Origin of the sequence: Advenella kashmirensis WT001 (assembly GCF_000219915.2) — a bacterium.
Taxonomy (GTDB): domain Bacteria; phylum Pseudomonadota; class Gammaproteobacteria; order Burkholderiales; family Burkholderiaceae_B; genus Advenella; species Advenella kashmirensis.
This window is the reverse complement of record NC_017964.1, coordinates 4318118-4365995: the sequence shown is the minus strand read 5'-3', so window position 1 is coordinate 4365995 and position 47878 is coordinate 4318118. Positions and strand designations below refer to the sequence as shown.

Genomic DNA, 47878 nt, shown 5'->3' with positions numbered 1-47878 from the left:
TTAAGCAGGTTCGACATTTCCCTTGTTATTCAATGGGTTGTGAACCTGGGCTTTGCTGTTGTCGGTTCGCTTTCTGCCATGTTGCTCATGTCCGCGCATGCGGGCTGCAACCGGCACCGGGCACACGACAAGCAAGTCGGTTGCCCAATGGGCGGCCAGGGTCGGGCAGCAAACCAGCCCGCTCATACGGATTGCAAGTGGCAACACGCGATCCTGGAGCGGCGCAGAACAATGTGATGGATCGTCAGTGAAACAGCCAATTAGGCTGGCATGGCGACACAACGCAACAGACAGCCTGCGGTCAGCCTTTGCTGTAACCCGTTATCGGCCGGAACCTCACCCTGTGAGATTTGGCTGCGGGCAGAGTCACCGTATCAATGCTTTTGTCTTGACTAGCGGCGGCGAACAAACCGTCCGGCAGTAGCCGTATTTAACTTTAGCTCTTTATTTTTGGTGGAATTTCCATGAAACGTACTTACCAACCTTCCGTAACTCGTCGCAAACGCACACACGGCTTTCGTGTCCGCATGAAAACCCGTGGTGGCCGCGCCGTGATCAACGCTCGCCGCGCCAAAGGCCGTAAACGTCTGGCCGTCTGAGTGCGATCCGGACCCCGATCCGATCGCGCCTGACCAGGCAGAAGACGGTTCCTGTCCGTTTCATGCAAAGCGCCACCTATCCCAAAGCGGCGCGACTGCACCGCCCCTCTGAATTCACGAATCTTCTGAAAGGAAGACGTGTGTCCCGGGGGGCGTTGTTCACTCTGAACCACGCGCAGCCCTCGCCCCCTTTGCCCGAGCCCACAGCAAGGCTGGGTATGATTATCGCCAAGCGCTTTGCTGTGCGAGCGACAACCCGCAACACCATCAAGCGGGTTATTCGCGAATCCTTTCGTCATCACCGCCTGAACCTGCCGGCCGCAGACTATCTGGTGCGCCTGCACGGCAAGATCGAACCGTGTTCGCTGACCGTGCTGCGGCAACGAGTGCGCCAGGAAGTCGATAGCCACTTTGCACGCGCGCTGGCCCCGCGACCCGAGCACAAGGAACGGCCATGATTCGTCAGATTCTGATTGCGCCGATCCGTTTTTACCGGTACTTTATCAGTCCCTGGGTCGGTCAGTCCTGTCGGTTTACCCCACCTGCTCTGCTTACATGGAACAGGCCATTCACACGCACGGGGCCGGCAAGGGCCTGTGGCTGGGAACCAAACGGCTTTGTCGCTGTCATCCCTTTAGCCAGGGCGGTCATGATCCGGTGCCGCCGGCCAAGGCCTCCACAGGCGCCACAACCGCGGCAAATCATGAATAATTTCAGTAGACTGCCTGCAAAACCGCATTCCCGCAATATGCACTGGGTTACACTAGTGCGTTTTTCCAACCGCTCTTACTGTAATCAGGTTACATGGATATCCGACGCACCATACTCTGGATGATATTTGTTTTCTCGGCATTTATGCTGTGGAACAACTGGCAAACCTATACCGGTCATCCCTCTCTTCTTGGCGAACAGCCCAAGGTCGCGCAGCAGGATAATACTGCACCGGCTTCGGCAACACCGCAAGCCGATACGCCGTCTGCACCAGCAGTGCCGGGTGCGTCAACCACGCCTGCCCAGGCACAGGCTGCCACTAGCGCACCATCCGAGATTGTTGACGTCGAAACCGATGAGTTCCGTCTCCAGTTCGATACGATGGGTGCGCAACTGGTCCATGCCGAACTGCGCAAGCACCGGGATACGGCTGATGAAACCAAGTCTGCCGTTCTGCTGGAAAACAACGAGACCTCGCGCTATACGGTACAAAGCGGTATTGTTGCCCCGGCAGGCCAGAAGAAAAACTATCCTGACCAATACAAACCGTTCAAGCTGGTGTCGACCGAGACAACCATGACCGGCGATACGCTGCCGGTTGTGTTTGAATCCGAATCGGGCGGCCTGAAAGTAACGCGTACGTATACCTTCAACAAGGGAACGTACCGGGTTGACGTAAAGGATGTGATTACCAATACCAGCCAGGAACCGCAACAGCCATCGCAGTATCTGCAGATCACCCGTGACAGCAAAGATCCTCCGGGGGCCTCCAGTTTTTACCATACCTTTACCGGTCCGGCGATCTACACTGAAGAGGGACGCTTTCAGAAATTCTCTTTTTCAGACATAGATAAAAACAGCGCCGAGTATATTAAGCAGGCCAAAGACGGCTGGATCGCCATGATCGAGCATTATTTTGTCACCGCCTGGGTACCACCGGAAGGCAAAGATCGGCTTTATAACCTGCGTAAAACTCCCGAAGGCTTGTACGCGGTCAGCACCGTCGAGCCGCTGGGCACATTGGCGCCTGGTGCCAGTATCACCACCAATGCTGAGCTTTGGGTCGGTCCGCAGGACCAGGATGCACTGGCTTCTGTCGCTCCCGGCCTGGACGTTGTGGTCGATTACGGCTGGCTCACGATCATTGCCAAGCCCATGTTTGCGGTTATGCAATGGATCCATTCGATTGTGGGCAACTGGGGCTGGACCATCGTTCTGCTTACCGTCCTGATCAAACTGATTTTCTTCCCGCTATCGGCCGCCAGCTACAAATCCATGGCGAAGATGAAGAACGTCGCGCCGCGCATGCAGGCCATGAAAGAGAAGTACGGTGATGACCGTCAGGCGCTCAACGCTGCCATGATGGAAATGTACCGTAATGAAAAAATCAATCCGTTGGGTGGGTGTCTGCCGATTCTGGTACAGATCCCGGTCTTCCTGACCTTGTATCGGGTCCTGCTGGCCAGCGTCGAAATGCGCGGTGCTCCTTGGATCGGCTGGATTCACGATCTGTCGGTACACGATCCCTACTTCATTCTGCCAATCTTCATGATGGCCAGTATGTTCCTGCAGATGCGTCTGAATCCGAAACCACCGGATCCGATGCAGGCCAAGATCATGATGTTCATGCCGCTTATTTTCGGCGCCATGATGTTTATGTTCCCGGCCGGCCTGGTGCTGTACTGGTGCGTCAATAACGTGCTGTCCATTGCTCAGCAATGGTTCATTACACACAATATGAACAAGGCAGCCAACGACGCCAAGATAGGCTAAGCCAGCGGCAGATCTTCTGGGTCTGCCGGCAAGGCCGCCCGCAAGGGCTTAAGGACCGCTATTGCAAATGCAATGGCGGTTTTTTTCTGCCCTGCTGTTCGTGTTATGATTTTGCAGCACCTCATGGGTCGGCTTGCGACCACCAGAATACACATAAGAGAGACGCATGAAAAAGCTGGATATCCCTTCCCTGGAAGCCTTTGTTGCTGCCGTAGAGGAAAAAAGCCTGTCCCGGGCGGCGCAGCGCGAAAATCTGGTGACATCCGCAATAAGCAAGCGCATTACCGACCTGGAACAGCATCTGGACAAAACCCTGCTCTCGCGGCACGGCCGCGGGGTTGAACCCACACCGGCGGGCATGTTGCTATACCAGCACGCCAAATCCATCCTGCGCAACTTGCGCCTGACCGAGAATCTGATTCACGAATTTGCCAATGACGGAAAAGCCCAATTGCGACTGCTGGCCAATCCGTCAACCATATTGCAGTTCCTGCCGCAGCAGATGGCGTCGTACCTTAAAAGCCATAGCCGACTGCGGATCGATCTGGTCGAGTGCCACAGCTACGATGTACACGGCTAATCGCAGAGGATTCGGGCGATATTGGGATTTATCATGCAGACCAGCCAGCCACGGGCGTCGTGTCCTATCCGTACAAACAGGATCGGGTAGGGCTGGTCGTGCCAAATGGGCACCCGCTGGCGCAACGGCAGTCACTGTATCTTGAGGAAGCGCTGGAGTACGACCTGCTTGGCTACTTTCCCCGCCATTCGCTGGACTCTTTTCTGGCCTATGTGGAACCCTCACTGTCGCGCCCGCCCAATGTGAACCTGCAGGTCTCCAATTTTGAAGCGCGCTGCCGGATGATCATGGAAGGCCTGGGTATTGGCGTGGTGCCCGAAAAAATCGCGGCCAACTATTTGCAGCCTATGGGGCTGCAACTGTTGCATCTGAATGATAGTTGGGCACAACGCCAGTTCTATGTCTGTGTCAAGGCCATAGACGCGCAGCAGCCGCTGATTCGCGAGTTGCTGGATGCGCTGATGCAATGATGCGGGTCTCCGGCACCCTTGCGTTCAGTCGTTAACGCGCCAGATTGCGCAATGGCCGCCCCTGAACCCAGTTGTTCAGGTTTCCAGGAAAATGTCGGCGACACGTGCTTCGTTACCGGTGGAATGGCCGGCCGTATGCGGCGATACAATGACGTTTGGCATATCCCACAGCGGTGAATCCGATGCAAGCGGCTCTTTTTCCACTACATCCAGATACGCGCCGCCGATATGACCGCTCCCCAAAGCCTCGATCAGTGCCGCTTCGTCAATGACCTCGCCACGCGACACGTTAACAATACAGGCGCCCGCTTTCATCGCATCCAGCGCCTTGCGATCAACCAGCCGACGCGTCGTTTCCGTCAACGGACAGGCCAGGATCAGCCAGTCGGCTTCCGGCAGTATCCGATGCAGGGCGTCGTATGACACCATGGAAATGTCTGTCGGGGTGGTAACGGCGCTGTTGCGCAATACGGTCACCCGCATGCCAAGCATGTCCAGATAGCGCTGTATGGTTTGCCCTATGGGCCCCCAGCCGGCCAGCACCACGTGCTGCCCCTGCAGATCCGCTGGCATCAATTCATCCAGCAGCGGCGCCCAGACATGCTCGCGCTGTGCCTGTTCCAGAAAACGGAAGCGCCGGTTCAACGCCAACACCGCAGCCAGCACGCTTTGCGCGACAATCCCCGACAGTGCGCCAGTGGCACTGGTTACCTTGAGCCCCTTGTCACGCAAGCGTACATAGACCGGGCGATCCACCCCCGCCGAATGAACATGCACCCACTGCAGGTTAGGCGCTTGCTCCATCATCCGGTAAAAGCTGTCCGTTGCAGGATCCAGTACATACTTGGTTGAACGCCCCGTGATATCCCGTGACACAAATGCAATATCAACCTGCGCCAGGGTCTGCTCATCCAGCTGCCGACCGTTATAGGGTATAAAGTGGATCTGATCCAGGCCGTAGCGCGCCCTTGCAGCCTCGCGCACATACGCCAGCGCCTTTGCCGAGATCAGTACATTCAATGCCTGTGTTGCCATGGTTTTCAAGTGCAATAGAGAGTAAGGAGAAAGGCAGGCAGATACGCCTGCCCATCATGGGAAGATAATGAACCAGTCCGGCCGCAATTGGAGGCGGCAACGGCTTATTTTGCAGAAATATTCATTTCCGCCGTAAATGCCTTCCACTTCTCGTTTTCCGCCTTCACAAATTGGGTAAAGGATTCGGCAGTACCTCCCACCGGCTCGGCACCCTCATTGGACAGCTTGGTTTTGACCGTGGGGTTCTGTAATACGGTATTGATATCCTTGTTTAGTTTCTGAATGATATTGTCTGGTGTTTTTGCCGGCGCAAAATAGCCGAACCAGGATCCCATGGCAAAGTCTTTGTAGCCAGCCTCCTGCATGGTTGGTACGTCTTTAAGTGCAGGCGAGCGTTTCGTGGTAGACACAGCCAGCGGGATTAGCTTGCCTCCCTTGATACTTCCCATGACCGAAGGCAATGTGGCAAACATGAACTGCACGCGTCCGGACATGACATCATTCAAGGCATCCGCGCCTTTATAGGGAATATGCGTGACGGTCAGATTGCGGGTTTTGGCCATCATGGCGCATGATAAATGCGCGGCCGTGCCGACACCGGTAGACGCGCAATTGAATGATCCCGGCTTGGCCTCAATCTGTTTAGTCAGTTCCTGTACCGATTTGACATTCAGTGAAGGCGCCACAACCAGCACGTTGGGTACATCAGCCACCAATACCACTGCGCGCAGATCAGTCATTGTATTAAAGTCGCGTTTGGCGTAAATGTAGGGATTGACAGCGATGGGGCCGATAGAATTCATCAGTATCGTATAGCCATCTGGTTTGGCGCTGACCACAGCACCGGTACCAATGTTACCGGCTGCACCCGGCTTGTTTTCTACGACAACGCTCTGGTCCCACATCTTGCCCAGCTCATTGCTTACTTCGCGCGCAATAATATCGGTGGTGCCACCGGCAGTAAAGGCAACCACCGTTTTCACCGGCTTGGTCGGCCAGTCTTGCGCCAGGGCAGTTGATGCTCCCGCGTGCATGGCCATAAGTGTGGCCAAAACGGCGGCCTGCCCGATCTTTGAATTACACCTGTACATGTTCTGTCTCCTCGTCTTTATTGAAGTAATTACATCTGTAAATTGCTCTTTTTCCCTGCTCTTTTCCCGCACGCAGCCGCAGATATGCGCGCGCGCTCATGGATCACCGCAGTGGCGTCCATATTGCTTGCATTGGTAATACCACAACTCGTTTTGCAGACCGGCTACTGTTCCGCACCGGCGCGCGCGGCTGATCGCGATAGCCGGACACTGCCATACATAAAAGCGCCGGCTCAGTCCATAAAGCTCGGATCCAGCCTTTCCATTTTTCTCAGTAATGCCGGCCACTCCATCAACCCGTAGGGGCGACGCGTGCCGGGCTGGTAATTTTTATAGGTTTCTTCCAGCACCGATGCGCTCACCTCGTTCAACGGTGTATTGCAGGACATGGCGGCAATCTGGGCACGGCAGGCCAGCTCCAGGCGATGCATCCAGTTGAACGCCTCGCCTATGGTGTTGCCCACGGTAAGCAAGCCGTGATTGCGCAGGATCATGGCTTCGGACGCACCCAGATCCCTGACCAGCGACTCCTGCTCGCTCAGATCCAGCACAACCCCCTGGTAGTCGTGATACGCAATGCGCAGAAAACGCATGGCCGTCTGATTCAGTGGCAATAACCCGCATTTGAGCGAGGAGACCGCCATCCCGGCCCAGGTATGGGTGTGAATCACACAGGCCACTTCCCGGCGGCTTCGTGGATCGCACTGTGGATCACAAAGCCCGCCTTGTTTACGCCGTAGTTGAGTTCACCGAAGTCCGGCGAGCTCAACAGATTGCCTTTGTGATCAATTTTGAGCAGGCTGGATGCCGTAATCTCTTCGTACAGCAGCCCATAGGCATTAATCAGGAAAGCATCTTCTTCATCAGGCACACGCAGCGAGATGTGATTGGCGATCATATCCGACATGCCGTAGTGCGCCATCAGGCGGTAGCAGGCAGCCAGATCTACGCGCGCCTGCCATTCTGCTTCGCTGCATGTCTGTTTTGCACTTGCCAGGTGAATCTGACTCATTGTTTGTTCCTTTAAAAATATGTATTCTTTTGCATTCAACAGTATTCATAATAAAACACAGCTGCGCCAATCGCTCATTGGAGTTAACCCTATATCGCAATTGCAATACATATTCTTTGATTGCAATAGGCAGCTTACGAGGCCCGCTGCGAGAATGTTCGTTCGAAAACCCCCTCGGCAATGCGGTTCTTAAGAATCTCGATGGAGCCGCCCGCAATCATCCAGCCGCGACAGCGACGCACACAATATTCCACCAGCGATTCACGGCTATAACCCATGCCGCCCATCACCTGCAATGCCTCGTTGGCCACATCAAAGCCGATCTGGTTGCAATACGCCTTGGCGATGGCCGTTTCGGTAGGTGAAGGAAAGCCGCTGTCTGCGCCAGAGGCCGCCTTGTACAACAGCAACTGTGCGGCATCAAGCTTGATGCGCATATCGGCAAACTTCCATTGAATACCCTGGAACTCGCACAACAATTTGCCAAACTGGCGTCGTTGCAGCGCCCACTGCCTGGCCTCTTCGTAGGCGTATCGCCCCAGCGCCAGGGAACGCGAGGTATTGCCAAGCCGCTCCACATTGAAACCGGCAATCTGTTTTTTAAATCCGCCTTCACCCAGTACGACTTGCTCATCGGGCACATAGACATTGTCCATAAAAATTTCGACCCATTCCTCGTCGGACATAAAGGCGGAGCGTTTGCCCAATCGCATCCCCTCTGCCCTGGTCTCTATCATGACTGAGCCGATACCCTTGGTACCCGGTCCGAAGCGCACGTAGGCAAGAATGAAGTCGGCATGCGGTCCGTGTGTCGTGAAAATTTTTGTTCCATTGATACGCCAGCCCTTGCCGTCACGCGTGGCGGTAGTTTTGAGCTCTGTCACGGCTGAGCCGGCATCTGGTTCGGTCATGCCAACTGCGATTAGCGCCTTGCCTGCCAGCAACGGCTTCAGATATTTCTCTTTCTGAAAATCGGATCCATACTCAGCCAGCACACGGATCGCACCGAAATTGCCCGCCTGAACCACGTCAGCACTGCGCGGACAAACCGATGCCACGGTTTGTATGGCAATCACGGCATCCATCAATGTGCCGCCCAGCCCGCCGTCTGCTTCAGCAATGGTGATGCCAAGCAAACCCTGATCAGCCATGCGACCGGATATGTCCCATGGATAGTCCTGGCTATGTGCACGCGCAACCGCGCCATCGCGCAATTCATTTTCGGCAAAGCGGCGCACCGCCGACTCAAATCCTTTTTGTTCTGTATTGAGTTCGAAATCCATGTCTTTTATACTCCTGCTATAAACTTGTTTGATAGTTATTACAAATGTGATATTTCGCGCAAACGGACAACGGCATCAACCGCGACAACGCCGTCTGCTCGCACAAACAGCGGGTTGATCTCAGCTTCGGTCACCGGTTGAGAGTCGATCAGCGCCAGCCTGGAGATGGCAACAATGGCGCGGGCCAGCGCGTTGCAATCCCCTGGCGGCAAGTGGCGGTAGCCGCGGATCAATTGCGTATGTTTCACTTCATGGATCATCTGCCAGGCCACTTGCTCGGTCACTGGCGCAAGGCGCAGTGAAAAATCGGGTTTGAGTTCAGCCGTGATGCCACCGGCGCCGAGCATCACGGTCGGGCCAACCAGCGGGTCGTGCCGATAGCCCAGCATCAATTCGATCAGGCGGCCTTCCATTTTCTGAACCATATAGCCGTCTATCACAGCTTGTGGGCAATGGGTCTTGACCTGATCAGCCATCGTGTTCAACGCAGCCGCCAGAGATTCGTCCGAATCAATGCCAACCTTGACGCCACCAGCTTCGGTTTTATGAAGAATGTCCCGCGAGACAACCTTCAGTACCACCGGATAGTTAATTGAATGGTCAGGCGCATGCGGTTGCACCATGGCGGAAGCAACCACATCAATGCCCAGCGCAGCAAAGACCGACATGGCCTCCGGCTCGCTCAAGTTGCCGCCAGCCGGGCAGCCGTCTGGCAACATCACAGGCGGCAATGGCCCTGTCTGGCGCTTTACCAGCGGCACGAAAAACGCGGCCAATGCGTCGGCGCATGATTCGGGAGTACGGAAGGCAGCGACGGTGTTTTTTTGCAGCAACTGCAAAGAAGCCTGTGCTTCTGGCGACAGGAACGCCACCAATGGTTTGCTGTTACCGTGCTCGGTTGCAACTGCATTCAGTATGGGCTGGACCGCATATTGCGGATGAAATTGCGCCGAAGAGCCGGCGATGCATAACACCGCGTCGCACCAGTCGGTCTGCATGATTTCGGTCAGCAAGTCCTGGTACTGTTCACTGCTTGCCGCCAGGGTCAGGTCTATGACCGGCGTCTGGCGTATGTTCAGGCCTCGCGAGGCCATATGCGAAATGAATTGCGCAGGCGGAGCAACCGCAACAAACCCGCGCAGGCCCAGGTTATCGACCACGGTTGCCGCGCCCCCGCCGGTGGTGGTAATGACCGCCACACGCGCCGGCGTATCGCACCAGGCCTGTGGCCGCAAATGCGCATAGCGCGCAGCCAGTGGCGCGATCTCAAAAAGCGCTTCCAGCATATTGACGCGTATGACGCCATGCGCCCGAAAATAAGCGTCCATGGCCGCGTCATTGCCGGCAATGGCACCGGTGTGCGATTGCGACAATGCATCTCCTTGCTCCGAGCGCCCCAGCTTGTATGCAATCACCGGCTTGCCGGCGCTGCGCGCCCGTTCCAGCGCGCCGCTTAAGGTGTCTACATCCCTTAGGGTTTCCAGAAACAGCAGTATCACGCGGGTCGCATCATCATCCACCATGGCGTCCAGTATTTCACCAACGGAAATATCGCTTTCATTGCCAACAGAGACCAGGTGGGAAAAACCAAAACCGCGCGCTGCGGCACGGGACATGAGCGAGCCCATCATCGAGCCACTCTGCGAAATAATGCCGATATCGCCCGCTGTCAGATTATCCATTTCGAACGCGGCATTAACAGAAATGACGCCACCGCTGTGCACGTTGGCCAGGCCTATACTGTTGGGCCCCAGCACTCGTACACCCAGACGTCTTGCGGTCACACACAGGTCCCGTTGCCTTTGGATGCCTTCATCACCCGCCTCGGCAAAGCCGTCGGAGTAGATGGTAATCACGCCGATACCTTTACGGGCGCATTGCTCCACCACGTCGGCCACTCCGGCACTGTCAATCATCACAAAGGCATGATCCACGTTGTCGGGGAGCTGGTCGATGTTGCCCCAGGCTTTGACACCATTGATATGCGTGGCTGACGGATTGACCGGATAAATCGTGCCGGCAAAGCCGTGTTTCTGCATGAAATGCAAGGGGCGGGCGGTATTTTTTTTCTGATTGCTCGAGGCGCCAATGAGGGCGACCGACGCGGGATTGAGCAAGGCCCTGTTAAAGGTTCGACGCGTCGAAGAACAAGCGCTGCGCTGATTTGGATCGTCATGTGTCATCATCATTACCACTACTTCATTATGAAATTTTTATTGTGTTTAGCATCAGCCAAGCGACAGCTGCCGTACCTGCAGGGCTTCAAGCATCCAGACCTGCGATTTGAGTGCGGCCGCAGCCTGGCGCCCAGCACCGGCGTGACCAGCTCATCATATTTGTCATTAAGTTCGTTATCGTCTAGCGGACATTCCGGATCCCCTTTACGATCCTGGGCATAGTATTCGTGAGCCTGGCCACTGTTCATCACAATCGTCACACGCGAGGAGCGGTGGCGCGGGAACGCGGCGGTCAGCGCCTCATCTGCAGTCAACGAGATTTTTTTCATCAGGGCGCGCGTATCCGTATCGGTGAGTCGCTCAGTATCGAAGGCGTTCAGCCTGACCGACCCATGACGCAGCGCATGGCAACCACATAGGGCAAGCTGAATTTGCCTTCAAATGCCGTGAGCGGATCCGCATTTCCAGTCACGTTGATCGCCGTTTGATAGGTTGCAATGTGGATCGATGCGATGTCATTCGGCTGGATCCCATGTTCCTGCTGCAGCGCGAGTGCGGCATCGATGGAAGCAAAGGTATGGCCGCAACAGCCATGATTTTTCTGGGTAATGCGGGTAATGTTGTAGTCCACGCCCAGCCCGGCGGTCACCAGCGGAAGATTCAGCGTTCCACCCAATGCCGCAGCAAAGCCAGCCTCACCTTCCAGAATGTCGGCCACGCCGGTTACGCCGGCCGCGGCGGCTGTGCCCGCCCGTATGCCCACCGCGGCAGCATGCCCGGCATGTAGGGCCTTGGTCATGGCGTCGGAGCGGAACGCTTGTTGCAAGCCGGCAGCAAACGTCGCTGCAGTAGCGATCGCATGTTGCATCACGGTCTGATCGCCGGGCGCATACAGCGCTGCCACGGCTGCGGCGGCGCCAATACTGCCAACCGTTCCCGTCGTATGAAAATAGCGATAGTGCGCAGGTTGAATGGCGGCAGCCAGTCGGGTAGATATTTCATACCCCACCACGATCGCCGTCATAAACGCCAGGCCGTCAGCGTCTCGCGTATCGGCCGCCGCCAGTGCTGCCGATATGACAGGGCAGCCCGGGTGATAGACACCATCCCGGAAAATATCATCGAACTCCACCGTATGCGACACACTGCCGTTGATCCAGGCGGCTGTGGCCGGAAAGGTAGTAGTGCCAAACCCAGGCAGGCGGGCAAAACCGACACCGGTTTCATCCGTATGCGCCTGAACCAGTTCTACACCGGGGGACATGCGCGTACCGGGATACAGCGCGGCCAGCCAGTCAAGCACGGCCCGCTTCGTATGATGAAGTACCGGTTCGGTCAGCGTGCGTTCACCGCTTTCCCGGGCGCCGTATTGAGCAAGTTCATGTATGAGCATAGATCGCTTTGTATGTGAGGGCCGCCTTGTGGCAGCAAGCAAATGTAAGTATTCATTCTAGGCAAACGCCGCTGCCGGGCTTTGAAAGTTTGTGAACGCTGCTATCTCGTACCGTGCAAGCAATCACCCGGTTTCAAGCCGCCGGGCAAAAACCCGCGCCGCAGGAGGTGTTTACCCTCGCGCTTTCATTTGTGATTGGAGTCGACCTGACACCACTGGCGGCTACGTTGTCCATGAGCACCTTGACTGCGCGAGCGCCCCCTCGAAGTTGGCGCTCAACTCGCGACCAGCGCTCTGCCATCACCAAAGGTGATGTTGTCCATGACTTTTGGTAGCTTACACAGACGCAAAATCCGGCTTAGACTTCAACCGAAGCTGTTACGGGTGGCCATGGCGTTACAATCGGCGCCTTTCCTGTACGGCAACAGGATTCAATTACAAAATAAACACAGTGGTGATTGCGCCGTGATCACCAACACGGAGACAAACTTTATGCGTCTGAACCCCTCTTTTTTCCTGCTGACCTGTGCCGTTGCACTCGGGCTTGCGCCTGCTGCCCAGGCCGAAGTCAGTTTTTCTGAACGTCCCATTCGGCTGATTGTGCCCAGTTCACCCGGCTCGGGGCTGGATAACCTGGCCCGCACCTTTGCACCCAGCATGGGGCAGGCCCTCAAGCAATCTGTCGTGGTGGAAAACCTGGCCGGCGCATCCAACATATCCGGCACTCGCGAACTGGTTCGCGCCAAACCCGATGGCTATACCCTGGAGCTGATCTCCTCGAACCATGCGGTCAACCCAAGCCTGCACAAGAACCTGCCCTACGATTCAGTGAAGGACATTACCCCGATATCCAATCTGGTGACCTCGCCGCTGGTAATTGCCGTACCCAATACATCACCCTACAAAACCCTGGACGAGCTGATTGCCGCGGCCAGGAAAGAGCCCAAACGCCTCAATTACGGATCGGCCGGTGTCGGCACGGCCCTGCATCTGGCCGGTGTACTTTTCGAGAAGCGTGCGGGTGTGCAAATGACCCATATTCCCTATAAGGGCGGCAATACAATTGTGAATGATCTGGTCTCCAACCAGATCCAGGTCGCCTTTCTGGCCGTGGCCAGCGTTTCGGAACAAATCAAGGGTGGCATGCTGCGCGGTCTGGCAGTAACGTCTTCCAAACGCAGCCAGATCCTGCCTGATCTGCCCACATTAATCGAAGCAGGGGTTACCGACTATGTTTACGAACCCTGGCTTGGCATGATCGCTCCGGCCAACCTGCCCGATGACATTCGCGATAAGCTGCAGGCCACCGTCAAGGATGTGTTTGCCACAGCAGAGGTCAAAGACAAGCTCGAACGCCTTGGCTTCAATATTGTTGTCTCCGATCCTCAAACGTTTGGCAAAACCATTCAAAAAGACATCGACGAGAGCGCAGCGCTGCTCAAATAAGGCAGTTAATACTTGGAGCAGGCCGGGTCGGTAAAATGGCCCTGCCGCGCTCCTGACGGCTTTATCAAGGTAGCCAGGTTGGCGGCTGCTGTGCTCTTGCATGGTTTTTCACTATTTACTTACATGGCTACCGATGCTCTAATCCCGATCAAACCTGATTTTCGCGAGTTTGATTTGTGGTCCATTGATCCTACGTCCCTGTATCTGTTCATCGCCGTGTGTGAAACCGGCAGCATTGCCCGTGCCGGCGAGCGGGAGTTACTGTCTGCTGCTGCCGTCAGCAAGCGCATGGTAGAAATAGAAAGAAAAATTGGTGCACCGCTGTTGTTGCGCAGCCAGCGTGGTGTAACCCCTACGTCAGCCGGTCAGGTACTGCTAAAACACGCCCGCAGTATCATGGTGGACTATCGCAAGCTGCAAAGCGAATTGAGTGAGCACGCCCTGGGCGTCAAGGGCCATGTGCGACTGCTGTCCAACGTCTCGGCCATCATGGAATTTTTGCCGGCGGACCTGACCTCATTCCTGGAAGCCCACCCGAACATCCAGGTTGATCTCGAAGAGCATTTCAGTAGTGATATACCCAGGAAAATTGAAGAAGGCAACGCCGATATCGGCATTTGCCGCGATTTCGTGCCCACCGGCAATACCTGTGTGACGCCCTACCGCTACGACCATTTCGCGATCGTGGTCAACAAGGCGCACCCGCTGGCCGGCAAAAAATCGCTTATGTTCGAGCAAACGCTGGACTATCCGCAAATCGGCTTTTCCATGCAAACCTCCATGAATACGCTGATGTCGCATATCGCGGGCCGTCAGGGCAAGACCTTGACCTATCGCACACATGTCAGTTCCTTTGACGCGGCCTATCGGCTGATTGAAGCCAATCTGGGCATTGCGGCGCTGCCCCGCGAAGCCGTGGAGCGCTATGTCAGGCTTTATGATCTGGAGCTGATCCCGCTGGACGATCCATGGGCGCGGCGCAACTTCGTGCTGTGTACCCGCGCCAACGAAGCGCTGTCGGGCTCGGCCCAGAAGCTCTTTGATCATCTGCAGGCCCAGGCCGGCAGTAACTTGCCCGGGTAGAGCAAAGGCCAGGAGCGCGCCAACCATAACGAAACCTGATGGTTACCATGACCATCCGGGCATTACCGCAGACGGCAATTCGTCGTAGACTGTTCCCATCAATGTAAAGGAACCGTCATGACAGATCATGTCCACATTCAGGAGGTTGGCTTGCGCGATGGCCTGCAAAGCATCGCCACCACCATGCCGACCGAAGCCAAGAAGCGCTGGATCAGCGCCGCATACGATGCCGGCTTGCGCCAGATCGAAGTTACCTCGTTCGTTCCACCCAGGCTGTTGCCCCAGTTGGCCGACGCCGCGCAAATCGTGGACTATGCCCTGCAGTTTGATGGGCTGACCGTCACCGCGCTGGTGCCCAACCTGAAAGGCGCCGAAAACGCCTGAAGGCCGGCGTACACCGCATCGTGGCGCCGATCTCTGTCAGTACGCAGCACAGCCTGGCCAATGTCCGGCGCACACCCATGGAGATGGTGCAGGAGTTCGGCCGTATCCGTGAACTGATTGAAGCCCACGGTGCTCGCACGACGCTGATCGCGGGCCTGTCTACCGTGTTCGGTTGTACGCTGCAGGGGGAAGTGCCGGTAGATGACGTATGCAATGTCGTACGCGGCAGTATCGCAGCAGGCGCCGATACCGTGGCGCTTGCCGATACAACGGGGCACGCCACGCCTGCGCAGGTGCAGCAGGTCATTACGGCGGTGCGTTCGGTAGCAGGCGAGCGTTTGCGCAGCATGCATTTTCATGACACCCGTGGTATGGGCCTGGCCAATACGGTTATCGCATTGCAAAACGGCATCCGGGAATTTGATGCCTCACTGGCCGGCATCGGCGGCTGCCCGCATGCGCCTGGCGCCACCGGCAATGTGGTTACCGAAGACCTGGTGTTCATGCTCGAATCAATGGGCTATCACACCGGTATTTCAGTTCAAAGCCTGCTGACCTGCCGGCAAATCCTCTCACAGGCCTTGCCGCAGGAACCCCTGTACGGCTTTATTAATCGGGCAGGTCTGCCCAACACATTCACGCAGCAAAGAGCAACACAATGAATTCTGTCACATCGCAAGCATTGCCCCTGGAAGGTATCCGCGTCGTTGAAATGTCCCATATGGTCATGGGCCCTACCTGCGGAATGATTCTGGCCGATCTGGGCGCCGAAGTCATCAAAGTAGAGCCGCTTACCGGCGACAAGACCCGCGAACTGCTGGGCGCCGGCGCCGGTTTTTTCCGCACCTTCAATCGCAACAAGAAAAGTATTTCGGTTGACATAAAAGACCAGCAGGCCATTGATGCTGTCCTGAAACTGGTTGATTCAGCAGACGTTTTTGTCGAAAACTTCAAGCCCGGCCGCATGGCTTCACTGGGCCTTGATTACGACAGCCTGAAGGCGCGCAATCCGGGGCTTATTTATGTGTCGCACAAGGGCTTTTTGCAGGGGCCTTACGAGAAACGCCTGGCCCTGGATGAAGTGGTGCAGATGATGGCCGGCCTGGCCTATATGACGGGTCCCGTGGGCCGACCCTGCGTGCCGGCACCTCGGTAAACGACATCATGGGCGGCATGTTCGGTGCGCTGGGTGTCCTGGCCGCGCTATTTCAGCGTAACAGCACCGGCCGGGGCAAAGAAATTCAAAGCGCGCTATTTGAAAACTGCGTGCTGCTCTCGGCCCAGCATATGCAACAGTATGCGGTCACAGGTGTGGCCGCCAACCCCATGCCCGAACGCATCAGCGCCTGGGGTATTTATGATACCTTCGAACTGGCCGGTGGCCGCCTCATGTTTATCGCCGCAACGGGCGATGCGCCATGGAAGGAACTGTGCGAGATTCTGCAGCGCCCTGATCTGTATCTCGACCCGCGCCTGAAAACCAATAACGATCGTGTGCTCGCGCGCGACTGGCTGATTCCAGAACTGGGCGCTACGCTCAAGAATATGGAGGCCGAAGCGCTCGCGCCCATATTTGAAGCCCGGCAAATCCCGTTTGCCTATATTACCAAGCCTGAAGAACTGTTCGATGACCCGCACCTACAGCAAAGCGGTGGCCTGGGCCGTCAGGTACTGGAAGACGGATCAGAAACGCCCATGCCCCTGTTGCCGATCAGCATGGACGGCCAGCGTCTGCAGCCACGGCAGCCCATCGCGCGTATTGGCGAACACACCGAGAGCGTATTGCGTGATCTGGGTTACGAAGCCGCCGAGATCGCCCGCCTGGCGGCAGCCGGGGTGCTGAAGGTAGCGTAATCAATTACGCTACGGGGCCTGGATAGCCAGCCTGTTGCGCGATCGCCTGCAATCCGGCTATCGTAAACGTATGCATGTGACGAGCCATATCTTCGACCGAGTGCGAATACAGCGGCTGTATCGGGGTGGCAATACGCCGGTCCAGTATCAACAGCATCATAACCGGCCCGATGACGCTTAACACGGAGCGTAGCAACTGCGGATCGGCTACCTGCATGCCGGTCAGCTCCATAATGACATCGCGTAATACCTCGAACTTGGGCAGCGTGTCTTCTTCCATAATTTGCGACAGCAAGGGTGAAGGCGCCAGCAATTCTCGCGCCCACAAGCGAATATGCCAGCTTTTGGCATCATAAGTTGCGCGCAACAGCCCTTCGATCAGTAGGTAAAGCTTGTCCGAAGGCGGCGCCGCACTATGGCCGATCTGCCTCACAAAATCCAGGCTCATGACTTCGCGATGCACTTCCTTGAGCAGAACCAGGTACAGGCCATCACGACTGCCAAAATGATAATTCACAGCTGCCATATTAACGCCTGCGGCTTCGCAGATTGCCTTGCTGGTTGTATCCGCATAGCCGCGTTCGGCAAACAGGGCGCCGGCCTGCGCAACAATATGACGCACTGTCGCATCGCCATCGCTACGACTGGCGCGACCGCTGCGAACACTGGAGACTGCCAAGAGGCTGCCTGGGGGCTTTGGCTGGGAGATCTGTTTTTTGCAATCATGAGATTTGGAATCAATATAACGACTGGGTGCTTTACATATAATTCAAATTTGAATTAGAATTATAGCTCATTTGCTCTTACCCGACACACAAGGTGAACGGATTATTTCAATCATGAATAAGAAAATTGCAGTTGTAGTCGTTCTTGGCATCATCGCCATCGCGGCAGGTACTTGGTGGTTTTTTGGGCGCCCTGCCCCAACTGCCAATCATCTGACGCTCTATGGCAATGTCGATATCCGGCAGATTTCACTGGCTTTTGAAAACAGCGACCGGGTACGCGAAATGCGTGTCGAAGAAGGCGACAGTGTGAAGGCTGGCCAGGTAGTGGCCACGCTGGATACCCGCAGTCTGGCACTGCAGGCCGATCAGGCCAAGGCACAAGTAGCTGCACAGGAGCAGGCGTTATTACGTTTGAAAAACGGCACCCGCCCCGAAGAAGTAGAGCAGTTGCAGGCCCAGGTCAGGGCGGCGCAGGCTGAGGCCCGGCAGGCGCAGATCCGCCACAAACGGTTAAAAGACATTGCGACGCGCTCCGGTGGCCAGGCGATCAGCAAACAGGAAGTGGACGATACACTGGCCTCGGCTCAGGTGGCCGAGGCGCAGCTGGAAAACCAGCGCAAGGCCTTAAAGCTGGCGCAGATCGGCCCACGCGACGAGGATATTGCTCAGGCACAGGCCGAATTGGCTGCAGCAAAAGCGAATCTGGCGTTGCTGGAACATCAATTGACCCTGTCCGTCCTTACATCACCCACCGATGCGGTGGTCCGCGCACGGCTGCTGGAACCCGGAGATATGGCCTCTCCGGTCAAACCTGCCTATACCCTGGCCCTGACCTCGCCCAAATGGGTTCGAGCCTATGTGAATGAAGTCCAGCTCGGGCACGTCAGGCCCGATATGCCGGCCACAATCATGACCGACAGCCATCCCGATGAAACCATCTCCGGACGTGTCGGCTATATTTCGCCTGTGGCAGAATTTACACCAAAGAATGTACAGACCGAAGAGCTGCGCACCAGCCTGGTCTATGAAGTGCGTATCCTGGTTGACGATCCGCAAAACCGGCTACGTCTTGGCATGCCGGCAACTGTCAATATTGCACTTGACAAGGCGGCCCCTGATACCGATAAGCGGCTCTCGTCCGGAGTAAACAAATGACCAGCCGTAGTCCTGCAGCTGACGGCAACGCTGCCGCAGCAACGGGTCGTCGTTTTGCCGAAAAAAAAGGTGATGGGGCAGAAAGTGCCGACGTGGCCGTCAGCGCCAGCGGTATCAGTAAGCGTTTCAAGGTGAAGGAGACTGGGTCGACTGTGCAGGCATTGGACAACGTGGATGTGCAGGTAGCCGCTGGCCAGCTCACGGCGATTGTCGGCCCCGACGGGGCCGGCAAAACAACGTTTCTCAGACTTGTATCCGGGCTGATGCGTCCTGATACAGGAACCTTGCAGGTGCTGGGTATTGACGTCACTCGCCATCCACAGGCAGTACAGGACCGCATCAGCTATATGCCGCAAAAATTCGGGCTGTATGAAGATCTGAGCGTGCAGGAAAATCTCGATCTGTATGCCGATTTGCATGGCGTTGTACAGGACGTGCGCAGGGAGCGCTTTGCCAACCTGCTGGAAATGACGGACCTGAAGCGGTTTACCGCCCGCCTGGCTGGCAAACTGTCTGGCGGCATGAAACAAAAACTGGGCCTGGCCTGTACGCTGGTTCGCTCGCCCCAGTTGTTGCTATTGGACGAGCCAACCGTTGGCGTAGACCCGCTGTCACGGCGCGAATTATGGGAAATCGTGCAGCAGTTGCGAGAGCAGGAGCAACTGTCTGTACTGCTGACTACCGCGTATCTGGACGAAGCGGAACGCTGCGCCAGTGTCTATGTGCTGCATGAAGGCAGGCTGCTTTCCAGCGGCCCGCCGGAGATGACCAGTGCACATGCAAGTGACTTGTGCTATCTGGTTACGCCGACCGGCGATGAACACCCTCGCGACTTGCAGGCACAGTTGCTGGATAACACTAGCGTCGTTATTGATGCCGTGCCGGAAGCGGGAGACGTTCGTGTCATACGGCGTCCCGAATCGGAGCCATCACAATTGCAATTGAATGGGCGGCAGCTGGAACCTGCACAGGCGCGTCTGGAGGATGGGTTCATGGTGTTGCTGCGCAGCGGTAGCAGTAGCGATAGCATCGATACGGGCACAACCACCGGTCAGGCTTCCCGGAATATGAATGCTGCTGCAGGGAACCTTGCGAACAACGGTGGTTCGGACCAGATGCCGCCCGCTAACCGTAAGAACGCCGCAGGCACCATAGACCAGCCACGCTTGCAGGACGCCCCGCACACTGCTTCAGGAAACGGTCATAACGGTATTGTGATTGATGTCCGGGATCTGGTCAGAAAGTTCGGCGAATTTACAGCCGTGGACAGCACGACCTTTAACGTCAAGCGCGGTGAGATTTTCGGTTTGCTTGGTCCCAACGGCGCCGGCAAGACCACAACCTTTCGCATGCTTTGCGGGCTGCTGCCTGCCACCAGTGGTCACGCTGAAGTGGCCGGCATGGATATGCGCAAGGCGCGCGCCGAAGCCCGTCAGCGTATTGGCTATGTTTCGCAGAAGTTCGCCCTGTATGGCAACCTGTCCGTGATGGAAAATCTGCGCTTTTTTGGCCGGGCCTATGGCCTCATGGGTAAGCGGCTGGTCCGGCGTATTGCTGCCGTTACCGCGCAGTTCGAACTGCAACGTTACGAGAAGCTGCCTGCGGGCCAGTTACCGGGCGGCGTTAAACAGCGCCTAGCCATGGCTGTAGGACTGCTGCACGAGCCCGATGTGCTGTTTCTGGATGAACCTACCAGCGGTACTGACCCCCTGGCGCGTCGCGGCTTCTGGCAGCGCATAACCAGGCTTGCCGGTGGGGGCACCACAATTGTGATTACAACGCATTTTATGGAAGAAGCCGAATATTGCGATCGTATTGTCATTCAGGACGCAGGCAAACTTGTGGCGTACGGCACACCGGATGAAGTACGTACGCAGGCGGGCGGAACTGACAGGATGACTATGGAAGCGGCCTTCATCCGTATTGTGGAGCAGGGACGCAGCCAACGCCAGAATGGCCAGAAGGTGGCGGCATGAACAGAGATCCGCAGTTTGCGCGGGCAGTGCCTTCGGATCGTAGCGGCGGCTTCTGGTTGCGTCTGATATCACTGACACGCAAGGAATTTCGCCAGCTGTGGCGCGACGCCAGTAACCTGATGATCGGTATCGGCCTGCCGATAGCGCTGATTCTCATTTTCGGCTATGCGCTGACCTTTGACGTACGTGATGCACGAGTGGCGGTCGTGCTGGAAGACTCCTCGCCTGTGGCGCAAAGCCTGGTTTCCAGCCTGGAGTTGTCCGACTATTTTGTACCGGTCAAAGTGACATCCATGCATGAGGCCACCGAGATGATGAAGGCGCATGAATCAGATGCCATTCTTAGAATCCCGTCTGATTTCGCGCGTCGTCTATCTGTCGGAGATGCCCAGGTACAAACGCTGCTGCTCGGGTCAGACCCGACACGCGCCAGTGCCATTAGAAGCTATCTGGAGGGTGCGGTAGCCATATGGGGACAGAAGCAGGCCTCGCGCAGCCACAGTCCGGCCGCGCAGGGCGCGGTGGTGATTGTAGATCGCATGTGGTTCAATGCCGCGAACAACAGCACCTGGTATCTGGTTCCCGGGCTTATTGCACTTATCATGACACTGGTTGGAACCTTTCTGACTGCGCTGGTCATGGCTCGCGAGTGGGAGCGCGGCACCATTGAGGCATTGTTTGTCACCCCGGTGCATCCTGTCGAAATCCTGATCGCAAAAATCATCCCCTATTTTTTTATCGGCCTGTTGGGTCTGGTGATGTGCGTGGTAACCGCCCGCGTGCTGTTCGACGTGCCTATTTACGGCTCAATGTGGGTTTTGGTGCTGGCATCCATGCTGTACATGTTTGTTTCCCTGGGCATCGGGCTGCTGATCTCTGCCATGACCAAGAACCAGTTTCTGGCCAGCCAGGTTGCACTACTGGCAAGCTTTCTGCCGGCCATGATGCTGACCGGATTTATTTTCGATTTGCGCAATGTGCCCACAGCGGTGTACGTCATTGGCCAGCTGGTCCCGGCAACCTATTTTCTCGAACTGGTCAAATCGCTTTTCCTTGCCGGTAACTACTGGCCGCTGATCATCAAAAACTGCAGCGTGCTGGCTATTTACGCTATCGTTTTGCTGGGGCTGGCACGCTTTGTCACCCGCAAGAAACTGGATTGAACCCTATGCTGGCCTTTTTCAACTACCTGCTGCGCCTGGCCAATCTTTGCCAGAAGGAATTCATTGCGGTACTTAAGGATCCTGCCAATCGGGTCATCCTGATCGTGCCGCCGATCCTGCAAAGCCTGCTGTTTGGCTACGCCGCCAATTTCGATCTGACTAACGTTCCCTACGCCGTCCTTGATGAAAGTCGCGGCGGCGCATCCACGGAACTCATCGCGCGCTTTGACGGCACCGGGGTTTTTCATCGGGTCGCAACGCTCGATTCTGCCAGCCAGATTTCAGATGTGATTGACACAGGATCGGCCCTGTTGGTGGTGCATTTCAGTGCTGATTTTGAGCGCCTGCTGTCGGCAGGCCATACCACACCTTTGCAAGTCATTCTGGATGGCCGCAACTCCACAACAGCGGGATCCGCAGCCGGGCAGTTGCAGGCGATCATATCGGCCTATAACCAGCGCGATGGCCAGGATGCCAAACCTGCAGTGACCGTCATGTCACGCGCCTGGTATAACCCTAATCTGGAATCACGCTGGAATATTGTACCGGCGCTGATCGCCTCGCTCAGCATGATACAAACCATCATGCTTGCGGCGCTCTCAGTGGCGCGTGAGCGCGAACAGGGCACCTTCGACCAATTACTGGTCACACCGTATACGCCGCTGCAGATCATGATTGGCAAGGCCCTTCCGTCCATTGCCATCGGTCTCTCGCAAGCGATGCTGGTGCTGGCGATCTCGCTTTACTGGTTTGATATTCCGATGACCGGCAGCTTCTGGGCATTGTTGCTGGCCATGCTGATGTTCATGATCACCATCGTCGGGATCGGTTTGTCGATCTCGGCCCTGTCCGCAAATATGCAGCAGGCCATGCTCTACACATTTGTGCTGATTATGCCACTCACACTGCTGTCGGGCCTGGCAACACCGGTGAGCAACATGCCCCAATTCATGCAAATAGTCACCTACGCCAACCCGCTGCGCTTTGCCATAGACCTGGTGCGAAGAATCTATCTGGAAGGCGCGCCGCTCACGCTGCTATGGCATGACTTTATTCCATTTGTGGGAATCACACTTGTGACCATGCCACTTGCAGCCTGGCTATTTCGCAACAAGCTGTAGAAATGAAAAGCCTGCGCAACAGCGTCCGACTGCAGTCGGGTTCTGCAATGGCGTATTCTTGAGCGCGCTGATAATCTCAAAACAGCAGCTTAAAAGCGGGCATCGCGCCCCTGACCTGCAATGCACCACGCCCGGGCGCAATCTGTCCGTCTGAAAACAATAATGGCGTGACCAGCCAACGCGGATCCACGCCAATCACGTCCTGCTATCGAATCCTGCTACCCGTTAATATCAACGCAGCCAGTTCGGGATCAGGCCGCTGCTACAGCAGCAGTAACAGGCGCGTCCACCGGATGCACGGTTCTGGCGGTCAGCACCAGGCGATTCCAGCCATTGATTGCGACGGTCGCCAGGGTATAGCCGGCAATCTGCGCCTCGGTAAAAAATTGCCGCATGGCGTTGTAATCCTCATCGGGGGCACCGGTTTGTGAAACAAGCGTAATGGCTTCGGCCCAGGCAATGACCGCAAGTTCCCTCGCGCTGAATACCTGTGCTTCACGCCAGACGCAAAGCAGATCCAGTTGTTGTGCATTCAAGCCATCGGCGCGAGCTTCCTGCAAATGCATATTCACGCAGAATGTACAGCCATTGATCTGGGAAGCACGAATCTTGATCAAATGAATGAGGGATTTTTCCAGATCTGGATTCTGCATGACAGCCTCTTCCAGGGCGCGCATGGCTTTGTAGACGGCAGGAGCGGTTTTGGGAAAATCGTAGCGGGCTTGCATAGTGAACTCCGAAAATATGTATGACGGTTGACAGTATGGCGGTTGAGATACACCGGTCCGGCAAACAGGGAGACCGGCCGTCCGGCCGTTTAATCTATATATGGCTTATTTAGCGAGCACGGCTTGCTGCCTGTGCCGTTGCCTGCTGTTCATGCCAAATGAAAACCATGGACGCATAATAAAGCAGCAGACGGCCAGGCAAAAGAGCCAAGAGTGATGATTAACGATAGGCCATAAATGAGCCTGGGCAACATCGCATGCTCAACTGCACGACAGCAGACGCTTATATTTAATTCTGTCCTGCATTGCCCTGCACCACCAATAGTTCGCACGCCAACCTATAACAACGGCAGGATGCGTTCACCCAACTGTCGAGCCATATCGCGCGAGACGACATTGGTAAAACTTATCAACAGGCCATGCGTGACAGGCGGCTTCAGATACCATGAGGAAAGACCATGCGCAAACATGCCCTGCTCGCACATTCTGCGTGCAATCGCCACGTCATCCATACCCGCGCCTCCCGGGGACGCAAAATCAGGTGCATGCCGCCTGGCTGCAGCTCCACATGCAACCGCTCTCCCAATACGTCCATCAAGCCTGCAGCCACCGCTACACGGCGCTCTGCATACAAGCGGCGCATCCGCTGAATATGGCGACTGAAATGGCCTTCTTTCATAAAGGCAGTCACAATCGCCTGCACTAATGCCGGTGCCCCACTGCCATGTATCTGGACAGCATCGTCGAACCGCGTCACCAGTCCTTGAGGAACAACACAGTAGGCCAGACGAAGGCCAGGAAACATGACCTTGCTGAATGTGCCGGAATAAATCACCCTGCCCTCGCCGTCCAGGCTTTTAAGCGCGGGCAATGGACGCCCCAGATAACGATATTCACCGTCGTAATCATCTTCGACAATCCACGCGTTGCTGTGTGCAGCCCAATCCAGCAATGCCAGGCGCCGCGCCAGCGACAGCGACACACTCAACGGACTCTGATGCGCGGGCGTAACGATCGCCAGCCGGGCATCCGCTGCACGCTCTTTACCCTGCTCAACGCAGATACCCTCGTCATCTACAGATACCGGAACCAGCGCCATTCCCATGCTTGCGAGCATATCTTTGGTCGGCCCGTAGCCAGGATCTTCCACCCACGCCTTGTCACCAGCCGCCAGCAACGTGCGCGACACCAGTTCAATGGTGTCTCGATAACCTGATGTAATAAATACCTGTTGCGGAACGCAATTAATGCCACGCGACACCCGTAAATATCCGGCAATGGCCTCGCGCAATATCGTCACGCCGGCAAGGGGCGGATAAACATATCCTGGATCTGAGTACTGCGCGCACAACGGGCAGCCAGACGTGCCAGATTTTGCGTGGGAACGCATCCAGTGCGGGCAGTCCCATCTGAAACGGCGCAACCGGCTGAGTTTGCGGCAAGGCAGGTATTGACGCAGAAGCAGGTTCGACCGGCAATGGCGTCCCACCGATATGCTCCAGTCCGGGCATGACCACCGTTCCGGCCTGCCCTCGCGCCTGTACGTAACCTTCTGAAGCCAGCAAACTATAGGCCGACTCAATCGTGCCGCGCGCCAGGCCCAGCTCCTTAGCCAGCGCACGCGCTGCGGGAATTCGCTGACCCGGCGATATCAAACCGTCAGTGATGGCATTACGCAGGCGCAGATAAATCTGCTGATACAAAGGCATGCCGGCCTGGGGATCCAGAGACGATAAACCATAGCGCTGTGTCTGATTCATGGACTAGTCCGTATCTTGGTTCTTGGCTCTTCAGATTATGGCATAACGGCATTACCATTTTTCCTTGAAGAGCGATCACATTTGAAAAGGAAACCGTAGATGACACAAGCAGCCCGACGCGCTGGCGCTACCGGTGAGCCCAATGGCAACGAAATACCGGAAAAATCAGATACCATCATATTGGCGCACCTGGAAAATGAAACCCAGATCCGCACCGCCTTTGCGGTCATGCAACAATTACGTCCGCACCTGACAAGCGCGGACGATATGCTTGAACGTGTGCGGCGCATGCAGCAAACTGCTGGCTATCGCATGCTTGCCATGTGGAATAACACAGACGTGATTGCAATCGCTGGCTATCGCCTGCAGGAAAATCTCATCTACGGACCGTTTCTGTATGTCGACGATCTGATTACACTGGATACAGCCAGAGGCCAGCGCTGCGGCGCAAAGCTACTGAAAGCGCTGCAAACCATAGGCATGGATGCCGGGTGTGCACGCCTTATACTGGATACCGGCCTGGCCAACTCGCTGGCACAGCGCTTTTATTTTCGCCAAGGCCTGCTGAGCACCGGTCTGCATTTTGGCATGACGCTACCGGCGATCAACTAATGCCTGCGGGAAATAGGCAATATGACATGAAATCTTAGATTCGATGAATCACAACTGTAATAACCAGTATTAGTATTAATCATTATCTCTGTTGCAACCGGACAGATAAGCATTGAACACGGAACACCAATGAAATTATTGCATTTGACATTCAGTCCACGTGGTGAAGAATCGGAAAGCACCCGACTGTCCCAGGCGATTGTGGATCGGCTCTGCAGCCAACACTCAATAAGTAGTATCGTCAGGCGCGACTGGCGCTTGCACGCCTCCTCTGCCATTGATGCAGACTATGCCAATGCATTGGCCAATGCCGCCCGCAACTACGCTGATACGCTGTCGTATGAAGGATCGCTGGAGCAATCAGAAAGGCTGATATGCGAACTTGAAGAAGCAGACATGGTTGTCATTGGCACGCCAATGCACAATTTCACCGTACCCGCCTCGCTCAAGACCTGGATAGATCTTGTCGTGCGTGTCAATCGCAGTTTCAATATCACGCCGGCAGGCAAAGTGGGTACGCTGGACAGCAAACCCGTTTATATCGCGATTGCATCCGGTGGTTTTTTCGGCAGCGAACACAGTCGCCAACCCGATTTTCTGACGCCTTATCTGAAAGCCATTCTGGCAACGATTGGATTACATGATCTGCGCTTTTTTTCGGCTCAAGGAATGGCGCTGGATGGTGATACGGTGAAGGCCGGCAGGCTGGCTGCGGTAAATCGTGTGACGGAGAATGTGTTTATGTCCGCGCTGTAGCAGACCTTCATATTGAATTTTATGATGATGGTGCGCTGTGGATGCCGGACACTAGCGGTATGCTGCAAAGTGATTCCGGCGCCGTCCTTACTCGCCCCCCTGCGCCACGGGAGCCTTTGCGGCAGAGTCAAATAGCTCATGGTTGATGGGAGAACGCAACCTGTCATTATTCAGTAGTTTAAGCAGCAATTCGACCGTTTCCTTCTCAACAATAATCTTATTCTTGACGATCTGCAGCTCCCATTTTTCGGTATTATTAACCTCAATCAGCTTCTGCATATAGTCGGGTTGCTTGTAGTACCCAGATTTGCGGATGGATGAGAGTTTTCTCAGATGGTGCAGATTTGAACCAACGAACTCCTTGATGATCTCCACATTGTCAAAGATATTTAGTTTCTCGAAGTCAGCCAGCACCTCAGCGCCGTTTGCTTTCATCCCTTCTCGAAAATTCATGGCGCTTTCAAATTGCCTTTTGTTGGCAATGAAAGTAATGCCTTCGTAAACAAAGAAATCGTATTGCGGATCGATCAGGAATACTTCCTTGTCTTCGAGATCTACCAGTTTGTGGTCCTGAAAAAACGTCGCATTCTTTGACTTCACTTTCTTTGGTTGCGTGTCAGCATTAATTTTCCGCCAAGTGAAAAATCGCTTTCCGTCTTTCTCGAACAATACGATGTAGGCCCAGGAATTGAGCAGTTCTTCGTAGTTCTTGGCATGTGGGTTGTTAAAGTCATCGTTAATCATCGCGGCGACCTTCACAAAGTCGGTAGTTTCTGTCGCTATAGTGAACAGCACGTCGTCGCCATCCGCATTGTTGAAGTCGTACGCCGAGACATGGAACTCCTTGTCTTGCAATTGCACCTTCAGATATCCTCGGAAACGCTGCTGCAGTTTCACGTCGATATTAACGCGAAGCACTGCATAACTTGCCTCCTTCTGAACGATCTTTCTTTTGACTAACCAAAAGGTTACTGACCACTTGCTAAAGTCGAAAGATTTTATCTCTGCTAGTTGTCTTTTGGCCTTATTACTGCTCATCCTGTTCCCCCGACTGTTTGGGCTCTGGTTGTGCGGCGATGTAAAGATAGTGCGAAAGACGCTCCAATCGACATGAGTCCCCCGCGCTGATCGGCGCCCGCGTGATCACCATGGCCTGGGTTTCTTTCTCGCCCCGTTTAAATGTGCAATCGATCAGCATGTATCCGGCTATCGCAAGAATTGGATTAATAAACACAGTCTGCGTACGATAAGCCATGATGAACAAAATACTCAGGAGAATGGCAAGGCTAAGCACGGTTTGCCAATCTCCCAGGTCGATACGCATGAACGTCAACATATAGGGAATCGTATACCCAAACATATCACCGGACCTGTTCGCCGCCTTGGTAATGACAACCGGAAGTCCTCCATCGATTTCCTTCACGGCCCTGAGTGTAATCACACTACTGCCCACTGCTATCAAGAGGAAGATGCCGCTAAGGACCGGAGATCGGAAAAATATTGGGCTGTGAAGATCAATATCCTTGATGACTAAGATAATCAACAAAGGTGAATATGCGCTCAGGAACAACAATAACGACACCAGCGGGCGTAGCCTCAGAGATGGATCACTCATCGCAGCACTCGTTTCACGTTGGGCCACATCTTTTCCAAAACCCGCAAATCACACCGAGCAGCAAGCATTTCGAACAGTGAATGACGCGATACGTCACGCTCAACCTGCCCCGTAAGCCACCGAGCAAAAAACGGGTTTTGATAACGTGTCAAATGGTGTTCCAAGTTCGTTTCTCCGTATGCTCAAGCCGACCAATACAGACGCTTGAGCAGCACAATCTGTTTAGTATGGCATGCGTCACATCGTAAAGCTCAATCAGTGCCCGGGCGACCTGATCCAACGTCTACATCCCAGAACAGGAGAAGTCTGATCAGCGTCCTATTGAGCATCTTTGGCAAATTCAGCTGTGCTGACGCAGAGCCCGCGATACCTTTCCCATGATCGGAGCTCGGCGGCAACACCTGGGCCTTGCCACCCATTACTGGCAGTACGCCTGCTACCTTGCAGAAGCGTCCCATCTTGGGAACACTTCATCACTTCCCAATACAGAAATTCGAAAATATTTCACCCAGCAAATCATCGCTGGAAAACTGGCCGGTAATACTCCACAGCGACTCATGTGCAAGTCGCAACTCTTCGGCGAAAAGGTCCAGCACGCGATCGTTTTGCGCAGCATGTTCCTTGGCATTAAGCAGGTGTTGTGCGGCTTTTTGCAATGCTTCCAGATGCCGTTCGCGGGCAAGCCACGGTGATTCGGCACCCGGGTTCCAGCCCGCAATCTGCAACAGTTTGCTGCGCAGTACATCCAGGCCGGTTTCGTGAACGGCAGAGATCAGAATGCGCGAAACCTCATGTGTGCTGGCTGTATTGCCGTTTGCCGCGGGTCGCGCAATCAACGCCTTGAGCGCGGTCTCATCAAGCAGATCAATTTTGTTGAATACTTCCAGCACCGGCGTACGTTGCGGCAGCTGCGTGTAATACCAGCATCCAGCTCGTCGTTTGGCGTACGTGCATCCTGCAAGTGAATAATCACATTTGCCTTGGCAATTTCCGCCCAGCTGCGCGCGATGCCGATACTTTCCACGGTGTCGTCCGTGTCTCGCAGGCCGGCCGTATCCACGATATGGATGGGCACGCCTTCGATGTGAATCTGCTGCGTGACTTTATCACGCGTGGTGCCGGCAATCGGAGTGACAATTGCAATATCATCGCCTGCCAATGCATTAAGCAGACTGGATTTACCTACGTTCGGCTGACCGGCCAGCACAACGTGCAAGCCTTCGCGAAGAATCATGCCCTGACGTGCCTGACGCACCAGTTCTGCCATATCGCCAATCAGGCCACCCAGTGTTTCGCGCGCCTGGTATTTTTCCAGAAATTCGATTTCTTCTTCAGGAAAGTCCAGCGTGGCCTCCACTAACATGCGCAAATGAATGATTTGATCCGCCAGATTGTTCACCTGCGCGGAAAAGGAACCACTCAACGAAGCCATGGCGCTACGTGCTGCTGCCTCCGAGGAAGCGTCGATCAAGTCAGCTACGGCTTCGGCCTGCGCCAGATCCAGGCGGTTATTCAGAAAGGCGCGCTGAGTGAATTCACCGGGCTCGGCGTGGCGCATGCGCGATGGCGCGCCCACTTGCAGACAACGATCGAGTATTCTTTTCAATACTGCCGGGCCGCCGTGGCCCTGCAATTCCAGCACATCTTCGCCGGTATATGAATGCGGCGCCCGAAAATAGAGTACGATGCCTTCATCAATAGGCTCGCCTTTGCTATCGCAAAATGGCAGATAATAGGCATGGCGCGCCGCCAGTTCCCGGCCAAACAACTGCGATATCAGCGCGGTCAGATCGGGTCCCGAAATACGGATGACGCCTATACCGCCGCGCCCCGGCGCGGTTGCAATAGCAGCAATAGGATCGTTGGCAGGAGCAGACATAGGCGAAACATCAGTGAAGTTAGCCTATTATATCGGTTATTTCCGGGGCTTATCCTGAAATTTGAGCGCAAGGAACAGCTGTCCCGGCGAAGAAACAATGCGCTGAAAAATACCATCCAGTCCTCCCGCTACAATCAGGTTGCTTTCGCGACTGAAACAGGTTTATGACGGTGAACCGTAGACTTTTTTGCAAATAGTGATAGAATTAAATCTCAGCCACTTGCCCGCACACTGTGCGGGCATTTTTTTCGCCTGTCGCTAGTTCATAGCTTGTGGCAGGCTACAGCATCACTCGTACGCTGTTTTGGCCATCACTGCAGTACGGATTCTGCGTGGCCCGAATGTCGGCACCGCAGAATGCCAACCGCGCCGTTTCTCATAAGTGCGAATCCTGCAGCGGCAAATCCACTCTTAAAAGACCCTCCATTCAATGGGCCCGCCCCTTTTCTTTCCTTTTTTTGATACGTTTTGACACTATAGGACCAATCCACGCCTGCATATATCCCGGCCCAGCGCCGGGGCTTCAATTTTTACTTGGCAAACAACTGGCTCATATCCCTGAATGCCTTGAATTCCAGTGCGTTACCACAGGGGTCAAACAGAAACATGGTGGCCTGCTCGCCAACCTGGCCTTTGAAGCGAATGCCTGGTTCGATCACAAACTTGGTATTACGCGCCTTCAGACGCTCTGCCAGGGTTTCCCACTGATCCCATTCAAGCACGACGCCAAAGTGCGGCACCGGCACGTTATGGCCGTCTACGGCATTGGTATGCGCCTGTTGCTGGCTCGCCGTTTGCGGATGTTCATGAATCACCAATTGGTGGCCGTAAAAATCAAAATCTACCCACTGCTCGCTGGAACGCCCTTCGGACAGGCCGAACACGTCGCCATAAAAATTGCGGGCAGCTGTCAGGTCATAGACGGGGATGGCTAAATGGAAAGGTGACAGGCTCATTGGTTTTCCTGGTTAATACAAGTGAATTGGGTTCAGTACTATCGCTGCTGGCAACATTTATTGCAAATGCCATACGCTTTGGGGAGTACCGGCACATTTGGCTCGGTAATCAATATTTTTATTGTAGTACTGGCATTAAAAAAATAAAATCAATATATATTTGTAATATACACAAATATTATTTATATATTGAGAGCGCAATGATCCGGGAACTCAAAACATTTATTGCGGTATCCCGCGAAGGCACGTTTGCGGCAGCCGCTCAGAAAATAGGCTTGACGCAGGCAGCAGTAAGCGCCCAGATGCAGCGCCTGGAAGGTGAGTTGGGATTTACGCTGTTTGACCGACAAGGGCGGTCGGCGAAAATCAATGCAAAAGGGGCGCAGTTGCTTTTGCAGGCACAGGAATTGATCAATCTATACAGCAACCTGGGTGCCACGCCTGTCGCTAGCGCCAAGACCATGCATATCAATGTGGGCGCCATCGCAACGCTGCAGCGAACAATGTTGCCGGATGCGCTTGCAGACTTTCACAAAACCTGCCCGGGTAGCCATACCCGCATCATTCCCGGTGTATCCATGGACATGGTGAACCTGGTGGATGCAGGTGACGTAGACCTGGCGGCCATTATCCGTCCCCCTTTTCAGTTGCAGGGCGAACTTCAATGGCAAACACTGGCGCGCGAGCCCTTCAGGCTTATCGTTCCTTCACGTGTCACTGATAGCGATTGGGCCCAATTGCTCTCGGAGCAGCCGTTTATCCGCTACGATCGTGCTTCTTTCGGCGGACGGCTGGTTGATCGTTTCCTGCGGCAAATGCATGTCGGAGTACATGAAATTTGCGAATGTGATGAACTTGAAACAATCGTCAGGCTCGTGGCTAACGGTGCTGGTGTCGCCCTGTTTCCGCAAACGGCCGCTTTCGTGCGCTGGCCTGCTCGGGTTCGCGCCATTGACTTAGGCGTCCATACTTTCTATCGCGAGACAGGATTGCTTCATCGACAGGAACAAGGTCTGGCCGAACCGGTACGTCAGCTTATTCAATTTATCATGAAGCGTTCACAAAGCCAGCAACTCACGGGTGCGTCCCGGCCCACGCCAAGCTCATCAATGTGACTGGCCATGGAACTATCCCTGGACTATGCCATTACGCCACACCAATAGCATCATCACTACCCGACAGATCACAATAATTAAAAGAACTATGAAGCATAGCTCTTCATTGGATGTACTCACTGATCATATTCACTGACCCAGACGGATCTGGTTTTGAACCGTCTTGTTCATGGCATGTAAACGACGTTATGTCATGAGTCTTATATAAGACTTTTAAATATAAACAGTTTTCCTTCGCATTTTTTCATTTGAAAACGTACAATGAACGCTTAAAATATGTCAATTATCTTCGGAATATAATGCAGCGCTATTTAGCCGGGTTTCTGTTCGCACTTGCTGGTGCTTTGCTGGCGAACTGGCTGCATCTGCCTCTGCCATGGATGATCGGGCCGTTGCTTGTCACTGCGATAAGCAAGTTGCGCGGTGCACGCACACAGTCGCATGTCGCCTTCCGCAGCATGGGCCAATGGGTAATCGGTACCTCCCTGGGCCTGTATTTCACCGAAGAAGTGCTGCACATTGTGCTGGATAACACAGTTGCCATTGTGCTGGGCATGTTGTTCGCCCTGTTTCTGGGTAGCGCCGGCGCGCTTGTCCTGCGCCGCTGGGCCGATGTGGATTTCAAAACCGCCTGGTTCGCTTCGGCTATCGGCGGCGCCAGCGAAATGGCCAACCTTGCCGAACGCAATAATGCGCGAATAGACCGGGTAGCTTCGGCCCACAGCCTGCGTGTATTGCTTGTCGTGGTGACCATTCCCTTTGTGTATAAGTTTCTTGGGCTGCATGGCCTGACTGTGAATACAACAGCAGCAATTGCATTTTCCTACAGCGGCTTTTTTCAAATGATCGCCATTACCTGCGCATTTGGTTTTGCGTTCGGCAAGCTGCGCATTCCCAATCCCTGGGTGCTTGGTCCATTGTTCATCATGACAGTGCTGACAAGCAATCATATTGAGCTGTCCGTCATTCCCCCGGAAGTCCAGCACGCTGGGCAGATGTTCATCGGCTGGTCGCTTGGTGACAAATTCGGACCGGATTTCTTCAGGCGGGCGCCACGATACCTGGGTGTGGTGGCGCTGGTCTGCGTCGGCTCCCTGTGTCTGGCACTGGTTTTTTGCGCCCTGCTGACACTGATTTCCAATATTCCGCTGGCAACACTGTATCTGGCAAACAGCCCGGGGGGCATTGCAGAAATGACCATTACGGCAAAGGTACTGCAACTGGGCCCGCCGGTTGTCACGGCCTTCCATGTATCACGAATGGTATTTGTTCTCCTCGTTACCGGCCCGCTATATCGGTTACTTTCAAAAAAATATCAACTCACATGAAAAACCGCGCTCCCGTACAGCAAGATATTGCCGTCAAATTAATACCATTCATCGTCGGCTGCGCATTATTCATGCAAATGCTCGACGCAACTGTGGTGGCGACTGCCCTTCCGATGATGGCCGTGTCGCTGCAGTCCACCCCGGTTCGTATGAACGTAGCCATTACCTCCTATTTGCTGGCGGTGGCGGTGTTTGTGCCGATCTGCGGCTGGGCTGCCGACCGGTTCGGGGCAAAACGCCTGTTTCTCTTTGCCATCAGCCTGTTTGCACTAACGTCGCTGACCTGCGCGTTGTCGTGGGATCTGACTTCCCTGACGGTGTCCAGATTCATTCAGGGTATTGCAGGTGCAATGATGGTACCGGTAGGCCGTATCATCATGCTGCGGACGATACCGCGTAACCAGATACTGAAAGCGACCTCTTTTCTCTCCATCCCCGCCCTGCTCGGTCCGATTCTGGGCCCGCCCCTGGGCGGCTTTCTTGTGACCTATGCCTCCTGGCACTGGATATTTCTTATCAATATTCCAATTGCTATTGTCGGCATTGCACTTGTACTCAGATACGTGCTTGAGTATCGCAGCGAGAAAAAACCCCGGCTGGACTGGCTCGGCTTCCTGCTCAGCGGCGTGGGTATGGCAACGTTTGTAATCGGCATTGAAGCCATCGGCAACCATACGCATGGCTATCTGTATCCGCTGTTGTTGCTGACCACCGGGTTGGTATGCACGTTTCTCTATATACGCCATGCCAGGCGCCACCCGGAACCCATTATCGATCTGTCGCTTCTGAAAATCCCCACCTTTTCGGCTGCAGTGATTGGCGGCAATATGACGCGCCTGTCGGTTGGCGCCATGCCCTTTCTGCTCACCCTTCTGCTGCAGGTCGGTTTTGGCTACTCGGCGCTGGCCAGTGGGATGATCACTTTTTCGATGGCCATAGGGGCGCTGATGATGAAATTCATTGCGACAGCGGTATTCGGACGGTGGGGGTTTCGCAAGGTGCTTCTGATCAATGGCACGCTTACCGGGTTAATGACAATCACAAATGCATTTTTCATTGAAAGTACGCCCGTTCTGCTTATGGGGACAGTGCTTTTGATAGGTGGTTTTTTCCGCTCATTGCAGTTCACCGGTGTAAACAGTCTGGCCTTTGCTGACATTGAGCCGGAACAGATGAGCCAGGCAAGCTCGTTTTCAGCCACTGCACAACAGATTGGCATCAGTCTGGGCATGGGTATTGCCACTGTTACGCTGGACCTGAGCATGCAATTGCGAGGGGCCAGCCAGGTTTCAATCGGCGATATCCATAACGGGTTCTGGGTAATCGGGCTGCTGTCCATTGTCGCCGCCTACTGGTTTTATAAACTGGATCCCAAGGCCGGTGAAGGAATTACCGTACACAAGGAACGAAAGAACCGGGTCAGGTTCAGACGCCGGCGCAAACCGGCCACGGTATCGGATCGCCAATCACAAACGAAACCAGCACAGAGCAACAATATAAAGTCGTAGACGCAGTAGACAAGCGCACGGGAACAATTGCCAAATGTTGACCCACTCAATTGGTCCCCGGCCCGCCAGTTCGCTTTTTCCTCATCTTTCCAACTGATCAACCCGTTTATTCATTCAGGGAACAGGCTTGGCAAACATGTGGCTATGTTCATAATATTTCAATTGAAATATTATGAACAACATGGAGCGGCGCTCCAGCACCCCAGTTGCTCTTTGGCCACATATCCTGCGTCGTCAAAGGCCAAATGCATCAAAGCACAGCAGAACCCGGTACAAGGCGGATACACTGTTGGCAAACTTGGCAATCCGAGATACCAAGCTCAGTGAGCCAAACCTTTTATGCTAAACCACACTGTCCATTCCAAAGTACGCTATCAACAGCCCGGTGTCGTCCCTTATGAACAGCATTCTTTCATTGTCCAGACCTTTCTTTCTTTGCGTGCTCGCCTGCCTGCTGGCAGGCTGCTCCCTGCCTTCCCTGGACGGTCGAACAAGCAGCAAGGCGCTGAGCCAAGCACAGGCCAGCAACACCACTTTGGGCCAGGCGATATTGCCCCTGGTTGTGGCGCATCCGGGCAAAAGCGGTATTTATGCACTGGCCGACGCCCAGGAGGCCTTTGCCGCACGCACTCTGCTGGCGCGCGCCGCACAAAAAACACTGGATATTCAATATTACATCTGGCATGACGACATCACAGGAACCCTGCTTCTTGAAGAATTGCGCACAGCGGCCAACAGAGGCGTTCGGGTCCGCCTGCTGCTAGATGATAATGGTACCGCTGGTCTGGATGACGAGCTTGCTGCGCTTAACAACCATCCTAATATTGAAATTCGGCTGTTCAATCCATTTATCGTACGCTGGCCCAAATCCATAGGCTTCGTTACCGATTTTATGCGCGCAAATCGTCGCATGCACAACAAATCGTTTACCGCGGACAACCAGGCAACGATTATTGGTGGCCGCAATGTGGGTGACGAGTACTTCGGGGCGGGTGAAGCCGTTTTGTTTGCTGATCTGGATGTTCTGGCTATCGGCAAGGCGGCCAGCGATGTGTCAGTTGATTTCGATCGTTATTGGGAAAGCAAGTCATCTTATCCCGTGAACCTGATCTTGCCAAAGGTTGATGCCACGATCCTGCCACAGCTCAAAGCCAGGGCCGAGAGCTTGATACGGTCCCCCGCTGCTGCCCAATATACGCAAGCGATCAGAACCTCGCCATTTATCTCGAAAATGCTCAAGGGTAATCTTAATTTCGAATGGGCCGATGTTCGGATGGTCAGCGACGATCCTGCCAAAGGCCTGGGCAAGGCAACGTCAGACAGCTTGCTGATCCATCAACTGGCTGATATTCTCGGACGCCCCACCGGTAATGTTGACTTGATATCCCCGTATTTTGTACCTACCGCCGCCGGCGTCGAGGTGTTTACAAAAATGGCGCACAACGGCGTGAAGTTGCGGGTTTTGACCAATTCACTGGATGCCACGGACGTTGCTGCCGTCCATGCAGGTTACGCCAAACGCCGTAAAGATCTCCTGGCCGCAGGTGTCGAGCTCTACGAGTTGCGGCGTGTGTCGACCAACGACAAACGCAATGAAAGCGCGGGACCTTTTGGCAGTTCCGGATCCAGCCTTCATGCAAAAACATTTGCTGTTGATCATAAACGCGTATTTGTCGGCTCGTTCAATTTCGATCCCCGGTCAACCCATTTGAATACAGAAATGGGATTTGTCATCGAGAGCCCCAACCTTGCATTGCAGATCGAACAGTATTTTGATAACGAGATCATCAAAGCATCTTACGAAGTTCGGCTGTCTGAAGCGGGAAATGTGTATTGGCTCGAACACCGTAGCGGCAATCTGATCCGCTACGATTCGGAACCCGAAACGGGCCTGCTCAAACGCGCCGTCGTCTGGTTTCTATCACTATTGCCTATTGAGTGGCTGCTGTAATAGTGAAAACTTATGAGTGTTTATGACTCGTAGCGGTCATATATTTGACGGGTCGGATCTTCTGTGTCGGGTCATGGGTTTTGTAATGGTTTTTGTAATGGTTTTTGTCGCCATACCCCAAAGTCTGTCCAAAGGGCGTCGCCCCGACCCGTTCATTACTTAACGCCCGGGCCGGACAATTTACTTGATGGCTGCGGCAATTTTCCTGGCAAGTTCCGCGATCTCGTCCATGTCCCCTTTTACACGACCGTGACGTTCCACTTTTTCCCCTATGTATCGGGGAACAAGATGAAAATGCACATGGTAAACGGTTTGACCCGCAATTTCGTTATTGAACTGCGACAGGATAAAGCCATCCGCTTTGGTTACTTCCAGCAGCGCTGGCGCGATTTTTTTTGCCGTAGCAACACATGCCTGGGCACCCTCTACGGACAAATCCAGTAGCGTTTCAGCCTCTTCCTTGGTCAGAATAAGCAAGTGTCCCCGCGTTTGCGGCATGATGTCCATCATTGCATAGGTCTTCTCGTCTTCATATATTTTGAACGACGGTGCCTCTGCCCGGAGAATTTTCGCGAAATATTCTGACTATCGTAGGCCATCTTTGCTCCTCTATCGCCTGATTGAAAACGGATGCGGTCCCGTCAACTGGGGCCTGGATATTGCTGCGTCGCGGCACAATTTGCGACCGCGCCAGACTATCTCGAATTATAAGCAGGAATTGTGAACAACGTGATTGAAGCTATTGGGAAAATGCAATTAGTGTCTACAACGATAGAAACGTCTTATTCACGAAGTTCCTGTTAATGACCAAAGAGTGTGGAATATGCCGTGGCCGGACCGAAAGAGCTCCGAAAAACAACGATAAAAACGAGGTATTACGCTCTCCCTGAGAGGTGTCAGATCCTTTTATTCGGAAAATTTACTACATCCTTACCTGTTCTCCCGTGCAGTGCAGCGCTAGTTTCGTTGCATACCCTCTTTTTAAGCAAACTGCGCTGGTTCTTCCGCAAATAGCGCTCTGCATGCGCCTATCCGGCGTGCTATTGCCTGCATTTTTTGAAGGATTATCAACATAACCAACGGCAAAAATATGCAGATGCCCTGCCCTGCTACGGCCATAGGACCAGCAGTGAGCGTATCTGGTTACCGCTGAGGTCAGCAGACTCCCAATGTCGGCCGTCCCTTAAATCAGTCTTTCCGTACTCATCTTTTTCAAAATCCGGTCCTGTTCGCCCGTTCCTTGCCCCTCCCGTAACAACGCAAATCGCTTTCGGAGATCCTAACCTCCGCCAATATTTCCGCGATAACTACGCCTGCGACGGTTCTGCCCTACCCCGATCTCCAGGGCAGAATTTCCTATCCATGCCACGTTGGTCGGCACAATGGCATATAGAAACCAGATAAAAGGCGTCCAAATCCGTGTTTTTGTTCGATTTTGGCCTGTGGATAAGCTCTGGGAGCGATATTGTGAATAACTTCTGTATCAAAACTTGATAAATAGCGGGAAACTGCGAGGTGACAAAGTTGTTCATTTTTATACACCGGACAAAAGCCCGGTATTCACCAAGCAAATTTCCCGCTAAGTCCATGAATATTGGCGTAAATTCATTCGTTTCAACATATCCACAGAGTATCTATCTCTTAATCTTTTATATATTCAAACAGATTAATAACTAGAGGTGCTTAAGCACCGAAAGTGCCTGTTCCAGGGTTTGCTGTTTTTTTGCAAAACAGAAACGAACCAGCTTATGATTTGATTCAATATCATCAGGATTACGGTAAAAAGCAGACACTGGAATGACAGTCACTTTCTTTTCCTGGGTTAACCACTTTGCAAAAGCAAGTTCCTTGTCCTGCGAAATTTCTGAATAATCTGCCAATAGGAAAAACGTTCCCTGACTACGTATTGGTTTAAATCGAGTGTTTTTCAGACCTTCATAGAGAAAATCGTGCTTTTCCTGGTAAAAAGCGGGCAAATTAAGATAAGTAGACGGGTCTGCTGTGTAAATGCCCAACGCTACCTGCATGGGAGAACTCACTGTAAACACCATGAACTGATGTACTTTTCGTAATTCAGCAGTCAAGCTCGCTGGCGCGCAGCAATACCCTATTTTCCAGCCGGTCGTGTGATAGGTTTTCCCAAATGAAGAGATATGAAAAGTCCGAGCAGCCAGAGCGGGACGCGTACTGAGACTTAGAAACGGTTTTCCATCAAAAACGATGTGTTCATAGACCTCGTCTGCCAGCAAAAGCACGTTTGTGTCAGCAATTATGGTTTCCAGTGCATCCAGATCGCAGTCAGCCAGGGTGATTCCCGTAGGATTGTGGGGAAAATTCAATATTATTAATCTGGTTTTGGAGGTGATCGCCTCCCCTACCCTGTCCCAATCCACTGAATAACTGCTTTGCCCCCCTTTCGGAGCCACCAGCGGTACAAAAACAGGGACTCCGCCAGCAAGACGGATTGCGGGTACGTAAGAGTCGTAGCTTGGTTCCAGCACAATAACTTCATCTCCGGAATTAACCACAGCGAGAATTGCTGCCATTAGCGCTTCGGTTGCACCACTTGTAACGGTCACTTCGGTGTTTTCGTCATATTGGTGGCCATAGAGTGTTGCGACCTTTTTTGCGATGTTGCTGCGCAACTGCTGGTCACCAGGCATATAGGGGTATTGATTGTGGCCGGTTTTCATTGCCTGGGTAACCAGATCAATGAGTTTTGGGTCTGGATCGAAGTCCGGAAAGCCTTGACCAAGGTTTGTTGCCTTAAAATCGGCCGCCATTTTGGTCATAACGGTAAAAATTGTGGTTCCAACAGCGGGAAGTTTTGATGAAATGCTTGTATTCACTTTTTGCGTCTCTTACTGTATTAATTTTATCAACAGGGCTATAATTCTTATTATGCCTGAATGTTGATGATCTTATACACAAACAATACCTATATATTCACAGCATATTCACCGTGTTATCAACATACTTATCCACAATTGTTCCACGTGGAACAATTTAGATAATATCTTTTATGTGCTATTGCGTTTAAAATAGCATTTCCATAAAACGCCTTTTAATGTTCCACGTGGAACATTTCGCTATTCCTACGATTGAAAGAACAAAATGAACTACCCAGACGAATTTGACGTCATTGTTGTTGGTGGAGGTCACGCCGGTACTGAAGCGGCGCTTGCCGCTGCGCGCTCCGGATCCAAAACCCTCTTGTTAACCCATAATATTGAAACCTTGGGGCAGATGTCCTGCAATCCGTCCATTGGTGGAATAGGGAAGGGACATTTGGTTAAAGAGATTGACGCTTTGGGTGGTGCGATGGCCATTGCTGCCGACGAGGCGGGGATTCAATTCAGAATATTGAATAGTTCAAAAGGCCCGGCAGTAAGAGCAACGCGTGTGCAGGCTGATCGGGTGTTGTATAAGCAGGCGATCCGTTCTCGGCTGGAAAACCAGGAGAATTTATGGTTGTTTCAACAAGCGGTGGATGATCTTGTTCTTGAAGGGGATAGGGTAGTTGGCGCAAGAACAAATTGGGGTGGTATTTCGTTCAAAAACAGTTGTGTTGACTGCCGGGACCTTCCTGAACGGCCTGATTCACGTGGGATTGAATAATTATTCTGCGGGCAGGGCGGGGGATCCTCCAGCTATTAGTCTTGGTCAGCGTCTTAAGGAAATGAATCTCCCACAAGGGCGACTTAAGACCGGCACGCCACCACGTATAGATGCCCGTAGTATTGATTTCGGTAAATTGGAAGAGCAACCTGGCGATACAGACCCTATGCCGGTATTTTCCTATATGGGGTCGGTGCAGATGCATCCACGCCAGGTGTCTTGCTGGATTACACATACCAATAGCCGAACGCACGATATTATCAGAAATGGGCTGGATCGATCGCCCATGTATACGGGTGTAATTGACGGGATAGGGCCCAGGTATTGTCCATCTATCGAAGATAAAATAAATCGCTTTGCTGACAAAGACTCTCACCAGATATTTCTGGAACCAGAGGGTTTGCTGACGAATGAAATCTATCCTAATGGGATTTCGACCAGTTTGCCCTTTGATGTGCAGCTGGAACTGATTCACACTCTGCCGGGTCTGGAGCGCGCCCACGTGCTGCGCCCAGGTTATGCCATTGAATATGACTATTTTGATCCACGTGGACTCAAACGCAGTCTGGAAACAAAAGTGATTTCCGGTCTGTTCTTCGCGGGTCAAATAAATGGTACTACTGGCTACGAAGAAGCTGCGGCTCAAGGTTTGCTTGCGGGGCTTAATGCGTCCCGACAGGCGAAAGGCTTGAGTCCTGGACGCCGAAACGAGATGAAGCGTATCTGGGTGTATTGGTAGACGATCTGGTGACGCGAGGCGTGACCGAGCCGTATCGAATGTTTACCTCGCGGGCAGAATATAGACTAAGCCTGCGTGAAGATAATGCAGATTTTCGTTTAACAGAAATGGGGCGACAGTTAGGACTGGTCGACGATGCACGTTGGGACTTCTTCAGTAATAAGCGTGATGCGGTTCAACGGGAAATTTCCAGACTTGCCGGTACCCGCGTATCACCCCGGACATTCAATAATGATACATCCGAAAAGCTTCTGGGTACGCTATTGGAGCGGGATTATTCGCTTGCTGATTTGTTGAAGCGTCCATCCGTGACGTATGCCACGCTAACGACTGCAGCCACCGAAGATGGTTCGGTGCTGGCGCCTGTTGATGTTTTGTCCGATGCGGTCAAAGAACAGGTTGAAATACAGGTGAAGTACGCTGGCTATATAGCGCGCCAGCAGGAAGAAGTGACACGCCAGAGCCATCTTGAAGAACAGAAAATTCCTGCCGACCTGGACTATGACTCGGTGGCCAGCCTGTCATTTGAAGTGCGGCAGAAGCTGAAAGATGCGCGCCCCGAGACTGTTGGTCAGGCGCGCAGAATTTCAGGGGTCACCCCGGCCGCTATTTCCATTTTGCTAATCCACCTGAAACGTTTGCAGCTGTCGGCAAAGACGTTGCGCAAAACAGCACCCATCACGGCCGAAGAATGAGCAGGTGGGCATGAACGAGCATGAGAGAGCAGGGCGGCATGACCGGATAGCAAGAGCAGCCGCCAGCCTGGAGACTGTCCATTACCGATGGCCAGATCCAGCAGTTGATCGGCTATCAGGATCAGTTGCTGCGTTGGAATAAAGTATATAACCTGACGGCCCTGAGGGACCCGGACAAGGTGCTGATTCAGCATGTTTTTGACAGCTTGTCAGTGATTGGTCCCCTGGGTGACAAGTTTGCTACAGGGCGGACAATTTCCGTACTGGACGTGGGCTCCGGTGGTGGTTTGCCGGGGGCAGTCTTGGCTATAATGAGGACTGACTGGCAGGTGTGCTGCGTAGATGCCGTCGAAAAGAAAACGGCGTTTATCCGGCAGGCTGCAGGCGTACTCAAGTTGCCGAATCTGGTATCCGAGCATATCCGTATTGAACGAAAGCCGCCGGCGCAGGCCGACCTGGTTATTTCACGGGCGTTTGCTTCACTGGTGGATTTCAGTGACTGGTCCGGCATGCATGTAGGGAGCCACGGGCACCTGGTAGCAATGAAAGGGCGGTTGGCATCAGAAGAGGTGTCACAGCTGGAAGAAAAGGGCGCGTGGTCGGTTGCGCAGGTTCAGAAACTGAATGTGCCGGAACTGGATGCCGAGCGTTGTCTTGTATGGTTGCAGCAAGTAGGAAAATATGACAAATGAAATAAAATCACCTCGCGTATTCTGTATTGCAAACCAGAAGGGGGGGGTAGGTAAAACGACGACGGCAATTAATCTGGCTGCCAGTCTGGCGTTACACAAAAAACGGGTGTTGCTGGTGGACCTGGATCCGCAGGGCAATGCAACCATGGGCAGCGGCATTGATAAAAATAGTTTAAGCTTAAACATTTATCAGGTGCTGATCGGTGAAGCCACGATCGCTGATGTACGTGTACGCTCGGAAACCGGCGGCTACGATGTCTTGCCCGGCAACCGTGAGCTGTCGGGCGCAGACTTCGATCTTTTCGAACTGGAAAATCGTGAGCATCAGCTGAAAAATGCGATTGCCCAGGTCGCGAGTGATTATGATTTCGTTCTAATCGATTGTCCGCCTACGTTGTCACTGCTGACCCTGAACGGGTTGGCCTGCTCCAATGGCGTCATCATTCCGATGCAGTGCGAGTATTTTGCGCTGGAGGGGCTCTCGGACCTGGTCAACACCATCAAGCGGGTGCACAAGAACATTAACCCGGATCTGAAAATGATCTGGCTACTGCGCGTGATGTATGATTCTCGCGTGACATTGCAGCAGCAGGTATCGGAACAGCTCATGGAGCACTTTGGCGACAATGTGTTCAAAGCTGTCGTGCCGCGCAATGTGCGGCTGGCGGAAGCCCCAGCCATGGCGTGCCCGGTGTGCTGTACGATAAGTCGTCGCGCGGGGCCAAGGCCTATCGGGAATTCGGAGCCGAAGTCATCAAGCGCGTCAAAGCAATGGATAAGGAATAACAGAGGAAATCATGGCAACAGCGTCATCGAAAACGGCCGGCAAAACCGCAGCCAAAAGCACTAGCAAATCGCCCGCAAAATCGGCTGCAAAAACGGTATCCAGGGCAGCGCCAGCAGCGGCCAAGAAAGCCAAGGGCCTGGGCCGCGGCTTGTCTGCGCTGTTGGGTAACGATATCAATGTCATCGAGGATTTGTCCCGGGACGAGAAAAAGGGCCCGGAATTGCCCTCAAGCGTGCCATTGAACCAGATTCGTGCCGGTAAGTACCAGCCACGGACGCAAATGGACGAGGCGGCCCTGAACGAACTGGCCGAGTCGGTACGCAGCCAGGGCATCATGCAGCCAATCCTGATTCGCCCGATAGTCGGTGACCAGCCGGAGAAATACGAAATTATCGCCGGCGAACGGCGCTTTCGGGCGGCCAAACTGGCCGGCCTTGCTGAAGTGCCGGTGCTGGTGCGCGAGGTGGCAGACGAAAATGCGGCTGTCATGGCGCTGATCGAGAATATTCAGCGTGAAGACCTGAACCCGTTGGAAGAAGCCCAGGGCGTAAAACGGCTGATCGACGACTTTCAGTTCACCCATGAGCAGGCAGCCCAGGCAATTGGTCGTTCCCGCTCGCTGACCAGCAATCTGCTGCGTCTGTTGAATCTGGCGCAGCCAGTCCAGAACTTCCTGCTGCAGGGTCAGCTTGACATGGGCCATGCACGAGCCTTGCTGGCCGTAGATTCGGCAACCCAGATCATTCTGGCCAACCAGGTCGTGGCACGCCAGCTGTCCGTTCGTGAAACCGAGAGGCTGGTCAACAGCGCAGGGCAGAGCAAGGCGCAGCCCAAGCCCAAAGCGGTGAATCGGGATGTGGAACGTCTTGAAGAGGCCCTCTCGGACCATCTGGCACCCGCGTCAGCCTGAAAATGGGCAGCAAGGACAAGGGCCAGCTGCTGATCGATTTCCATGGCTGGGAACACCTGAACTCGCTACTGGAAAAGCAGGGTTTGAACAATGTTCTGGAAAGTTGAACAAGCCCGTTTCGTTGCCCGGTTGCGGCAATTTTCCGACAGTTTGGTAAAAAATTGCTGTAAATCGGGTTAATCATCGCTGTGATGATAATTAGTACTTGACAGCCAATCTCAAGTACTACATAATCCGTAGTTCTCTTGGTGGAGTGCCCGAGTGGCTAAAGGGGGCAGACTGTAAATCTGTTGGCTTACGCCTACGTTGGTTCGAATCCAACCTCCACCACCAGCCGAATTTGTTCTTTGTGAAGGCTTTTGTTAGTCATTGGCTGCCGGAGTGAGTGATTTGCCCAGATTTGCAGTTATGCATCTGCCGCAACCGGTCACCCTCCTGCTGTAACAGTGGTGATACTGGGATACGAATAGTACCGCCTCAACAATAACAAATTGCGAATGCAGGAACGTTTCAGGATCCTGCGGGTGTAGCACAATGGTAGTGCAACAGCCTTCCAAGCTGATGATGAGGTTCGATTCCCTTCACCCGCTCCATCCCGCACCGGTTTCCTTTTGTCCAGGCCATATGTACGTTAATTTTTATATGGCCGGGACAAGTTGTTAGAAAGAATTTGCCCATGTGGCTCAGTGGTAGAGCACTCCCTTGGTAAGGGAGAGGTCGCGGGTCCGATTCCCGCCATGGGCACCACAAGCGTTTTAATTATTTATCCAGCCCCAATCTTCAGGAGTCGGTAATGGCAAAAGGTAAGTTTGAACGTACCAAACCACACGTAAACGTAGGTACCGCCCAATTACCGGCTTAATGGCCGTACCGTCGGCGCCGGCGTGGTTGCCAAAATCACGAAGTAATTGCAGTAATCGCCATTGCAGTACAACGCGGTGCCTGGGTAGTGTATAGTTATATATGCACTACCCTCCGCTTCTGAACCGCGCAGAAGACAGGTTTACAGGGGTATAGCTCAATTGGCAGAGCGTCGGTCTCCAAAACCGAAGGTTGTAGGTTCGATTCCTACTGCCCCTGCCACCCATTTGTGGGGCTGTAAACAGCTCAATTTAACATGTCAAATAGCAGTGTAGAAACCGTAACAACACCGTCAGACAAGTATAAGATCGTACTGGCGGTGGTCATTATTGCCATCGGCATTTTTGCATATTCATATTTTTCCGATATGAATATCTATGCCCGCGTTGGCATGTTTGTCGGTAGTCTGGTTGTTGCTGCTTTGATTTTCTGGTTCAGCGAATCAGGTCGCCGCTCAGTCGATTTTGCGACCGGCGCCTATTCGGAGCTCAAACGGGTAGTTTGGCCAACACGTGCCGAAACCATCCAGATGACCGGAATCGTATTTGCCTTTGTCATTGTCATGGCCATTTTCCTCTGGCTTGTTGACAAGCTGATTGAGTGGGTCATCTACGGCGTGTTTTTAGGCTGGAATTAAAGGACAGGCGATGAGTAAACGTTGGTACGTTGTGCATGTCTTTTCTGGCATGGAAAAAAGTGTTCATAAAGCGCTGCTCGAGCGTATCGAGCGGGCTGGCCTGCAGACCTCTTTTGGTCGCATTCTGGTTCCTTCCGAGGAAGTGATCGAAATGCGTGGCGGGCAAAAAGCCATTACTGAACGTCGGATCTTTCCTGGCTATGTGCTGGTTGAAATGGATCTGACTGACGAAACCTGGCATCTGGTCAAAAACACCAATCGTGTGACCGGGTTCCTGGGTGGATCGGGTAATCGTCCGGCGCCTATCTCTGAGAAAGAAGTGGAAAAAATTCTTTCGCAGATTGAAGAAGGTGTTGAGAAACCCCGTCCGAAAATCCTCTTTGAGGTGGGCGAAATGCTGCGCGTCAAGGAAGGTCCGTTTGCTGATTTCAATGGCAACGTGGAAGAAGTCAATTACGAGAAAAGCAAGGTGCGTGTCAATGTGACCATTTTTGGTCGTGCCACCCCTGTTGAGCTGGATTTCAGCCAGGTTGAAAAAACCTGAGCCGTTCTTTTTCATTAACCCCGGGGAGCAGCGCAAGCTGCGATTGAACCCGTAAGGAGCATAGCATGGCGAAGAAAATCGTCGGCTTTATCAAACTGCAGGTACCTGCAGGAAAAGCCAACCCATCACCCCCAATCGGTCCTGCGCTGGGTCAGCGCGGCCTGAATATCATGGAATTCTGCAAGGCCTTCAATGCCAAAACCCAAGGCATGGAACCTGGTCTGCCCATTCCTGTTGTGATTACCGCGTTTGCTGATAAATCTTTTACATTTATCATGAAAACGCCACCGGCCACGATTCTGATCAAGAAAGCCGCCGGTATCCAGAAAGGTTCAGCACGTCCGCACACGGACAAAGTTGGCACGCTGACACGTGCTCAGGCTGAAGAAATCGCAAAAACAAAAGAACCGGACCTGACCGCTGCCGATCTTGACGCAGCAGTACGTACGATTGCCGGCAGTGCCCGCAGCATGGGTATTACGGTTGAAGGAGTGAACTAATGGCTAAAGTATCCAAACGCGCGGCAGCTATTGCTTCCAAAATCGATCGTAACAAGCTGTACCCTGTTGCTGAAGCCCTGACACTGGTCAAGGAAACAGCAACCGCCAAGTTCGATGAGTCTATCGACGTGGCCGTTCAGCTGGGTATTGATCCCAAGAAATCCGACCAATTGGTTCGCGGCTCTGTTGTGCTGCCTGCTGGTACAGGTAAATCCGTTCGCGTGGCTGTATTTGCCCAGGGCGAGAAAGCCGAGGCCGCCAAGGCTGCCGGTGCCGATATCGTTGGCATGGAAGACCTGGCAGACCAGATCAAGGCAGGCCAGTTCAACTTTGACATCGTCATTGCGTCTCCTGACACAATGCGTATCGTCGGTACTCTGGGTCAGATCCTGGGCCCACGCGGCCTGATGCCTAACCCTAAAGTGGGCACCGTGACGCCAGACGTCGCTACTGCAGTGAAGAATGCCAAGCCGGTCAGGTTCAGTACCGTACCGACAAGGCAGGTATTATTCACGCCACTATCGGTCGTGCATCTTTCGACATCGACAAGCTTCAGTCAAACCTGGCTGCACTGGTTGACGCCCTGAACAAAGCCCGTCCGGCTACGTCAAAAGGCGTTTACCTGCGCAAGCTGGCCGTTTCATCCACAATGG

At 53.8% G+C, this 47878-nt stretch carries 34 protein-coding genes, 4 tRNA genes and 11 pseudogenes (1 of these 49 only partly in view); 33 read left to right on the top strand and 16 right to left on the bottom strand.

Annotated elements, in window-relative coordinates; genetic code table 11:
- Nucleotides 1-207: a hypothetical protein gene (locus TKWG_RS20555; protein WP_171815201.1), complete on the bottom strand. Its 207-nt coding sequence runs from the start codon at nt 205-207 to the stop codon at nt 1-3.
- 257 nt (nt 208-464) lie between these two features.
- Here TKWG_RS20555 and rpmH point away from each other — a divergent pair, with 257 nt between their 5' ends.
- The 6 genes and pseudogenes from rpmH (at nt 465) to TKWG_RS26760 (ending at nt 4133) form a co-directional block, all read left to right on the top strand.
- The gene (gene rpmH, locus TKWG_RS22875; RefSeq protein ID WP_006578231.1) at nt 465-599 is read left to right on the top strand and encodes a 50S ribosomal protein L34; all 135 of its coding nucleotides are present in this window, start codon (nt 465-467) and stop codon (nt 597-599) included.
- A gap of 62 nt (nt 600-661) precedes the next feature.
- A complete protein-coding gene (gene rnpA, locus TKWG_RS20550) occupies nt 662-1057 on the top strand; it encodes a ribonuclease P protein component (RefSeq protein WP_050981689.1) in 396 nt (131 codons plus the stop codon).
- Nucleotides 1054-1310: pseudogene (gene yidD / locus TKWG_RS23440) on the top strand (membrane protein insertion efficiency factor YidD). The gene rnpA and the pseudogene yidD overlap by 4 nt, the downstream one beginning before the upstream one ends.
- 93 nt (nt 1311-1403) lie before the next feature.
- Entirely contained in the window at nt 1404-3083 is a 1680-nt protein-coding gene (yidC, locus tag TKWG_RS20540) for a membrane protein insertase YidC (protein ID WP_041709688.1), read from the top strand.
- Between the two features lie 166 nt (nt 3084-3249).
- Nucleotides 3250-3663 carry a LysR family transcriptional regulator gene (locus TKWG_RS26765; protein WP_322786582.1) on the top strand — a complete coding sequence of 138 codons (414 nt, stop codon included), beginning with the start codon at nt 3250-3252 and terminating at the stop codon, nt 3661-3663.
- On the top strand, nt 3636-4133 hold the full coding sequence (locus tag TKWG_RS26760) for a LysR substrate-binding domain-containing protein (RefSeq protein WP_322786581.1): 498 nt from the start codon (nt 3636-3638) through the stop codon (nt 4131-4133). The genes TKWG_RS26765 and TKWG_RS26760 overlap by 28 nt, the downstream gene beginning before the upstream one ends.
- A 75-nt stretch (nt 4134-4208) precedes the next feature.
- Here TKWG_RS26760 and TKWG_RS20530 read toward each other — a convergent pair whose 3' ends face one another.
- The 6 genes and pseudogenes from TKWG_RS20530 to TKWG_RS20505 form a co-directional block, all read right to left on the bottom strand.
- Nucleotides 4209-5168, bottom strand: a complete 960-nt coding sequence (locus TKWG_RS20530) for a D-2-hydroxyacid dehydrogenase (protein ID WP_014752698.1) — start codon at nt 5166-5168, stop codon at nt 4209-4211.
- Nucleotides 5169-5272: 104 nt separating this feature from the next.
- The gene (locus TKWG_RS20525; protein ID WP_238534265.1) at nt 5273-6220 is read right to left on the bottom strand and encodes a Bug family tripartite tricarboxylate transporter substrate binding protein; all 948 of its coding nucleotides are present in this window, start codon (nt 6218-6220) and stop codon (nt 5273-5275) included.
- A gap of 272 nt (nt 6221-6492) precedes the next feature.
- A pseudogene (locus TKWG_RS20520) lies at nt 6493-7271 on the bottom strand (class II aldolase/adducin family protein).
- 134 nt (nt 7272-7405) lie between these two features.
- Nucleotides 7406-8554, bottom strand: coding sequence for an acyl-CoA dehydrogenase family protein (locus TKWG_RS20515; protein ID WP_014752696.1), 1149 nt, complete (start codon nt 8552-8554; stop codon nt 7406-7408).
- 38 nt (nt 8555-8592) lie between these two features.
- Nucleotides 8593-10743, bottom strand: coding sequence for an acetate--CoA ligase family protein (locus TKWG_RS20510; protein WP_014752695.1), 2151 nt, complete (start codon nt 10741-10743; stop codon nt 8593-8595).
- 5 nt (nt 10744-10748) lie between these two features.
- Nucleotides 10749-12124: pseudogene (locus tag TKWG_RS20505) on the bottom strand (MmgE/PrpD family protein).
- A 492-nt stretch (nt 12125-12616) separates the two neighbouring features.
- Here TKWG_RS20505 and TKWG_RS20500 point away from each other — a divergent pair.
- The 4 genes and pseudogenes from TKWG_RS20500 (at nt 12617) to TKWG_RS20485 (ending at nt 16891) form a co-directional block, all read left to right on the top strand.
- The gene (locus TKWG_RS20500) at nt 12617-13570 is read left to right on the top strand and encodes a Bug family tripartite tricarboxylate transporter substrate binding protein (RefSeq protein WP_014752694.1); all 954 of its coding nucleotides are present in this window, start codon (nt 12617-12619) and stop codon (nt 13568-13570) included.
- Between the two features lie 12 nt (nt 13571-13582).
- Nucleotides 13583-14653 (top strand): LysR substrate-binding domain-containing protein, encoded by a 1071-nt coding sequence (locus TKWG_RS20495; protein WP_014752693.1) that lies wholly within the window; start codon nt 13583-13585, stop codon nt 14651-14653.
- Nucleotides 14654-14770: 117 nt separating this feature from the next.
- Nucleotides 14771-15699 (top strand): annotated as a pseudogene (locus TKWG_RS20490) (hydroxymethylglutaryl-CoA lyase).
- Nucleotides 15696-16891, top strand: a pseudogene (locus TKWG_RS20485) (CaiB/BaiF CoA transferase family protein). Before TKWG_RS20490 ends, TKWG_RS20485 begins: the two co-directional pseudogenes overlap by 4 nt.
- A 4-nt stretch (nt 16892-16895) precedes the next feature.
- Here TKWG_RS20485 and TKWG_RS20480 read toward each other — a convergent pair.
- Nucleotides 16896-17570 (bottom strand): CerR family C-terminal domain-containing protein, encoded by a 675-nt coding sequence (locus TKWG_RS20480; protein ID WP_014752692.1) that lies wholly within the window; start codon nt 17568-17570, stop codon nt 16896-16898.
- 160 nt (nt 17571-17730) lie between these two features.
- Between TKWG_RS20480 and TKWG_RS20475 the strand changes: the two genes are divergently transcribed.
- From TKWG_RS20475 to TKWG_RS20460, 4 genes are read left to right on the top strand one after another with little or no spacing between them, the layout of a single operon-like run.
- A complete protein-coding gene (locus TKWG_RS20475) occupies nt 17731-18774 on the top strand; it encodes an efflux RND transporter periplasmic adaptor subunit (RefSeq protein WP_014752691.1) in 1044 nt (347 codons plus the stop codon).
- Nucleotides 18771-20750 (top strand): ATP-binding cassette domain-containing protein, encoded by a 1980-nt coding sequence (locus tag TKWG_RS24205; protein WP_014752690.1) that lies wholly within the window; start codon nt 18771-18773, stop codon nt 20748-20750. Before TKWG_RS20475 ends, TKWG_RS24205 begins: the two co-directional genes overlap by 4 nt.
- Nucleotides 20747-21913 (top strand): ABC transporter permease, encoded by a 1167-nt coding sequence (locus TKWG_RS20465; RefSeq protein ID WP_014752689.1) that lies wholly within the window; start codon nt 20747-20749, stop codon nt 21911-21913. Before TKWG_RS24205 ends, TKWG_RS20465 begins: the two co-directional genes overlap by 4 nt.
- Before the next feature lie 5 nt (nt 21914-21918).
- Nucleotides 21919-23034 (top strand): ABC transporter permease, encoded by a 1116-nt coding sequence (locus tag TKWG_RS20460; RefSeq protein WP_014752688.1) that lies wholly within the window; start codon nt 21919-21921, stop codon nt 23032-23034.
- Between the two features lie 251 nt (nt 23035-23285).
- Here the strand turns inward: TKWG_RS20460 and TKWG_RS20455 are convergent, their stop codons facing one another.
- A complete protein-coding gene (locus TKWG_RS20455) occupies nt 23286-23762 on the bottom strand; it encodes a carboxymuconolactone decarboxylase family protein (RefSeq protein WP_014752687.1) in 477 nt (158 codons plus the stop codon).
- Nucleotides 23763-24100: 338 nt separating this feature from the next.
- Nucleotides 24101-25522, bottom strand: a pseudogene (gene pdxR, locus TKWG_RS27445) (MocR-like pyridoxine biosynthesis transcription factor PdxR).
- Nucleotides 25523-25621: 99 nt separating this feature from the next.
- Here pdxR and TKWG_RS20445 point away from each other — a divergent pair.
- Nucleotides 25622-26134: a GNAT family N-acetyltransferase gene (locus tag TKWG_RS20445; RefSeq protein ID WP_014752685.1), complete on the top strand. Its 513-nt coding sequence runs from the start codon at nt 25622-25624 to the stop codon at nt 26132-26134.
- 129 nt (nt 26135-26263) lie between these two features.
- Nucleotides 26264-26890, top strand: a complete 627-nt coding sequence (locus TKWG_RS20440) for an FMN-dependent NADH-azoreductase (RefSeq protein ID WP_014752684.1) — start codon at nt 26264-26266, stop codon at nt 26888-26890.
- A gap of 87 nt (nt 26891-26977) precedes the next feature.
- On the opposite strand, the gene TKWG_RS20435 is transcribed toward TKWG_RS20440, so the two are convergent.
- The 4 genes and pseudogenes from TKWG_RS20435 to TKWG_RS20420 all read right to left on the bottom strand — a co-directional run bounded on the left by TKWG_RS20435 (nt 26978) and on the right by TKWG_RS20420 (nt 31340).
- The gene (locus TKWG_RS20435) at nt 26978-27928 is read right to left on the bottom strand and encodes a DUF4868 domain-containing protein (RefSeq protein ID WP_014752683.1); all 951 of its coding nucleotides are present in this window, start codon (nt 27926-27928) and stop codon (nt 26978-26980) included.
- Nucleotides 27918-28505: a hypothetical protein gene (locus tag TKWG_RS23775; RefSeq protein ID WP_041710518.1), complete on the bottom strand. Its 588-nt coding sequence runs from the start codon at nt 28503-28505 to the stop codon at nt 27918-27920. The genes TKWG_RS20435 and TKWG_RS23775 overlap by 11 nt, the downstream gene beginning before the upstream one ends.
- Nucleotides 28506-28978: 473 nt before the next feature.
- A pseudogene (mnmE, locus tag TKWG_RS20425) lies at nt 28979-30384 on the bottom strand (tRNA uridine-5-carboxymethylaminomethyl(34) synthesis GTPase MnmE).
- A gap of 530 nt (nt 30385-30914) precedes the next feature.
- The gene (locus tag TKWG_RS20420; RefSeq protein ID WP_014752681.1) at nt 30915-31340 is read right to left on the bottom strand and encodes a VOC family protein; all 426 of its coding nucleotides are present in this window, start codon (nt 31338-31340) and stop codon (nt 30915-30917) included.
- Nucleotides 31341-31540: 200 nt separating this feature from the next.
- On the opposite strand from TKWG_RS20420, the gene TKWG_RS20415 reads away from it, so the two are divergent.
- From TKWG_RS20415 to TKWG_RS20400, 4 genes are all read left to right on the top strand, one after another.
- Nucleotides 31541-32455: a LysR family transcriptional regulator gene (locus tag TKWG_RS20415; protein WP_050981744.1), complete on the top strand. Its 915-nt coding sequence runs from the start codon at nt 31541-31543 to the stop codon at nt 32453-32455.
- Nucleotides 32456-32754: 299 nt separating this feature from the next.
- A complete protein-coding gene (locus TKWG_RS20410) occupies nt 32755-33783 on the top strand; it encodes an AbrB family transcriptional regulator (protein WP_014752679.1) in 1029 nt (342 codons plus the stop codon).
- Entirely contained in the window at nt 33780-35291 is a 1512-nt protein-coding gene (locus TKWG_RS20405; protein ID WP_014752678.1) for a DHA2 family efflux MFS transporter permease subunit, read from the top strand. Before TKWG_RS20410 ends, TKWG_RS20405 begins: the two co-directional genes overlap by 4 nt.
- A gap of 397 nt (nt 35292-35688) precedes the next feature.
- Nucleotides 35689-37242 carry a phospholipase D family protein gene (locus TKWG_RS20400; RefSeq protein ID WP_014752677.1) on the top strand — a complete coding sequence of 518 codons (1554 nt, stop codon included), beginning with the start codon at nt 35689-35691 and terminating at the stop codon, nt 37240-37242.
- Between the two features lie 180 nt (nt 37243-37422).
- Here TKWG_RS20400 and TKWG_RS20395 read toward each other — a convergent pair whose 3' ends face one another.
- Together TKWG_RS20395 and TKWG_RS20385 are read right to left on the bottom strand one after the other, a co-directional pair.
- Nucleotides 37423-37779 (bottom strand): HIT family protein, encoded by a 357-nt coding sequence (locus TKWG_RS20395; RefSeq protein WP_238534451.1) that lies wholly within the window; start codon nt 37777-37779, stop codon nt 37423-37425.
- Between the two features lie 1136 nt (nt 37780-38915).
- Nucleotides 38916-40091 carry a methionine aminotransferase gene (locus tag TKWG_RS20385; protein ID WP_081489366.1) on the bottom strand — a complete coding sequence of 392 codons (1176 nt, stop codon included), beginning with the start codon at nt 40089-40091 and terminating at the stop codon, nt 38916-38918.
- A gap of 265 nt (nt 40092-40356) precedes the next feature.
- On the opposite strand from TKWG_RS20385, the pseudogene mnmG reads away from it, so the two are divergent.
- The 13 genes and pseudogenes from mnmG to rplA form a co-directional block, all read left to right on the top strand.
- Nucleotides 40357-41599, top strand: a pseudogene (gene mnmG / locus TKWG_RS27440) (tRNA uridine-5-carboxymethylaminomethyl(34) synthesis enzyme MnmG).
- A gap of 107 nt (nt 41600-41706) precedes the next feature.
- Nucleotides 41707-42294, top strand: coding sequence for an MnmG/GidA family protein (locus TKWG_RS27435; RefSeq protein ID WP_407636875.1), 588 nt, complete (start codon nt 41707-41709; stop codon nt 42292-42294).
- Between the two features lie 104 nt (nt 42295-42398).
- The gene (gene rsmG, locus TKWG_RS20375) at nt 42399-42986 is read left to right on the top strand and encodes a 16S rRNA (guanine(527)-N(7))-methyltransferase RsmG (RefSeq protein ID WP_014752670.1); all 588 of its coding nucleotides are present in this window, start codon (nt 42399-42401) and stop codon (nt 42984-42986) included.
- Nucleotides 42976-43772 (top strand): annotated as a pseudogene (locus TKWG_RS20370) (ParA family protein). The gene rsmG and the pseudogene TKWG_RS20370 overlap by 11 nt, the downstream one beginning before the upstream one ends.
- A gap of 11 nt (nt 43773-43783) precedes the next feature.
- Nucleotides 43784-44790: pseudogene (locus TKWG_RS20365) on the top strand (ParB/RepB/Spo0J family partition protein).
- A gap of 140 nt (nt 44791-44930) precedes the next feature.
- Nucleotides 44931-45016: transfer RNA gene (locus TKWG_RS20360), tRNA-Tyr, on the top strand.
- Between the two features lie 187 nt (nt 45017-45203).
- Nucleotides 45204-45276, top strand: a tRNA-Gly gene (locus TKWG_RS20355).
- A 79-nt stretch (nt 45277-45355) separates the two neighbouring features.
- Nucleotides 45356-45430: transfer RNA gene (locus TKWG_RS20350), tRNA-Thr, on the top strand.
- Between the two features lie 260 nt (nt 45431-45690).
- A tRNA-Trp gene (locus TKWG_RS20345) sits at nt 45691-45766 on the top strand.
- A gap of 34 nt (nt 45767-45800) precedes the next feature.
- On the top strand, nt 45801-46181 hold the full coding sequence (gene secE, locus TKWG_RS20340; protein WP_014752668.1) for a preprotein translocase subunit SecE: 381 nt from the start codon (nt 45801-45803) through the stop codon (nt 46179-46181).
- Between the two features lie 10 nt (nt 46182-46191).
- Nucleotides 46192-46725: a transcription termination/antitermination protein NusG gene (gene nusG, locus TKWG_RS20335; protein ID WP_014752667.1), complete on the top strand. Its 534-nt coding sequence runs from the start codon at nt 46192-46194 to the stop codon at nt 46723-46725.
- Between the two features lie 65 nt (nt 46726-46790).
- Nucleotides 46791-47225 carry a 50S ribosomal protein L11 gene (gene rplK / locus TKWG_RS20330; protein ID WP_014752666.1) on the top strand — a complete coding sequence of 145 codons (435 nt, stop codon included), beginning with the start codon at nt 46791-46793 and terminating at the stop codon, nt 47223-47225.
- Nucleotides 47225-47878 (top strand): annotated as a pseudogene (rplA, locus tag TKWG_RS20325) (50S ribosomal protein L1); it runs 41 nt beyond the window's last position. Before rplK ends, rplA begins: the two are co-directional and overlap by 1 nt.

What these genes read in the sequence shown, in the direction of transcription:
- rpmH (WP_006578231.1), top strand. Translation starts at nt 465, where the DNA reads ATGAAACGTACTTACCAACCTTCCGTAACTCGTCGCAAACGCACACAC.
- rnpA (WP_050981689.1), top strand. Translation starts at nt 662, where the DNA reads ATGCAAAGCGCCACCTATCCCAAAGCGGCGCGACTGCACCGCCCCTCT.
- yidC (WP_041709688.1), top strand. Translation starts at nt 1,404, where the DNA reads ATGGATATCCGACGCACCATACTCTGGATGATATTTGTTTTCTCGGCA.
- TKWG_RS26765 (WP_322786582.1), top strand. Translation starts at nt 3,250, where the DNA reads ATGAAAAAGCTGGATATCCCTTCCCTGGAAGCCTTTGTTGCTGCCGTA.
- TKWG_RS20530 (WP_014752698.1), bottom strand. Translation starts at nt 5,168, where the DNA reads ATGGCAACACAGGCATTGAATGTACTGATCTCGGCAAAGGCGCTGGCG.
- TKWG_RS20515 (WP_014752696.1), bottom strand. Translation starts at nt 8,554, where the DNA reads ATGGATTTCGAACTCAATACAGAACAAAAAGGATTTGAGTCGGCGGTG.
- TKWG_RS20510 (WP_014752695.1), bottom strand. Translation starts at nt 10,743, where the DNA reads ATGATGATGACACATGACGATCCAAATCAGCGCAGCGCTTGTTCTTCG.
- TKWG_RS20500 (WP_014752694.1), top strand. Translation starts at nt 12,617, where the DNA reads ATGCGTCTGAACCCCTCTTTTTTCCTGCTGACCTGTGCCGTTGCACTC.
- TKWG_RS20475 (WP_014752691.1), top strand. Translation starts at nt 17,731, where the DNA reads ATGAATAAGAAAATTGCAGTTGTAGTCGTTCTTGGCATCATCGCCATC.
- TKWG_RS24205 (WP_014752690.1), top strand. Translation starts at nt 18,771, where the DNA reads ATGACCAGCCGTAGTCCTGCAGCTGACGGCAACGCTGCCGCAGCAACG.
- TKWG_RS20465 (WP_014752689.1), top strand. Translation starts at nt 20,747, where the DNA reads ATGAACAGAGATCCGCAGTTTGCGCGGGCAGTGCCTTCGGATCGTAGC.
- TKWG_RS20460 (WP_014752688.1), top strand. Translation starts at nt 21,919, where the DNA reads ATGCTGGCCTTTTTCAACTACCTGCTGCGCCTGGCCAATCTTTGCCAG.
- TKWG_RS20455 (WP_014752687.1), bottom strand. Translation starts at nt 23,762, where the DNA reads ATGCAAGCCCGCTACGATTTTCCCAAAACCGCTCCTGCCGTCTACAAA.
- TKWG_RS20445 (WP_014752685.1), top strand. Translation starts at nt 25,622, where the DNA reads ATGACACAAGCAGCCCGACGCGCTGGCGCTACCGGTGAGCCCAATGGC.
- TKWG_RS20440 (WP_014752684.1), top strand. Translation starts at nt 26,264, where the DNA reads ATGAAATTATTGCATTTGACATTCAGTCCACGTGGTGAAGAATCGGAA.
- TKWG_RS20435 (WP_014752683.1), bottom strand. Translation starts at nt 27,928, where the DNA reads ATGAGCAGTAATAAGGCCAAAAGACAACTAGCAGAGATAAAATCTTTC.
- TKWG_RS23775 (WP_041710518.1), bottom strand. Translation starts at nt 28,505, where the DNA reads ATGAGTGATCCATCTCTGAGGCTACGCCCGCTGGTGTCGTTATTGTTG.
- TKWG_RS20420 (WP_014752681.1), bottom strand. Translation starts at nt 31,340, where the DNA reads ATGAGCCTGTCACCTTTCCATTTAGCCATCCCCGTCTATGACCTGACA.
- TKWG_RS20415 (WP_050981744.1), top strand. Translation starts at nt 31,541, where the DNA reads ATGATCCGGGAACTCAAAACATTTATTGCGGTATCCCGCGAAGGCACG.
- TKWG_RS20410 (WP_014752679.1), top strand. Translation starts at nt 32,755, where the DNA reads ATGCAGCGCTATTTAGCCGGGTTTCTGTTCGCACTTGCTGGTGCTTTG.
- TKWG_RS20405 (WP_014752678.1), top strand. Translation starts at nt 33,780, where the DNA reads ATGAAAAACCGCGCTCCCGTACAGCAAGATATTGCCGTCAAATTAATA.
- TKWG_RS20400 (WP_014752677.1), top strand. Translation starts at nt 35,689, where the DNA reads ATGAACAGCATTCTTTCATTGTCCAGACCTTTCTTTCTTTGCGTGCTC.
- TKWG_RS27435 (WP_407636875.1), top strand. Translation starts at nt 41,707, where the DNA reads ATGGGGCGACAGTTAGGACTGGTCGACGATGCACGTTGGGACTTCTTC.
- secE (WP_014752668.1), top strand. Translation starts at nt 45,801, where the DNA reads ATGTCAAATAGCAGTGTAGAAACCGTAACAACACCGTCAGACAAGTAT.
- nusG (WP_014752667.1), top strand. Translation starts at nt 46,192, where the DNA reads ATGAGTAAACGTTGGTACGTTGTGCATGTCTTTTCTGGCATGGAAAAA.
- rplK (WP_014752666.1), top strand. Translation starts at nt 46,791, where the DNA reads ATGGCGAAGAAAATCGTCGGCTTTATCAAACTGCAGGTACCTGCAGGA.